Below are 57,671 nucleotides of genomic sequence, written 5' to 3' on the forward strand. Positions count from 1 at the left end.
CCCAGCCCCTTGAGGTGTCTCAGCTTCTCGACATGGGCGGCGGCCGGGCCGAGCAGGCAGAAGCGGTCCACGACGGCGTCGGGGACGAATGCGGTGTCGGGGTTCCCGGCGCGTCCGTGGTGGCTGTAGTCGTAGCCCTGCCGGTCCTTGATGTACGCGGTCAGCTCGTCGGGGACCATGCCCGAGTGCTCGCCGTACCGGGCGACGAGGTCGGCGACGTGGTTGCCGACCATCCCGCCGAACCAGCGGCACTGGTCCCGGGCGTGGGCCAGCGCCTCGGGCGAGTCGTCGTCGGTGACGTAGGCGGGGGCGGCGACGCAGATGGTGACCGAGTCCGGGTCGCGGCCGGCCCCGGCCGCCGCGTCCCGTACGGCCTTGATCATCCACTCGGTGAGGTAGGGGTCCGCGAGCTGGAGGATGAAGCCGTCGGCCTTCTGCCCGGCGAGCGCGAGGGCCTTGGGGCCGTAGGCGGCCATCCAGACGGGGAGCTTGCCGTCCTTGATCCAGGGGATGCGGACCGGCTGCCCGCCGATGTCCGCCTCGCGGCCCTCGGCGAGGTCCCGGATGACGTCGATGGCCTCGCCGAGCCGGGCCAGGGTGTTGGGCGGGCGCCCGGCGACGCGCATCGCGGAATCGCCGCGCCCGATCCCGCACACGGTCCGGTTGCCGTACATGTCGTTGAGCGTGGCGAAGGTGGAGGCGGTGACCTCCCAGGTGCGGGTGCCCGGGTTGGTGACCATGGGGCCGACGGTGAGCCGCTCGGTGTGTTCCAGGATGCCGCTGTAGATGACGAACGGCTCCTGCCAGAGCACCGCCGAGTCGAAGGTCCAGCCGTAGCGGAACCCGTTGCGTTCGGCGCGGCGCATCAGGCTGATCACGGCCGATGCGGGCGGGTCCGTCTGGAGGACGAGTCCGAAGTCCATGCCCGTTGCTCCTAGTTCAGGTACTGACAGGTGGCGCGTGGGGTGTAGATGCCGTGGCCGGCGCGGCCGGTGTACGTGCGGTGGTCGATGACGACCTCGCCGCGCGAGAGCACCGTCTCGACCTGGCCGGTGAGCTGCTTCCCCTCGTACGCCGAGTAGTCGACGTTCATGTGGTGGGTCTCGGCTGACACGGTCTGCCGGGCCGCCGGGTCGTAGACGACGATGTCCGCGTCGGCGCCGGGCGCGATCGTGCCCTTCTTGGGGTAGAGGCCGAACATCCTCGCCGGGGACGCGCAGGCGATCTCGATCCAGCGGCGCCGCGAGATGTGGCCGTCCACCACGGCCTGGTGCAGCAGGTCCATGCGGTTCTCGACGCCCGGCATGCCGTTGGGGATCTTCGAGAAGTCGCCCCGGCCCCTCTCCTTCTGCCCGGAGAAGCAGAAGGGGCAGTGATCGGTGGAGGCGACCTGGAGCTCGTTGTTGCGCAGCCCGCGCCACAGCACCTCCTGGTGCTCCCGGGGCCGCAGCGGGGTGGAGCAGACGTACTTGGCGCCTTCGAAGTCCGGTTCCGCGAGGTTGTCCGTGGAGAGGAAGAGGTACTGCGGGCAGGTCTCGCCGAAGACCGGCTGCCCCTGGTGGCGGGCGGCGGCGATCTCGGCGACGGCCTCGTCCGCGGAGACGTGCACGACGTACAGCGGCGCTCCCGCGACCCGGGCGAGCTGGATCGCGCGGTGGGTGGCCTCGGCCTCCAGCGCCACCTTGCGTACGTCGCCGTGGTAGCGGGGATCGGTGCGGCCGGCGGCGAGGGCCTGCTCCACGAGGACGTCGATGGCGATGCCGTTCTCCGCGTGCATCATGATCAGGCCGCCGTTGGACTCGGCCCGCTGCATGGCGCGCAGGATCTGCCCGTCGTCGCTGTAGAAGACACCGGGGTACGCCATGAAGAGCTTGAAGGACGTGATGCCTTCGCCGACCAGGAGGTCCATCTCCTTGAGCGAGGCCTCGTTCACGTCGGCGAGGATCATGTGGAAGGCGTAGTCGATCGCGCAGTTGCCGTCCGCCTTGGCGTACCAGGCGTCGAGCCCCTCGCGCAGGGAGCGGCCGACGGACTGGATGGCGAAGTCCACGATGGTGGTGGTACCGCCCCAGGCCGCGGCGCGGGTGCCGGTCTCGAAGGTGTCGGCCGCGTAGGTGCCGCCGAACGGCATCTCCATGTGGGTGTGCGCGTCGACGCCGCCCGGGATGACGTACTTGCCGGTCGCGTCGATGGTGCGGGCGGCGGTCCAGCCGGCCGCCTCGTCGCTGTCGTGGGCGGCGAGCGCGGCGATCCGGCCGCCGTCGACGAGGACGTCCGCGTGCATCTCGTCCGACGCGGTGACGACCAGGCCGCCGCGGATGACGGTACGGCTCATGGGTACCCCTCCTCGTTGTGCTGGTGGAACGCGGGTGCGGGGTCCTTGCCCCCGCACCCGCGCGGGTGTCGGCGCTCAGCCCACCGCGCGCAGGGCGTCGGCGAGGATGTCCGCCCCCTCTTCCGCCTCGGCGATCGCGAGCGACAGCGGCGGGGCGATGCGCAGGACGCTGGTGTTGTGGCCGCCGCCCTTGCCGATGAGCAGGCCACCCTCGCGCGCCGCCTCCAGGACGGCCGCGGCCGCTTCCGGGTCGGCCTCGTCGGTGCCCGGCCTGACCAGCTCGACGCCGATCATCAGGCCCCGGCCCCGCACCTCGCGGACCCGCTCCGAGGCGGCGCCGATCGCGCGCAGCCGTTCGATGAGCAGGCCGCCGACGCGGCGGGCGTTGCCCTGGAGGTCGTGTTCCAGGAGGTACGAGAGGTTGGCGAGGCCGGCCGCCATGGTGACCGGTGAACCGCCGAACGTCGAGATGGAGTTGGCGTCCAGGCAGTTCATGACCTCGGCGCGGGCCACCACGCCGCCGATGGACATCCCGTTGCCGATGCCCTTGGCGAAGGTGAGGATGTCCGGCGGCCCGTTCTGGGCGTGGGCCTGCCAGCCCCAGAAGTGTTCGCCGGAGCGCCCCCACCCCGTCTGCACCTCGTCGGAGATCCACAGCACACCGTGCCGGTTCAGCACCTCGCGGAACGCGCCGTAGAGCCCGTCCGGCGGGGAGGTAAAACCGCCGACGCCCTGGATGGGTTCGGCGATCAGGGCGGCCGGGGTGCGCGTGTGGCCGAGCAGGTCCTCCAGGTCCGCGACGCAGGCGGCGGTGAACTCCTCGTCGCTCAGGTGCGCGTAGGGGCCGCGGGTGCGGACGCCACCGTGCACGTACAGGGTCTGGAGCGGCGAGAAGCTGGTGGGCGACCAGGCGTTGTTGCCGGTGATGGAGACCGCGGAGAAGGACCGGCCGTGGTAGCTGTTGCGCATCGCCAGGATCTGGTTCGACCTGCGGTACGTGGTGGCCAGGAGCAGGGCGGTGTCGTTGGCCTCGGTGCCCGAGGTGGTGAAGAAGACCCGGGCGTCGGGGATGCCGGAGAGCGAGGCGATGCGCTCGGCCAGCTCGATCATCGGGCGGTTGAGGTAGAGCGTCGAGGAGTGGATGATCCGACCGGCCTGCTCACTGACGGCCTTGCTGACCTCGGGCAGCGCGTGGGCGGTCATGGTGGTGAGGATGCCGCCGAAGAAGTCGAGGTAGCGGTTGCCGTCCGCGTCCCAGACGTGGCGGCCCTCGCCGTGCGTGATCTCCAGCGGGTGGCGGTAGTAGAGCGCCAGCCAGTCGGGGCTGACGGCGAGGTGGCGGTGGTGGAGGCTGCTCACGGCTCGACCAGCCCCTCGTACGCGTCGGGCCGTCGGTCCCGGTAGAACGCCCACTGCTGCCGGACCTCCTCGATGAGCCCGAAGTCCAGGTCGCGGACGAGGAGTTCCTCTTCCTTGTCACTGGCGACGTCCCCGACGAACTGGCCGCGCGGGTCCACGAAGTAGCTGGTGCCGTAGAAGTCGTTGTCGCCGTACTCCTCCTGGCCGACGCGGTTGATCGCGGCGATGAAGTACTCGTTGGCGACGGCGGACGCGGGCTGTTCCAGCTGCCACAGATGGGCGGAGAGGCCGCGCGAGGTGGCGGACGGGTTGTACACCAACTGGGCTCCATTGAGCCCGAGTTGCCGCCAGCCCTCGGGGAAGTGCCGGTCGTAGCAGATGTAGACGCCGACCTTGCCGACGGCGGTGTCGAAGACCGGCCAGCCGGCGTTGCCGGGTTTGAAGTAGTACTTCTCCCAGAAGCCCTTGACCTGCGGGATGTGGTGCTTGCGGTACTTGCCGAGGTAGGAGCCGTCGGCGTCGATCACGGCGGCGGTGTTGTAGTAGAAGCCGGACTGCTCCAGTTCGAAGACCGGGACCACGATCACCATGCCGGTCTCGCGGGCCAGGTCCCGCATCCGCCGTACGGTCGGCCCGTCCGGCACCGCCTCGGCCCAGCGGTAGTGCTCGGGCTCCTGCACCTGGCAGAAGTAGGGGGCGTTGAACACTTCCTGGAAGCCGATGATCTTCGCCCCCTGCCGGGCGGCCTCGCGGGCGTGCTCCTCATGCTTGGCGATCATGGATTCGGTGTCGCCGGTCCAGGTCGCCTGGACGAGTGCGGCGCGTACGACGTGGGACATGAGCTGCTCCTTCGACGCGGCGTCAGAGAGCCTCTTCGTGCTTCTACGCCCGTAGACACGTGCGTAGGGGAGAACGTAAGCCCCGTCACACGGCGGGGCAAGACCATCGCCGTGAACCAGCTGAGTCGATCATGTTTCACACCCGTGCGGGCCAGTGCGCCTCAGCCGAGACCCGCGACACGCAGCGCGTGCTCGACGCCCCGCCCCTGCGCCTCGGACACCGCCCGGGCGGCGGCCAGCAGTTGCGGTACGAGCCGGGGCGGGTCGATCGAAGCGATCCCGGCCGCCTCCTGCGGCGAGCGTGTCCGGACGAAGGCGCCGAGCAGCGTCTGGGCCAGCGGCCCCCGGCCCGCCCGGTCGAGGGCGGCCACGGCTTCGGCGACCTCGGCGGGCGGACGCGCGACGCCCTGCCGCAGCAGCCGCCCGCAGTCCTCGGCCCGCCCCGCCGCCGCCAGCGCGTCCACCCGGCAGCGAGCCCGTCCGGGGGCAGCGAGGCGACCTCCCAGAGCAGGGTCGCCCAGTCCGCGCCGAGCCCGGCCCGGTGCAGCTCGACGGCCAGGAGCGGCAGCCGGTGCGCGGGGAGGGCCGCCGCCTCACACAGCACCGCGTGCGCCTCGCCGCTGCGGCCCTCGGCCCGCAAACGGAGCAGCGCGCCCACGGCCGCCTGCGCGGACCGGAGTGCGACCGGGTCCGGTGAGGCCGCGGGCCGGTCTGCGGCCGGTGCGGCCGGTGCCCCGCCGAAGCGGGCGCCGCGCGGCGACGCGGCCGGTGCGGCGGGCAGCACGGGCCCCTTGTCCGCGCCGCCGCCCTCGGCCTCAAGGCCGGCGAACCGGGCCCCGGTCGGCTTCCGCTTCCGGGCGGGCAGGGTTTCGTGGGGCGCGGGCTCCGGCTCCGGGGCGGCCGGCCTCGCCGGGGCCGCCGCGCGCGTTGCGAGCCGGTCCGGGGCGCGGGAGAGGGCGGACAGGCGGCGGCGGAGTTCGGCGCAGCGGGCCGAGGCGCGGGCGTGGTCGTCGCGGGCCCAGGCGAGCGCCCCGGCGCCCTCGTCCCCGTCGCCGCTCTCCCGGACCGCCCACAGCCGCTCGGCGGCGTACGCCTGCTCGCGGAGCATCAGGCCGAGCCGTTCCACGAGCCGGGCGCGGCCGCCGGGACGGCTGTCGAGGCCGAGGGCGCAGTCCGCGTGCAACCGGGCGGCACGCGCCGCCGCCTCCTCCGCGTACGCGGTCCCCCGCACCTGCGCCAGGTCCGAGAAGAGCGCCTCCATCACGTCCCAGGGCGGCAGCTCCGCCCCGTCCAGGCAGGCGTCCATGCCCGCCGGGTCGCGTCGCCGGAAGACCCCGTACCAGCCCCGCCCATGATCGAGCAGTGCCACCAGCTCGCGCAGGTGGCACGCGAAGTCCTTTACCGACCCCGTCTCTTGATGCACCGTCACCGTCGCCTTCGGCCGCCGCCGGCTGGAACCCTCCAGTCCGGGGCATTCGACCGCAGACGTGTTACGGGACGGCTACGCGCGCTTTGCGGGTCCGAGGCAGCCGGGGCGGGGCTCGGACCGGGGCGGGGCTCAGAGGGTGATGGCGATCCCCGTGTGCGGGCGCTTGCCGAGCCGGACGATCATCGCCGGGTAGTCGAGCAGCCAGTACTTCCAGGTGTACTTACGCCCTATCGCGCGGCGCACGGCGGCCGTCTCGCGCTCGCCGAGCAGCCTGGCGGTGCCCTCGGCGCTCGGGGCACCCTCCTCGGTCCGCCCACGCACATCGCAGACGGTGACGCGGACCCGGCTGTCGTTGCGCAGCCGCTTGACCTTCCAGGAGTCGGTCTTGGTCCAGACGAGCAGTTCGCCGCCGTCGGCCACCGCCCAGACGGGGGTGGCGACGGGCGTCCCGTCCTTGCGGTACGTGGTGAGGCTGACGTACTCGCTGCGCGCGAAGTCCTGGAGGCTCATGGGGCCCAGCCTAAGGGCGGGGCTTTCGCAGCACGCCCTAGCCGGCCAGCGGTACGATCGCCGGCTCCGGGGCGCAGCGCAGCAGGAGTTCGTCCATGGAGAGGCCGAGCGCACCGGCCAGGGCGGCGACGGTGAAGAAGGCGGGGGTGGGGGCGCGGCCGGTCTCGATCTTCCGCAGGGTCTCGGCGGAGATCCCGGCACGGGCGGCGATCTCGGTCATGCTGCGGGCGCCTCGCGCCTCACGCAGCAGCAGGCCGAGCCGTTCGCCGCGCAGGCGCTCTTCGGGGGTCAGGGGGGTACGGACCATGCCGTCATTCTAATACCGCTCGGACCGGTATAGTAATTGCGGTATTGTAATTGGCATGGTGCAACTCAAGACGGACACATCCATCGAAGCCATGCGCGCGGCCGGCCGCGTCGTCGCACAGATGCTGACGGCCACCCGGGAGGCGGCCGCGGTCGGCGTCTCGCTGCGCGAACTCGACGAGGTCGCACGCGGGGTGCTGCGCGAGGCGGGCGCCGGCTCGCCGTTCCTCAACTACCGGCCGCACTTCGCCCCGGTCCCCTTCCCCGCGGTCATCTGCGCGTCGGTCAACGACGCGATCGTGCACGGCATCCCGACCGACTACCGGCTGCGCGACGGCGACCTGGTCAGCATCGACGCGGGCGCGAAGCTGGACGGCTGGGCCGGTGACTCGGCGATCAGCTTCACCGTGGGCCGCGCCCGCCCCGCCGACACCCGGCTCGTCGACACGGCGTACAAGGCGCTGGAAGCCGGTATCGCGGCCGCCACGGTGGGAAACCGGATCGGTGACATCGCGCACGCCATCGGCACGGTCTGCCGCTCCGCCGGCTACGGCATCCCCGAGGGGTTCGGCGGGCACGGCGTGGGCCGCGACATGCACGAGGACCCGGGCGTGCCCAACGAGGGCCGGCCGGGGCGCGGGATGCCGCTGCGGCACGGCATGGTCCTGGCCATCGAGCCGATGCTGATCGGCGGCGGTGTGGACACGTACCGCGCGGACCGCGACGGCTGGACCCTGCGCACGACGGACGGCAGCCGGGCCGCGCACGCCGAGCACACGGTGGCGATCACGGACGACGGCCCGCGCATCCTGACCGCGCTCTAGTACTGCGACAGTCGTCCGTGACGATTCATTAGTTTCTGGTGGTGTGTGGCCGCGGCGTTTGCGGTGGCTGGTGCCGGCTCGGCGTTGTCGTCGGCTTCGCCAGTTCGGCCAGTGCAGAATGTGGTCGATCGTGGCCGGTCGGCGGCGGGTGAGGCGGTGGATCAGGCGTCGCGGTCCGGGAAGGCTGACGGGGACGAGCCGCGGAGGATCCGTTTCAGCCCGTGATCCGCCGCATGGCCGAGGAACTCGGGAACAGCGCCTTCCGGCGCCCGCTGATGGGGCACATCGAGAACGGCCGGGCGAGCGTCTCGGGCTGACCCGGGTCCGGGCGATGGGGCGCCCCTCGCCACCGGCGGCCCACCGTTCCACCGTGGGGCCGCCGTCGACCGGGGCGTGCGCAGCTCCGCCTCTGTACGCGGGCTATCCCGCTGACGTCCCAGCGGTGCCGGATGTGTCCATGCTGCGCGCGAGTTCGCGCAGGCGTGGGCCGTATTCGGGGTGATGCAGTGCGGCCGCGAACTGGGCTTCGAGGTATGCGGCAGGGTTCCCCGTGTCGAACCACCGGCCCTGGATGACCTGTCCGTACGCCGCGCGGGTTGCCGCGTAGGCATTGATGGCGTCGGTGAGGTAGACCTCTGCGGTCGAATCCCCTGCGGCGTGCCAGAGGCGGGTCTGCTCGCGCACTTCGTCGATGATGCCGGGGGTGACGACGTATCCGCCGATGGCGGCGTACTCGGACGGCGCGTCGGCCGGCCTGGGCTTCTCCACGAGCCCGGTGATCCGCAGCGTCCCGTCCCCCATGTCCTCCTTGACGACGGGCACGCCGTAGCGGTACGAGTCGGCGCGGTCCATGGGCATGAGTGCCAATACGGGGCAGTTCATTGCCTCGTAGGCCCGGATCAGCTGCTGGGCACGGGGGACTTCGGCAACGAACACGTCATCCGGCCACAGCACGAGCATGGGCTCGTCGCCGTAGTTGTGGGCGGCGTTGAGGACCGGTGTGCCGTTGCCGTACGGGCCGTGCTGGTCGAGGTAGGTGATGTGACCGCGGCGGGACAGTGCGGCGACCTCCTCCACGGCATCGGCGAAGTGGCCTTTTCCATCGGCGCGGAGTTGCTCCGCCAGCGCCGGCGCGGGCCGGAAATGGTCCTGGATGAGCCCCTTCCCCTGGGATACAACGATCGTGATGTCAGTGATTCCCGAGGCGACGAGTTCACACACGGTGTGCTCGATGACCGGCTTTTCTCCGATCGGCAGCATCTCTTTGGGGATGGCCTTGGTCAAGGGCAGCAGCCGGGAGCCGATACCTGCGGCAGGGATGACGGCCCTATGAATCATTTTGGGCATGGTGGCCTTCTCCGTGGGGCGAGCACCACTCCGGCAGGCACAGCAAGGAATGCTGCCGGCCTGCGACCGCGCCGATGGCGGCGCCGGCGGCGCGGTGCTCGCTCCGAGTCATTGGCGCCCGGCAGGGCTTGCGGAAGGGCTCAGCCAGTCCGCCGCGGGGGGCGCCCCTTCAGTTTAATTGCACCATTGCGTCACGTCCTGGGGTCATCGGAACGCCACGGCAGTCCTCGTGCTGCGTCGCACAAAGCCACGCCCAGGCTCTGGCTCGTCACCCGGCCTGTCTCGGCCTTTCCCGGCACGAGATGTGGCGTAGCCTGGAGGCAGCGGCTTTGTGTACCACGGCGTAGTGCGATCATGAGCAATCCAATCGAGAACTACGCCATCGTCAGTGATCTGGAGACCGCCGCCATGATCGGAGGCGACGGCTCGGTCGACTGGCTCTGCGTTCCGCAGTTCGATTCACCGGCATGTTTCGCCGCCTTGCTCGGTAACGGCAGCAACGGTTTCTGGCGGATCGCGCCCGAAGGCGCGCAAGAGTGTTCCCGCAGGGGATACCGCGACGACACACTGATCCTCGACTCCTGGTGGGAGACCGAAACCGGAGCCGTGCGTGTCACGGATTTCATGCCGCCGCGTAGCAACTCGCCCTTTCTGGTGCGCATCGTGGAGGGCATTGCGGGCTGTGTCACCATGCGCAGCGAACTGAGGCCACGCTTTCACCAGGGGCGCGTAGTGCCATGGGTGAGACGGGAAGGCGCGTGCACCGTTGCCGTCGCCGGTCCGGATGCCCTGTGGCAGAGCGCCGACGCCCCGGTGGATGTCCTCGAATGTGACGGCTCCACCGTCACGGAGTTCGCCGTACCGGCAGGCCGACGCCTGACTCTGATGCTCGCCTGGGCTCCGTCGCACCTGGACAACCCTCCCCTCGAACTGTGCGTGCCGGCGGAGACGGCCTTGAAGGAGACAGGGGACTTCTGGCGTGAATGGACGTCCCAGTGCCGCTACGAGGGGCCCTGGCGCGAGGCGGTGGTGCGATCCCTGATCACGTTGAAGGCGCTCACCTACGCACCCACGGGCGGCATCATCGCGGCGCCGACCACCTCGCTCCCCCAGTGCGTAGGAGGGGAGCGGAACTGGGACAACCGGTTCTGCTGGCTGCGCGACTCGGCCTTTGCCCTGTCCTGCCTGCTGCGAAGCGGCTACCGGGAGGAGGCGACAGCGTGGCTGGACTGGCTGCTCCGCACCATCGCAGGTGAACCGGCTGACCTGCAGGCGGTGTACGGGGTCGAAGGGCAACGGAGGCTGCCGGAGACCGAAGCTCCCTGGCTGCCCGGATACGAAGGGACGCGCCCCGTTCGATTCGGGAACGCCGCCGCGGGCCAGCTGCAGCTCGACGTGTACGGGGAGGTCATTGACGCCCTCTATCGGTGCCTCCGCGCGGGCATACCCGTGCAAGGCCACATGTGGAGCCTCGTGAATGCGATGATGCGCTACCTCCAGAAGCACTGGCGCGATCCGGACCGAGGTCTGTGGGAGGTAAGGGGCCCTCAACGGCACTTCGTACATTCCAAGATCATGTCCTGGGTCGCCGCAGACCGTGCTCTGCGCATGGGCGCTCTCCTCGGCAGAAACGGGTCATCGGCGGAGTGGCGGGCGATGCGCGACGCGGTGCGCGAGGAAGTGTGCCGCGAGGGCTGGGACGCGGAGCAGCGTTCATTCGTCCAGTCCTACGGGTCTCCCTCGCTCGACGCGTCAGCTCTCTTGATCTCGCGTCTCGGCTTCCTTCCGCCGGACGACGAACGGGTACGTGGCACCGTCGCAGCGATGCGCGGCCTCGATCACCAGGGCTTTCTCAGGCGTTACGCACCGGACGGCAGCGGAGTGCACAGCATCGACGGCATGCGTGGACCGGAGGGCACGTCGGTGGCGTGCTCGCTCTGGTATGCCGAGGCTCTCGCCGGAGTCGGCCAGTTGGACGGGGCGCGCGACACGTTCGAGAGGGTCCTCGGTGTCCGTAACGATGTCGGTCTCCTGGCGGAGCAGTGGGACCCCCAGGCAGGTCGTCAGCTGGGAAACGCTCCGAAGGCCTTCAGCCACATCGCTCTCGTGGAGACGGCGTTCGCCCTCCAGCGGGCCGGCGTCACGCCGGACTCAGCGGCCTGACCGCCTCCAGGAGCACCATTCCGGAATCCCCGTAATCCGGCAGACTGGAGTCCGAGTCGATCCGGGTGACGGCGAGCTGCTGGGTCAGCGGGGCGAAGACCTCGGTGACGAGGCGACGGTCCACCGGACAGCCGGGCCATCGCGAAGCCGGACCGAAACGGTACGTGGGCATGTTCTCCATGAACGCGGCGACCACGCGCCCGCCGGGGCGCACGCAGCGTACGAATCGCCCGCAGAACTCCTTGAACTCGTCGAAGTCCTCGGTGACTCCTTCAGCGACGAAGTTCATCGACGCGAGGTCGTAGGTGCCGGGGGTGAGACCGCGCGCGTCGGCGTGTACGACGTGCACCACGGAGAGGGCTTGCGACAGGGCCGGTGGCAGCTGCGGATTCAATTTCCGGCAGAGCGTGTAGAAGGGCTCCCAACTGGGGTCTGCACCCAGGTGCAGCTGCCGGTTCAGATAGGCGACGCCCGCCGCGCTCGCCTCGATCGCGTCCACATGCCGGCTTGCGGCAGCGGCCAGCATGAGCGGATAGAGGTTGGGTCCGGCCCCGAACTCGGCCGAGCGTACGGCGCTGCCGGGCGCCAGTCGCCGATAGAAGGCGCTGTGGTGCGCGATGACGGCCGCGTCGGACGGGTGGAGTTCCCGGTAGTTCTCCGCGAGATAGTCCTGCACAGGCCAGCTGTCCCAGTCCACATCGTCGTTGCACGTCGGTGTCCTGCGCATGGCGCCCTCAGTCTTCCCGCCGCCTCAGTGCGAACTGCTTGCTGAGCCGCGTCAGCGCCTCGCACAGGGTTGCGATGTCGTCCTCGGAGTTCAGTGCCGTGATCTGGATGCGGAAGCCGACGCGGTCGCGCGGCACCAGAGGATAGGCAGCCAGGGTCACGTAGATGCCGCTGCCCCACAGGGAAAGGGCGACAGCGTCCAGGTCCGCGGGGTCGTCGAGCATGATCTCGACGATCGGCAGCCCGTCCGCGTTGGGTGTGTCCAGGCCCAGGCCGTGGACGTGGTCGAGCACCGTGGCGGTCTTGCGGTGGATATCGGCGCGGATGGCATCACCACGGCGGTCGTTGACCTCCAGACCCGCGAGCGTGGTGGCCAGGGAAGCGGTCGGCGAAGGACCGGAGTACAGATAGGGGGCGGCGGCGACCTTGAGCAGTGACTTGAGCGAGGTGGGAAGGGCGAGAAAGGCCAGCAGCGATGAGTACGCCTTGGAGAAACCGCCGACGAGCACGATGTCGTCGTACGACTCGCCCGCGTGCCGGACCACGCTGTTTCCCCGTGCTCCGTAGGGGCAGAGCTCGTCCGGCCGCCGTTCCCCGATGACCCCGAAGCCGTGGGTGTCGTCGATGTAGAGGGTGGCGCCGCTGCGGCGGCATACAGCGGCCAGTTCACGTACGTCGGGGATGTTGCCGCTCATGCTGTTCACGCCGTCCAGACAGACGAGCCGCGGGGCGCGTGACGGCACGGTCCGCAGCATGGCGTCGAGTTGCCCGGGGTCACCGCCCTGGAACCGGTGGAGTGTTGCGCCCTGTCCCCTCGCCGCCGCACACCCGTCGTACACGGTCCGGTGCGCGGTGGCCTCGACGAAGACGTCCCCACCGTCCGCCAGAATCGGGATCACCGAGGCGTGGATCAGCGTGGCCGTCGGGAGCAGGAGTGTGTCCGGTGCTTCCAGCAGCTCCGTGAGCCGTTCCTCGATCTCGGGGTAGATCCGGGGGCTGCCCAGCAGCCGTGACCAGCTGGGGTGTGTTCCCCAGCGCCGTACGGCCGGCTCGATCGCGGCGATGACGTCGGGGTCGTAGTCGAAGCCCAGATAGTTGCAGGATGCAAAATCGATCAGCCAGTGGTTTCCGCAGCGGATGTGTCTGCCCCGTACCTCGTCGAGCACCGCGTCGGTCATCGGACTCGTCCGCCTGAGATGTTCGAGATCGCCCCAGCGCGGATCGGGCCGGGCGCCTGCCGCTCCCACGGTCTCCACAGTTGTGTGCGGCATCGGTTTCACCTCTCGGTAGCGGGCCTGCGGTTCCTGACGGGTTCCACGGGCCTTTGCCGGTGCCCGTTGCCCGGCAGGTGCCAGTCCCCGGCGGGATGGCGCAGGAGGAAGTCACCCTGCTGGAGGGTCATCGGGCGGGCGTAGAGAAAGCCCTGGCCGAACCGGCAGCCCGTCCGGGCGAGCAGATCGCGTTGTCGGCGGTCCTCGATCCCCTCGGCGATGACCTGAAGGCCGAGCGTGTCGGCGATGGTGACGATCCCTTCGACGAGCGCCATCTGCTGCGCGTCCGAGGTGATGTCGTCGACAAACGACTTGTCGATCTTCAGTACATCGACCGGGAAGTCCCGGAGGTAGCGCAGCGACGAGTACCCCGTGCCGAAATCGTCGACCGCGATGCGAACGCCGAGGTCCTTGAGACTTCGCATCACGGCCTCGATCTGGCGGTCCCGCCGCACGGGGACTGTTTCGGTGAGTTCCAGCTGAAGTGATCCCGGAGCGAGGCCGGGAGTGGCCAGAGCGCGGCGCACTTTGTCCAGGAAGTCCGCGTCCCGCAACTGCCGGGCCGAGACGTTGACGCTGATGTAGGGCGGATGGCCGGGTGCGGCGCTCTGCAGGACGGCCATGTCCGAGGTGGCGTGCCCCAGGACCCAGGCCCCCAACGAAGTGATGTGCCCGGTCTCCTCGGCGAGTGCGATGAACTGCTGCGGCGGGACCGGTCCGGACCGGGCGTTCGGCCATCGGGCCAGCGCCTCGAATCCGACGACCTCGCCCCTGGCGATGTCCACCACGGGCTGGTAGCGCAGCGCGAACTCCTCCCGGATGAGCGCCGTATCCAGGTTCGTCCGCAGTTCGTGCTGCTCCAGCATGCGGTCCCGGAGACGGTTCTGGAAGTGGCGCCACTGGCACTTGCCGGCGACCTTGGCCGAGTAGAGGGCCAGGTCGGCATGGCTGAGCAGTTCGCTGGTGTCAGCGCTGTCGACGGTTGTGGCGACCCCGATACTGGCGGAGACGCTGACGGACCCCGCCGGCAGCCGGAAGGGGCGGCTCAGTGTCTGGATCACCTGCGCTGCGAGGAGTTCGGCGTCCACGGGCGCCTTCGCGTTCTCCATCAGCACGGCGAACTCGTCTCCGCCCAGCCGTGCCGCGGTGTCGGTACGCTGCACGGTTTCCGACAGGCGGGCGCCCACTGCGGCCAGAAGCTGATCCCCGGCCACGTGCCCCATGCTGTCGTTGACGATCTTGAAGTCATCGAGGTCGATGAACAGAATGCCGGTGACGGACGCCTGGCGGCCACCGCGCAGCAGCGCCCGATCGAGCCGCTCCAGCAGCAGCGTCCGGTTGGGTAGCCCTGTCAGCGAATCGTGGTAGGCCCGTTCGGTGAGTTCCTGTTCCAGGTGCAGCTGTTCGGTCACGTCCCTGAGGGTGACGACGAGTCCACGGACTGTGCGGTCGTCGCGCAGGTCGCGGAAGCGCACTTGGGCTTCGATGTGGTCGCTGCCGTTGTGTATGCCCCAGTGGCCCTGGGATTCGCTTCGGGCTCCGTCACGCATGGCGGCCAGCGCCCAGGCGGCTCTGCGCCTGTCCTGCTCGATCACGAGTGCGGGCAGCGATGTGCCGATGAGCTGGACGGCGCCGAACATGTGACGCGCCGACGGGCTCGCATAGCTGATGGTGTCGTCGCTGCCGACGATGAGTATGACGTCGGCGGCGTTGTGCACCAGTGTGCGGAAGTAGGCCTCGTTCTCGCGGCGCCCGATCTCCCTGCGGAGCGACATGCGCTGCATGGCCAGCCCCGCATGCGAGGCGAGGATTTCCAGCGAGCTGCGCATTTCGCTCAGCCGCTTCTCCGTTCCTGCGGCCAGCAGGACGCCCGGCAGTTCGGCCCCCGCCGGCCGGTCGGGTTCGACCACGGGACACAGAAGGGCGGTCCGGAGGTGGCCGAGGCGGGCGGCGAGGACCGGCCCGAGGCGGTGGACCGGCGTCAGGCTGGTCTCGCCGATGGAGAGAACGGCCGCCGATCCGGGGGGCGCCCTGCCTGTCCGACGGGCATCCGGCCCGGCGGAACTCTCGACTTCCGGCGCCCAGAGAAGCATGCTCGCGTGCGGCACCTCAGGCCCGAACAGCTCCGCCACCGCTCGGTCGCAGGCGCGGGTGATGTCCTGCGGTGTGATGGCTGCGACGAGGGCGGTGACGGCCGAGCGCAGGGCGTTCTCACGTGCCATCGCCTTGCGGTGCACGACGACCATGTCCGACAGCCGCAGAATGACGAGCATGATGAGCACACCGGAGAAGGCGGCGATGACGGCTACGCCCCGCGCGGCATCGTGCGATCCCTCGTACAGCAGGACCGCCGGTGCGATCAGGGCTGCGCCGGACAGGAGCAACAGCCGCCGTGGCGGCGGGAGCAACGACTGCGGCCGGTTCGCGCCCGCCGTCAGCTCGGTCATGGACGGATGCAGGGCCGCCAGGCCCCAGGCCGTGTAGAAGATGATCCAGCCGCTGTCCAGGGCGGACCCGGCCTGCCACGTTCCGTTGAGCTGCAGAATGCCGTATGCGATGTCGAAGCAGAGCAGGATCAGGGTGCCGAGGACGAGGAGCTGTACTGCCCGGTTGCGGCTCCGGTGAGGCCCCAGCGTGAGCAGCCGGACCAGCAACGCCAGGACCAGGACGTCGCCCAGCGGATAGGCGATGCTGGTGGCGCGTTGCACCCACGTCAGGTCCGCGACGTGGGCGAGCGGTTGTACCAGGAAGACCCAGACCGGCACCGCGAGTCCCGTGGTGAGGATCAGGGCGTCCAGCAGACCCGACAGGTTTCGTTCCGTCACGCGGTGACGCACCAGACCCAGCAGCCCAACGGTGAAGAGAGGGTAGGTCGCGAGATAGCAGGCGTCGGCAGGGGACGGGAAGGGGTTGGCCGCCGAGTAATAGGCTTCGAGACTGTTGTAGTAGGTGTCGCCCGCGGTGAACGCGAGCAACGCCGCCGCCAGGGTCCACCAGGGCCAGGGGTGTGCGGGCCGATTGACCCGGATGCCCACGGACACGGCGGCCACGCTCGACAGGCCGATCAGCGCCCACGTAGTAGTGAGAGCGTCCGGCACGGTCAGGTAGACGATGGTAAGGCCGGCGACGAGGACGGCGTAGGCGGTCATGAGTCCTCGTGTCCGGGTCACTTTCATGCGCCTCCCCCACCGATGGTAGGTATCGCTGGAGGGCCTTGCATCTTGTCGCGCAAGGGCGTGCCCGCCGGCTCAGCCCTCAGCCGACGGGACCGCCGCGCCGACGGGGGGTGGTGTTCCGGAGGCCTTGCCGAAGTAGTCGACGGCGCCGGGGTCCGTTCCGAAGAGGGCGTGCAGATCGAGTCCCGCGCCCACCGGGGCGGCGCAGTCGGGGATGATCAGGGGCGCATCCTCGGCGGAGCGGATCCGCGGCAGTGTGCCGCCGGCGAAGCAGGGGTCAGTGGTCGTGCCGGAGGACGTTCCGCCCGCGCGCTCCTGGCCTGTCGCCGTGCGCCAGGCGGACAGGGTCGCGTAGGAGCGGCCTGCCCAGTCCACCGTCCAGGAGCCGGAGGCCGTGGAGTAGTTGTTGCCCTGCAGAAGCACCTTGCGAGGGGTGAGCCCCTTCGCGGCGACGATGAGCGGGGCGCTGTCGGCCACGAGGATGTTGTTGCGCACGGTGACGTGGGACAGGCCGGCCCGCAGCAGGATCGCCGGCCCCCGGCCGTTGGGCGAGCGCGGCATGACCACGGTGTTCTGATAGATGTCCAGGCTCCGGACGTCCTTGCCGTAGACGGTCAGAGCGCCCTTGGCGGGCAGCTTGCGTCCGTTGCCGGCCGCGATGTTGTAGCGGATGGTGTTGTCCCGGTGGGCGCCGTTCTTCCGGTCCGTGTACGCGTAGAACCCCGGGCCGTCGTTCTGGAAGGCCAGGTTGTACTGCACAGTCGAGTCCGAGACGTTGGAGTCGAGACCGAAGCCCGCGCCGTCGACGCGGGAGCCGGTGTGGTTGCGGTACGAGGTGTTGTGCTCCAGAAGGACGCCCGTGGCGTCGTACGCCCAGATGCCCACGGGGCCGGCCGGCGCCTCGGCGGCGGCGCGGGTCCCGTTGTCATGGGCGTGCGAATCGCGGACCGTCGCGTCGCGGACGCTGCCGAGGACGATGCCGTTGCCGGAATGTGTCGTGGTCGAGGCGGGGTCACCGGTGTTGTGGTAGGCCGCCACGCCCACGATGCGGATGCGGCTGTGGGCGTACCTGGGATGAGCGGCGTCGAAGGCAGGACCGTACGTGAGCAGTCCGACGTCTTTGTTGTCGTGCAGCGCGGAACGGCTGACAGTCACGTTCTCGAACCCCGACCCTCCACTCGTACCTCCGATCGCGATGCCCGCACGGAACCCGGAGACCTCGACGCCGGAGACGGCCACGTGGTCCAGCTTCTTGCCCCCCGGCAGGTCGCTGTAGAGATTGATGCCGCCGTCGCGGAGGTAGGAGCCGTCCTTCCCGGTCACCGTGAGGTTCCGGATCTCGACGCCTGCCGTGTCGTGCACGGAGATGCCGGGGCCGTCCGTCGCTGCCACCGTCGCCCGTCCCGTGCCGTACGACCCGATGACCACGGGCCGGTCGGCGTCGCCCGCTTCCGTCTTCCCCACGGTGAGCGTCCCGGCGAACCGGGCGCCCCCCTGCAGCATCAGCGAGGTGCCGGGTTCGAGGTCCGTGCCTTCGGCGCGCCGCAGGGTCCGCCAGGCTTCGCCGGGGGACGTACCGGAGTTCCGGTCGTCCCCGTCGGGGCTGACGTAGTAGGTGGCGGGCGGTGGGGCGTAGTGGGGGGTGTCGGTGCAACCGCTCCCGGCGGCCAGGATGATCGCGGCGGCCAGAGTGCTCATCGCGGCTGTCCGGTGCATGGATATCAGGCCTTCAGGGACTCGAGAGGGCTGGGGCGGGGCCCGTCGACCGGCTTGAGCGGCCCGTTCGGCAGTGCTGGACCCGAGCTGTCGGTGAACCAGGCGGCCGTGCGCCGCAGGCCCTCCTCGACCGGGACCACAGGTGCCCAGTCCAGCTCCTGGCGGGCCCGCTCGATGACGGGACGGCGGCGGCAGGGATCATCGACCGGCAGCGGGAGGTACTCGATCCGTGACCGCGACCCGGTGACATCCAGGACGAGGTCCGCGAGCTCCCGTACGGTGTGCTCGACCGGATTGCCCAGATTGATCGGTCCGTCCAGGCCGCGCCGGTCGATCATGGCCAGGAGCGCGCGCACGAGATCGGACACGTAGCAGAAACTGCGGGTCTGGCTTCCGTCACCGTGGATGGTCAGCGGTCCGCCCGACAACGCCTGGCGCAGGAAGGTCGACACCACGCGGCCGTCGTTCGGACGCATCCGGGGACCGTAGGTGTTGAAGATCCGCACGACACCCACGTCGACGCCCAGGCTGCGCCGGTAAGCCGTGGACAGCGCCTCCGCGTACCGCTTGGCCTCGTCGTAGACACTGCGGGGGCCGACCGGATTGACATGGCCCCAGTACTCCTCGGGCTGCGGGTGGATCTCGGGGTCGCCGTACACCTCGCTGGTCGAGGCGAGGACGAACCGGGCGTCGTGCCGCAGGGCCAGGCGCAGGGCGTTCTCCGTGCCGCGGCTGCCGACCGAGAGTGTCTCCAGTGGCAGCCGGTGGTAGTCGGGCGGAGACGCCGGGCTCGCGAGGTGGGCGACGGCGTGCACGGAACCCGGGATCTCCATGGCCGCGGTGACGTCACCGCGCAGGAGCCGGAACCGGGGATGCTCGCGCAGGTGGGCGACGTTCTCCGGTTCGCCCGTGGAGAAGTTGTCCAGACACCACACGGTGTCACCTCTGCGCAGCAGCGCCTCGCACAGATGGGACCCCAGAAATCCGCCACCCCCTGTGACGACGACCTTCATGATGTGCCTCCCGTGGGGCTGCCCAGTGCGTGCAGCGACCAGCCGGCCGCGCGCCAGGACTGGGCGTCGAGACTGTTGCGTGCGTCCAGGAGGACCGGGGAGCGGACCACGGAGGCGAGGGCCAGCGGGTCGATCCGCCGGTAGTCCGGCCAGGATGTGAGGTGCAGGACCGCGTCCGCGTCCTCGCACACTTTGGGGATATCCAGCGAGTATGTCAGGTCGGGGAGGGTGGCGCGCGCGTTGTCCAGCGCCTCCGGGTCGTGCACGCGCACGCTTGCGCCCTGCTCGTGCAGGATGGAGGCGACGGCCAGGGCGGGCGAGTCACGAACGTCGTCGCTGCCCGGCTTGAAGGAGGCGCCCAGCACGGCGACCCGGCGGCCGGCGAAGGAACCGCCGACGAGCTGCCGGGCGCGGATGACGGTGCGTTGCCGCTGGCGGAGGTTGATGCGGTCGACCTCATGCAGGAACGACACCGCCTCACCGGCGCCGATCTCCTCGGCGCGGGCCGCGAAGGCCCGGATGTCCTTGGGGAAGCAGCTCCCGCCGAAGCCGAGTCCCGGATCCAGGAAGCGGTGGCCGATCCGCGAGTCGGCACCGATGGCGTGGGCCAGGACGGTCACGTCGGCGCCGGCCGCCTCGCACACCTCGGCCATGGCGTTGATGAAGGAGATCTTGGTCGCGAGGAAGGAGTTCGCGGCCACCTTGACCAGCTCCGCCGTGGCCGTGTCCGTGCTGAAGAACTCCGCACCCGCGCGAACCAGCGGCGCGTAGAGCGCCCGCAGGGCCGCTTCGGCGTGCGGAGAGCCGACCCCCACTACGATCCGTTCGGGCCGCATGGTGTCCTGCACCGCTGAGCCTTCACGCAGGAACTCGGGGTTCCACGCGACTTCGCAGTCCCGGGTGGACGCCGCGATCCGTCTGCCGAGGGCCGCGGCCGTGCCGACCGGCACGGTGGACTTGCCCACCACCAGACTTCCCGGTCGCAGATGCTGTGCCAGTTCGTCCACCACGGCGTTCACGTACCGCAGGTCTGCGGCCTCACTGTCGGGGCGCTGCGGAGTGCCGACGCAGACGAAATGCGTCCGCGCGAACTCCGCGCCCTCGGCCAGCGAGCTGGAGAAGCGCAGCCTTCCCGAGGCGACGGTACGGGCGAGGAGCGCGTCCAGGCCGGGTTCGTGCATGGGTGCGCGGCCTGCCGCAAGCGACGCGATCCGTGCCTCGTCGATGTCGATTCCGAGGACCTGGTGGCCTATGTCGGCCATGCACGCGGCGTGCACCGTGCCCACGTAACCCGTTCCGATCACGGTCATTCGCATGTCATCACTCCTTTGGGGCTTCCCTGCCGGAAGAACCGGCATAGCCGGATGGATTGAGCTTTTGGAACCGCCACGTGTCCCGGCACATGGCTGCCAGATCCAGTGCGGGCCTCCATCCCCAGGCGCTGGCTACCGCGGCCGCGTCGGCGACCAGTTCGGTCACGTCTCCGGGACGGCGCGGCTTGATGTCGTACGGGATGGGCCTGCCGGACGCTTCACGGAAGGCCGCGACGACGTCGAGGACCGACCAGCCCCGGCCGGCACCGAGGTTGAACACGTGCATTCCGGGACCGTCGGCGAAGTGGTCCAGCGCGACACGGTGTGCCTCCACCGTGTCCATGACGTGCAGGTAGTCGCGGACGGGTGTTCCGTCGGGTGTCGCGTAGTCGTCCCCGAACACGGGCAGGCGCGCGCGGCGGCCGACGGCCACCTGTGCCAGGTATGGCATCAGGTTGTCCGGGGTTCCCGACGGGTCCTCCCCGAGCAGTCCGCTGGGATGGGCGCCGACCGGGTTGAAGTAGCGCAGGCAGAATGCTGTGAATTCCGGCATCCGTCGGCACACGTCGGCGATGATCTGCTCGCAGGCCCACTTGGAGGCGGCGTACGGATTGGTGGGCCGGGCCGGGGTCGCCTCACTGAGCCGTCCGCCTCCCGCGTCTCCGTACAGGGAGCAGGACGAGGAGAAAACCAGTCGGTTCACCCCGTGTTCGTGCATCGCCCGCAGCAGCGAAGTCGTCCCGCCGACATTGACGTCGTAGTACTCGACGGGCATCCGTGTCGACTCACCGACGGCCTTCAGAGCGGCGAAGTGTACGACGGCGTCCACGGAGTGGCGGTCGAAGACTGCCGAAAGGGCGCGCCGATCACGGATGTCCAGCTCGTACACGGCGCCGACGAAACGGCCGGCTATCCGCTGCACACGGGCGAAGACCTGTGGGCTGCTGTTGGAGTAGTTGTCGACCACGATCAACTCGTAGCCGTGGTCCAGAAGTTCGACGCAGGCGTGTGAGCCGATGAAGCCTGCTCCGCCGGTGACGAGAATCGTGGCGGGCGAACGGGTGCGGCCGTCCCGGTTGTGCGCGTGTGCGCGTGCGTTCATGGTCACTGCACTCACCAGCCAAGGACGGCGGCCGCGTAGGCCGGATAGAAGACGATTGCCGCGATGACGGGCAGCGACGAGAGGAGACCGATGCCCAAGGACAGGCGTGCGGTGCGCAGCGCGGCGAAGAAGCGCGTCCCGGAGGCCCTGGCCGCTTCCCGTACATGAAGCAGGGGAACGGCGAGCGCTACTGTCGCGTAGACGATCGCTCCGAGGAGACAGAGGAAGACGTATCCCGCTGACGGACCGGTCAGTTCCCCGTACAGGGCGGCCGAGGACAGCAGCACGGCGATGGTCGCGAACGGTGAGGTCAGCCGCGCCGGCAGTGTCCCCGGCTCGCTCTTGTCCTTGGGAGTGACCTTGAAAGTCAGCTGTGTGTGCCAGAACTTCTGACGTGCCGCGCCGAACAGACCCCAGACGACGAAGGGCCATCGGGCAACCGTGAACAGCCAGGTCTCCCAGCTCATCAAGGGAGCGGTCCGCGGACGCATCAGCTGTCGGTGCCGCAGCAGACCGAGCGTCAGCAACAGCCATACGGGCATCAGCCAGAAGTGCAGCAGGAAGTCGAAGTAGTTGACGTTCATCCACGGCAGCCCCGTGATGACGGCAACCGGCGGAAGGATCAGGCCGGACACGATCATCAGACCGAGGAGCGGGTAGTACACCAGCGCGTAGCCGAACCGCAGCCGGAGAAGCGCGGGAAGCCGACGCAGATGGCGGGGCAGCAGGCCCAGCAGCATCGTGGTGAGACTCCGTGACCACTGGTACTCCTGCGTGACCATGTCGGCGAAGCTCAGGGGCCCGTCGCCGTGCGCCTCGGCGTCGACGGCGAAGGCGCCGTGCCAGCCTGCCGAGTTGAGCAGGAAAGTGGTGGAGAAGTCCTCGGCCAGCTCGGGCCCGAGACCGCCGATGTCGCGCAGAGCACAGGTACGCACCGCATAGTGGGATCCGATGCACATCGGGGCGAGCCCGTCACTGTGGCCCAGTTGCACGGCGCCGTGCCAGATCGCTTCGCGATGCAGCCGGCCCCGTGCCGACCAGGATGCGGCGTCAGTGGCATCGCACATGCTGGGGGCGGCGACGTAGCCGATGGCGGGGTCGCCGAACGGGCGGACCATCTCGGCGAGATACGTCGGGGCGGGCACGTGGTCGCAGTCCAGCTGTGCGACCACCGCGTAGCACCGGTAACCCCAGTGATCGTAGAAGTAGGCGAGGTTGCCTTCCTTGCACCTGGTCCGGCGGGGCCATCCGGCTCGGTGGTACGGGGAAACTCCGCGTCGGCACGATATCGCGACGTGGTTCTCGCGGCACCACCGTTCGATCTCCTCGGTCGGGTCCTCGTCGCACAGCCAGACGTCGTAGGCATGGGGAAAGTCCTGCGCCAGCATGGCTCGCAGGGTCTTTCGGACGGTGGGCCATGGTTCGGAAGGGGCGCGGGTCACCACGAAGGCGACCGGCGCCGACGGAACGCGCATCCGTGGATCGACCCGGCGCAGCCGCAGGGCGGTGATGAAGAAGTAGCAGGGGATGCCGGTGAGGTAGAGCAGCAGCAGGCTGTTGATGATGAGTCCCGCCCAGCCCGCACGGTGCTCGGGCTGCAGCCACCAGGACCAGAACCACAGGAAGGACACCACCCAGCAGCCGGCGATCGACCACAGTACGGCCCGGTCCCGGGTGGGGAGGACCGGGGTGAAGGTCGTCCGCCGGACGGTCCGGGCCCGGTAGGGGTGCGCGAAAGTGGGGCCCTCGTCGGAGATCCGTACGACGTTGCCTTCGGAGATCCGCGCCAGGTGACGCTCCACCTGGACAAGATCTTGCGGCTTCGGGTCACTGTGCGTCATAACAGGACGCTCCTGGTGTCTACGCCGTACATTGACGCTGTACGTTTACGTCGTATATGCCCGAGTTTGAGGGTATTGTTCACCTATGTCAACCGGAGGCGGTCATCGTGGATCAAGCCGAACGTGGGCCGGGGCGAAGGGCGGGCGACAAAGGGCGCTACGGCCGCCTCAGCAGAGAACGGGTACTGGCTTCCGCCCTCGACGTGGTCGACCGCGACGGGCTCTCCGGCCTCAGCATGCGCAAGCTCGGCGCGGAACTGGGCGTGGAGGCAATGGCCCTCTATCGCTACGCCCCCAGCAAGGACGCGCTGCTGGACGGGCTGGTCGACGTGTTCTGCGGCGAACTGGACCGGAATCTTGAGCGAACCCCTCCGCCGGGGCAGGGCCTCGAGGATCCCCCCACGCCTGACTGGCTGGCCCGGCTGCACCACATTGCACTGACCGCCTACGGCGTGGCTCTCCTGCACCCCAACGTGGTGCCGCTGCTGGCCACACGCCTGCTGTCCACCCCCATGGCCCAGCGGCCGCTGTCGGTGCTGCGGAGCGACGAACGCGTCCTGGCGCTGCTCCACGACGCAGGTTTCGATGACGGTGAGGTCCTGCGCATCCACCGGGCTTTCACTGCTTGGCTGCTCGGATTCCTGCTCGTGGAGCTGCGGGCGATGGACGACCAGCCGGACGAACCCGACCCCACGATCCGGCTGGGCCTGCACCGGCTGCCCGCACGCGAGCTGCCGCGCTTGCGAGTGACGGCCGTCGGGATGGCCGAGCGGGGTGGCCCGGCGGAGCTCGCGGCCGGCCTGGAGGCCCTGCTGGGGGTGGCGCCGGGGCCCTCCCGCCTCGAAGCCGGCTCCGAGGAGCCGGGGTGACCAGAGCCCGCCCGGGTGACTCGTCGCACTCGGAAGTCGACCACGCCGAAAGGCGGGAAGTCCCCTGATCAGAGGTGTCGGAGCCGTCCCCGGTCCGGCGTCACGCCGGTCCCGACGGCCGCCGCCCCTTGTAGTTGATCTTCATGGTGTCCACGTCGTCGCCATGGACCGCAGTTCGCCATGGCCGTAACCGGCCTTCCTCAGCGCCGCCACCGCGCGCTCCCCGGCGAGCGCGGCCGCCGACTACCCGCCGTCCGTTGCGTCCGACACGACCACGTGCCGGAAGCTGAGTGCTTCACCACGCGGTCGTACGTCAGCGGCCCCTCCCTGCTGAACTGCATCGCGGCCAGACATGCCGCTCCACCTCGGCGAGCAGCCACTCGCAGGCCTCGCCCCGAGCAGCGTCCGCGCGGCTCAGCTCAGCGTCCCGCCGTAACCGCTCGGGACAGGGACGCCGACCGGGCAGGAACTTCACGAGGGGAGCCGGGTGCACGTCCCAGCCCCTCTACGCGGACACCTTCCCGGGTTTCGGCGTGCCCGCGGCGGAGCACCGGCCGTGGCGCTGGTCCGGCCCCACCCGGGCTGCCGCACTGCTCACACGGGACGCGTGGCTTCCGGCGTCAACAACGTCTCGTAGTGAGCGGACCGCTCGTCGAACCGCGCCAGGACGGCCCTCGCCTCGGCCGGAACATGCGCGACCTCGTAGTCCGGGCCGATGAACTCCCGGACGGTCTCGATCGAGTCGAACAACATAACGGTGGAGAACTCGACCTCGCCTCCGTCAAGCGGACGCCGAAGCAGGTAGGCGCCGTTGTAGCCGACGAGCTTGCGCTCGGCGATGGCAGGCAGCACACGCGTGCTGACGATCGACTCGTAGGCGTCGGCGTTCTCGGGTGTCGTCCACCCTCGCCAAATTCGAACAATCATGCGAATAGGCTAGCGTCTGCCCGACGTCCGATCCACAGGTTTAGGCAGATTGCCCGGCGCGCGCCCGGGAAGGTGTCGAGCGGACCGATACGGGGCCACCCCCGCAGCAATCAGCCCTCCCCGGGCCCGCCAGCGCCCTCTTCCGGTGCAGACGGGTCGCCCGTCTCGCCATGCAGGACACCGGCCTGACCCCTTGGGGGCCATCGCCGGACTCACGTGGCGCGGTCCGCCCACTCCAGGACGACTCCGGAGCGCACGCGGATCACGCCCTGCGGTAGTACGCCAGGAACATATCCACTCCGCGCTCGACCAGGCGTTCGGCGAGCTCGGAGGTGAGGCGTTCGCCGTACGCACTGTGCACGACATGGGGGTAGAGGACCAACGCATAGAACTGGAGGATCGCCACCTCCATGTCGGAGATGTCCAGCTCCGCGCTGGACTCGAGTGCGGCGGCGAGCGGTCCGGCAAAGCGGTCCGGCCCCTGGGTGCGCCAGGCGCGGCCCAGTTGGGGGAAGCGGCCGGACTCGGCGGCGATCAGGGCGCGCAGCGCCAGCACCTCGTCCTGGGCGATGCCTTGGACCCAGCCGCGCGCCGCGGCGGCGAGTACCTCGCGGATGTCGTCGTCGGCGGCGAGCTGATGGCCCATGAGTCGAGCCGAGTCGCCCAGGGCCTGTTCGAGGGCGTCGCCGACCACCTCGGTGAACAGGTCCTCCTTGCTGCCGAAGTGGTTGTAGATCGTCACCTTCGACACGCCCGCCTCGGTGGCGATCTGATCCACGCCGACGCCGAAGCCGTGGCGCAGGAACTGTTCTCGGGCAGCCGTGATGATCGCCGCGTGCTTGCGGGCCGCCCGTTCCCCGGTCGGCTTCGCTCTCGGAGTCGGCTGCGGTTGCTGCTTGATCGTGGAGTCCTTCATCGACTGCATCCTAGCAACTTCCTGAACTGAACAGTTGAGTTCATATTGAACTGCACTGTACAGTTCATTCCGTTCCCGCCGCCGGCTTCGCAGCACGAGTGCAGCGAGCGGCGCGCAACGACCTACCCGCCGACAAAGCAACGGAGTGGGAAACCCACCATGAGCCAGAGCACCATCGACGTCCTCGCCATCTCCGGCAGCCTCCGGGCCGACTCCCACAACACGGCTCTGCTGCGCGCCGCTCGCACCGTCGCACCCGACGGCGTCTCCATCGACCTCTACGACGGGCTCCGCGACATCCCCCCGTACGACCTGGACCTTGACACCCCGGACCTGCGCCCGGCCCCCGTCACCCGGCTCCGCGCCCGCATAACCGCCGCGGACGCCCTGCTGATCGCCACCCCCGAGTTCAATTACTCGATGCCGGGCGTGCTGAAGAACGCCCTCGACTGGGTCAGCACCGACTGGACCGGCACCGAGGGCCTGCCGCTGCATCGCAAGCCGGTCGCCCTCACCGGGGCTGCTCCCACCAACTTCGGCTCGGTACGAGCACAGTTGGCACTGCGGCAGGTCTTCCTCTGGACGGACTCGGACCTGGTGGTGAAGCCGGAGGTCATCGTCTTCCGGTCGCATGAACGCTTCGACGAGAAGGGCAACCTCGTGGACCCCACCACCACCCGTCTCCTGACCGACCTCCTCGTAGCCCTCCGCCGCAAGGTGGAGACGGCCCGTTCCGCCGCACCGGCCACGGCCTGACCGAAGGGGAATCCCTGATGAACACCTCACTCGGGACCACGGTGCACGGCACCGTTGACGAACAATTCTCCGGTGTGCGCGAGGAGTTCGCCGCGCTGGCGCGCGAGGAACCCGGCCTGAGCGCACAGCTGTCCGTGCGGTTGCACGGACGCCGGGTCGTCGACCTGTGGACCGGCCCGGATGTCACCGGAGACTCCCTGCTCGCCCTCTACTCCTCCGGCAAGGGCGCAGCACACCTCGTCACCGCGCTCCTCGTCCAGGACGGCGTGCTGCACCTCGACCGGCCCGTTGCCGACGACTGGCCCGAGTTCGCCACCGGCGGCAAAGCCGGCCTCACCCTTCGCGACCTGCTGTCCCACAAAGCCGGACTCCTCGGCACCCCCGAAGGGCTCAGCACCGCGGAACTTGCCGACGAACAGCGGTTGGCCGAGCTGCTCGCGCCTCTGCCCCCGGTCTGGGCGCCGGGCACCGGATACGGCTACCACGCCTTCACCGCAACCGCCCTGACCGGCGAGCTGATCCGCCGCACCACCGGTCGCACCCTCCAGGACCACTACGCCGAGCGGCTGCGGATCCCGTACGGCCTGGACTTCCACCTGGGCCTTCCCGAGAGCGAGGAGCCCCGCTACCTGCCCGCCCACCCCGCACGGACCGCCCCCGACCTGCAGCCCACGGGACTGACCGCCTTCGCCTTCAACGCGCACGCCGACCCGCCCACCGACCTGGTGACCTACGCCAACACGCGTGCGGTTCGCGCGCTGGGCTCCGCCTCATCGGGAAGCGTCGGCACGGCGCGCGGCCTGGCCAAGCTGTACGCCGCCGCGGTCTCCACGGTCGATGGCCGCGCCCCGCTTCTCAGCCCGGAGGTACTCGCGGAGTTCACCACCCCGCACACCCCTGGAGCCGACTTGGTAACGGGGGAAGAGGATCACTTTCTGCTCGGCTTCGAGGCCCAGGGCGTCCGGTACAGCGGGCTATTGAGCGCGCGGGCCTTCGGCCACAGCGGCGCGGTCGGCGCGCAGTCCTTCGCCGACCCCGAAACCGGCATCGCCTACAGCTACACCCGCCGCCGCTTCCCGCCCGGCGGCGGTGGCGGAGCCTCGGAGAACCACCGCCTGATCGCCGCGGTCACCGAGACAGTGGCGGCCGTGCAGCGGTGACGCCGAAGCGCGCCGGCGCCCGGGTCGTCGCGGTCGAACTCTCCACGCTGCACCTCGGCGTCACTGTCTCCTGGTCGCAGGCAAGCACCCAAGGGCACGAGCTTCCGCAGTCGCCATCGTCTCACTGCCCACGTTCTGTCCCGTGGCTGTCGCTTCGGGTCGGCTGGGTGCCGGGGTCAGGAGCCTTCCGAGGTGGAGTGGTGGCGCCCTGCCACTTCGAGGGCGGGGATGAGGTCTGCGATCCGGTCGAGCTGCTCGCGCTGGGAGTGCAGGTCCAGGGCACCGAGACGGGCGACGATGTGCCGGGCACCTGCGGCAACGTACCGCCCCAGGTACTCAAGCACCTCGGCCGCGGAGCCGGTGACCACCGCCTGGATCCTTTCCAGCTCCTCCAGGGGCATTCCGTATGTGGCCCGGGCGTAGCCGTCCATGGCCCGACGGCCGCTCTCGACGTCGTTGTCGATCCGTACCGAGACGAAGAGCGCGGGGGTGATGCCCTCGGTCCCGCGTCCTGCGTCGGTTGCCGCCTTATGGACATCGCGGAGGCCGGAAGCATAGTCGCCGGGGTCGGGCGGATAGGGCAGCCATCCGTCGTACAGCCGGCCGGCGCGGATCAGCGCTGCGGGGGTCGCACCTCCGAGCCAGATGGGCGGACCGCCGGCTCTGGGCGGCTTGGTCGTGGGCGGGATGTCGTCGAACCGGAAGATCTCGCCGTGGAAGGCGTCGGCACCGTCCCACAGGGCCCGCCACAGCGCGACGGTTTCGTCCAGGCGGGTGAAGCGCCTTTCCCACGGCAGCTCGGACAGTGTGTAGAGGGGCCGCCCGAACCGGCCGGGGAAGCCGGCGCCGACGGTCACTGCAAGCCTGCCGGCGGACAGCAGGTCGATCGATGCGAGTGCCTGCGCGGCCTGGACCGGCCGACGCAGGAACGGCATCAATGCGGCTGTGCCCAGCGTCACGGTCTCGGTCACCGGAGCGAGTGCGGCCAGCATCGTGAGCGCCTCGACGCGCGGGCTGATCAGAGAATCGTTGACGAAGAGCGAGGAGAAGCCCGCGCGTTCGGCGCAGCGGCCGAACGCGATCAGCTCGCGCGCGTCGTCGGCAGGGCCCCACTGGGCGGTTCCGGTCGGAAGCAGTACACCGATGTCCATGCCGGCCATGCTCACGAGCGGAGCGAGTGGCGACAATTCCCTGCGGGGAATGGCCTGGGGCCCTCGCCGCCGGTACAACAGGCTCGTGGACTTCCCTCGTGCGCTTCGTGAACGTCGTACCCGCCTTCATGTCAGCCAGCTGGATCTGGCGCTGCGAGCGGGCACCACCCAGCGCCACCTCAGCTTCATCGAATCCGGCAGGTCCGTCCCGGGCCGCAACATGGTGGTGCGCCTGGCCGAGTCGCTGGAGCTGCCGCTGCGGGAGCGCAACGAGTTGCTGCTGGCCGCCGGGTACGCGCCCGCCTACCCGGAGAGTTCTCTGGACGATCCGGTGCTGGCCCCCGTGCGCACGGCGATCGACCACATCCTCCGCGGGCATCTGCCGTATCCGGCGCTGGTTGTGGACCGAAACGGTGACCTGGTCGCCGCGAACACCGCATTCGACCTGATCACCGACGGGGCTGCTGACGAGCTGGTGGGTCCGGGCACGAACGTCTACCGCCTGGCCCTGCATCCCGACGGCCTTGCTCCCCGTATTCTCAACCTCGCCGAATGGGCGCGCCACATCCTGATACGCCTTGGTCATCTGGAGGATTTGCGCGCCGAACTCACCGGGTACGTTCCCGAGCTGGAGCTGTCCGCCGGGCCACTCGGATTCGCAGTGCCGCTCCGCCTGCTGTCCTCATACGGTGAGCTCCGCCTGATGACTACTGTGACGACCTTCGCCACCGCCGTCGACGTGACGCTTGCCGAGCTGAAGCTGGAGGCGTTCCTGCCGGCCGACCCGGCGACGGCCGAGGCTCTCTCAGCAGCCGCCGGGGCAATGGCCTGTGCTGACGCCGCTCAGGAGCCCGGGAACATGTAATCGGTCTTGATGCGGCCGTTGTCGTCGACTACGAGGATGTCCGAACCACCACCCATCGCGTCGCCGGTTGCGGTGGACACCACCTCCCACCCGATCCTCACCACGTCATTGAGGCGTATCGCACCGGGGCGCGCCCGGAAGACGAATCCCTGTTCCTCCACGAACCGCTCGTAGCTTCGCGCCACTCGGGTCTCGATGGCGTCGTACCCCCGTGCCTCCAGCGTCGGGTGGTCGAAGCCGAGTTCCGCGGCGGTCTCCCGTATCGCCGCAGGCGGGTGAAGGATGTGGGTGCCGTCCTCGGCCCACAGTCGCTCGATGACTGCGCGGCGCTCCACCGCGTCGCGCACGTTCCATTGAGCGATGTAGCCGTCGGCCAGTTGCTGCGGGTCGGTCTCGATCATCTTCGTCTCCTTGCCCGGGCAGGTCCCGTCGGACCAGATCCTGCGCGGCACGGTGGAGACCGACAATTCCCTGCGAGGAATACAGCCCGCAGGCCGGCGCCGAGGCCCTCGAGGGCGGGCAGCACCCGGACCCGTACGAGTCCGCCGGATGCGATACGTGCCGAGGCGCTCGCGTATCCACGGTGCACGGACCGCGTAGGCGGACTCGTCCAGCCGGTTGAGCTCCCGTAGGGGGAGGCACGCGAGTGTGGGCATGGACGGAGACGGCAGCGCGCCCTTCATGATCGGTGGCCCGGGCCGGCGGACCGGGCTGACGGTCGAAACCATCCGGTTCCACTCCGTCACGGGGACCGTGCCGACGGCAGATACCGGTCAGCGAGGACGCGGCCACCGACGTAGGATTCGCTGGATCGTTGGGGGGCGGGGGCGTTGTGACGAGATCTGCAAGGGCGAGCACCGTGGCCGTGCTGGCCGCCTTCGCGTCCGTCTACGTGCTCGCGGGATCGTTCGCGGCCGTGATCGTGTTCGGGCTGCAACTCTTCCATGTGCTGCGAGCCCCGCGCCGGTACCGGGGCCGGTGGCTGCTGCTCGCGCAGGCGTGCGCCGGATACGGTGCGGTGCTGGGCTCCGGAGCGTCCGTGGGGATTCTGGGTTTCCTCGGTGGTTCGCTGCTGCTGTGCCGTCGTCCCTGGCCGCTGGTGGCTCTGCCGGTCGCGGCGAGCGCGGTGTTCCTCGGCTCCACGGACGCGGCCATCAGCATGGTGCTGATCAGCCTGGTGGTGTACGGGCTGACCAGGCTCACCGATCGCGCCGAGGAGGCGGATGCCGCACGGGTCGGCGGCGTGGTGGCGGCCGTCGCCGAGGAACGGCTGCAGATCTCCGTCGAACTCGGTGACGGTCTGGGGCGCGGTCTCGCGGAGATCGGCACGGCCGCACGGGCCGTGCTGGCCCGCCCGGACCGCGCCGCCGTCGTGCTCGCCGAGGTCACCGATTCGGCGCGGGCCTGCCTCACCTCTGCCCGGCAGTCGGCGGCCTCGTACAGGGCCATGTCGCTCGCCCCGGAACTGACCACCGCTCGCGCCTTGTTGCAGGCCGCCGGTGTCGAGGTGGAGGTGCTCACCGGGCATGCGGAACCGTTGGGTTCCTCCGGCGCTCTCCTGGCTCACGTACTCCGCGAGGCGGTGACCGGTGTCGTGCGCCGGGGTGCCACCGTCTGCCGTATCGAGACGTCCGCTGCACATGGGCGGGTGAGGCTGCGCGTCGTCAGCGACTCCGTGCGGACCGCCGACGACGAGATCCTCGGGGACGTACCGCTCCGGGTGGCGGAGGCAGGCGGCAGTGTGACGACCGGGCTGACCCCTGAGGGCCGGTACTTCACCGAGGCGGTCCTTCCCGGAGCGGTTGCCGTCGTGCCGGAGCCCGAGGACGACGGCTGGGCGTACCGGGTGTCCATCGTCCTTCTCGCGGTCGTCCTGACCGGGTTCTGCGCCAAGGCGCTGCTGCTGCTCGACGCTCCTCGGTTGCTGCTGCCCGCGGCAGCCGGGTTCGCGTTGATCGTCTACCTCCAGATGTCGTCGGTGCACGGGCGGCACCCGTACAAGCTGACGGTGATGACCCTGCTCGCTTTTGTCCCCATGCCGGTGTTCGGGCAGGCGTGGCTGGGTGTTCCCGGATTCGTCGCCGGACCTCTGCTGCTCGCTCTGCCCTGGCACCTGGCGTGGCCGTCGGTGGCCGCCGTGGCCGGAGTCGTGGCCTGGATGGCGGTGCGGCTCGGGCTTCCCGCCGGCGCCGTCGTCAACTACACCGTGTCCTGCGTGGTGACGGGCCTGGTGGTACACGGACTGCTGCGGCAGGCTCAGATCATCAGGGACCTGCGCCGGGACCAGGGCCGTCAGGCGCGTGCCGCCGTGGTCGAGGAACGGCTGCGCGCGGCCCGTGACCTGCACGATCTGCTGGGGCACAGCCTGGCGGCCATTCTCCTCAAGTGTGAACTGGCCCGCCGGCTGCCATGGGAGCGCGCGCGTGCGGAACTGGCCGACGTGCTTGCCATGACGGCGCGTGGGGAAGCGGATCTGCGGTCGGCCTCGGGCGGGGAGGTGCGGATGGCACTGGCGTCGGAGGCCGAGTCGGCGAGGGCGGTGCTGATCGCGGCCGGGATCGAGGTGAAGGTGCGGTTGGGGCACAGCGTGTCGACGCCGACGGCGGAGACCGTGCTGAGTGCCGGGTTGCGTGAGGCGGTGACGAACGTCCTGCGGCACAGCTCCGCCACGCTCTGCGAGATCAGTACGGAGTGCACGGCCGAAGCCACCCTGCTGCGGGTCCGCAACGACGGGGCGTCCGGCGTCGGCGGCCGTCCCGGATCATCCGGCCTCGGTAACCTGACGACGCGTCTGGCAGCTCTGGGTGGCACATTGACCGCTGAGGCGGCGGACGGCTGGTTCACGTTGGAGGCGTGGCTGCCGGCCGCCGCAGACCGCGGCGGCACGCATGAGGGGCACAGACCCTGAGATCCGCCGGCCAGACCCTAGATCCAGCCCGCTTCCGAGGCGATGCGGGCTGCGTCTGTGCGGTTTCGTGCGTTGAGCTTGGCGACGATCGCGGTGAGGTAGTTGCGTACGGTACCGGCCGAAAGGTGCAGCTGGGCGGCGACCTCGGTGGCCTCCGCACCCGCCGCCACCAGCCGGAGTACGGCGGCGTCGCGCGCGGTGAGCGGGTTGTCGGCCAGGTCCCAGGCGGTGACCGCCAGCGAGGGGTCGAGCACCCGTTCGCCGCCCGCGACCTTGCGGACGGCGGCGAGAAGTTCGTCGGGGGGTGCGGTCTTCAGGACGAAACCGTGGACCTGGGCGGCGAGCGCCCTGCGCAGGTGGCCGGGTTTGCCGTACGCGGTGAGCATGAGGAGCCGGCAGCCGGGGACCTTCGCGGTGATGCGCGCCGCCGCGTCGAGGCCGTCCATGTCGCCGGGCATATCGATGTCGAGGACCGCCACGTCGGGCTGGTGGACCATGGCCTTGGCCAGAGCGGTCGCGCCCGTGTCGGCGTCCGCGACGATGTCGATGTCGTCCTCCATGCCGAGCAGCATGGCCAGCGCGGTGCGGATCACGTGCTGGTCCTCGGCCAGCAGTACGCGTATCACCTTGGGGCCTCTCCTCGGTTCGGCGCGATGGGTGGCGATGTCCGGATCATGACGAGGTCATGGTAGACCCGGGACGACGTCCATGGGACTCGTCCCCGCAGGTCAGCAGAGTTGAACTCATGACGGATGCAGTGCAGTTGGAAGCCGTGAGCAAGGTCTACGGCAAGGGTCAGGGCGCGGTGGCCGCTCTGCGTGAGGTGTCAGTACGGATCCCGACGGGTTCGTTCACGGCCGTGATGGGGCCCTCGGGGTCGGGAAAGAGTACGTTTCTGCACTGTGCGGCCGGGCTCGACACCCCGTCGTCGGGGTCCGTGCGGCTCGGTGACACGGAGCTCGCGGGTATGGACGAGACGAGGCTGACGAAGCTGCGGCGCCGCCGGGTCGGGTTCGTCTTCCAGTCGTTCAACCTCGTCCCCTCGCTGAACGTCCTGGAGAACATCACCCTGCCGATGCGACTGGCCAATGCCCGCGTGGAACGGGCATGGCTGGACGAGATCGTGGTGCGGGTCGGCCTCACGGGCCGCGTGGGTCACCGCCCCGCTCAGCTTTCCGGCGGTCAGCAGCAGCGTGTGGCGATCGCGCGGGCGCTCGTCACCCGGCCCGAAGTGGTCTTCGGTGACGAGCCGACCGGCGCGCTGGACACGGTGACGGCCCGCGAGGTGCTGACCCTGCTGCGCGACGTGACCGATGCGATGGGGCAGACGGTGGTGATGGTGACCCACGACCCGATGGCGGCCTCGTACGCGGACACCGTGCTGTTCCTGGCCGACGGCCGGATCGTGGACGCGATGACGGACCCGACGGCGGACCGGGTCGCCGAGCGCATGACCCGGCTGGGGGCGTGGACGTGATGATGGGTTTCGCTCTGAAGACGCTGCGGCACCGCAAGGCCGCCTTCGCCGGCGCGTTCGTCACCCTGCTGTGCGCCGCGGCGCTGGTCACCGGCTGCGGGATGCTGCTGGAGACCGGCCTGCGGGGCGACGTGGCGCCCGAACGGTACGCGGGCACCCCGGTCGTCGTCGCCGGTGACCAGTACGTGCACCAGACCATCGTCAAGAAGAAGGGCAAGAAGAAGCACAAGGCCAAGCAGATCGCCGAGCGGCGGTGGGTTCCCGCCTCGCTGGCGGACGAGTTGCGCAAGCTGCCCGGTGTGCGGAAGGTCGTGGCCGAGGTGACCTTCCCGGTCCACGAGGACGGCGGGCGCGAAGCGCTGGGTCACGGCTGGGATTCGGCCGCCCTGACACCGTTCACGCTGGCCACCGGCCGGGCCCCGAAGGCCGCGGACGAAGTGGTGGTGGACGCCGCGTCCGGTCAGCGCGTGGGGACCCGGCTCAAGGCGCAGACACCGGCAGGCCCGGCCACCTACCGGGTGGTGGGGGTGACCCGGCAGCACCTGAGCAGTCAGCACACCCTGTTCTTCTCCCCCGCGCAGGCCGAACGGCTGGCCGGACGGCCGGGACAGGTCACGGCGCTCGGCGTCTTCCCGCAGGTGGACGTGACGAAGATCGAGCGATCCGGTGAAGTGGTCGCGTACTCCGGTGACGAGCGGGGCAAGGCGGAGTTCTTCGACGCGGAGCAGGCGCGGATCAAGCTGATCAGTCTGGGTGGTGCGCTGGGCGGTACGGCGCTGCTGGTGGCGGTGCTCGTGGTGGTGGGCACGTTCGCCCTGTCCGTGCAGCAGCGGCAGCGGGAGATCGCGCTGCTGCGGGCTGTCGCGGCGACGCCGAAGCAGTTGCGCAAACTGCTGGGCGGCGAGGCGCTGCTGGTCGCCGCCGTCGCCTCGGTGTGCGGTGCGGGGGCCGGGCTGGGGGTGGGATTCTGGCTCCGGTCGAAGTTCGTGGAGCTGGGGGCCATGCCGGAGCAGCTGAAGCTGGTCGTCAGCCCGTTCCCGGCGGCGGCCGCGGTGCTGGCCACGCTGGTCGCGGCCTGGGCGGCGGCGCGTCTGTCGGCCCGGCGGGCGGCGCGGATCCGGCCGGTCGAGGCGCTCGGCGAGGCGGCCATGCCCGCGGCGCGGCTGCCGTGGCCCCGACTGCTGGCGGGGGTCCTGGTGGCGGCGGGCGCGGTGACGCTGACGTTGGTCCTGTCCACGCTGACGACGGAGGCGGCCTCAGGGCCGCTGACCATGGTCACCGCCCTGCTGTGGACTGTGGCGGTCTCGGTGCTGGGCCCGCTGGTGGTGCGGGCTGCGGTGACGCTGCTCGGGCCGGCGCTGCGGACTTCGCGGACCAGCGGCTACCTGGCCGCCGCGAATCTGCGTGCGCGTGCGCGCCGGCTGGCTTCCGTGGTGGCGCCGCTGACCCTGATGATCGGGGTGACCTGCACGATCCTGTTCGTACCGACGACGATGGGGCACGCGGCCCGGGCGGAGGCCGAGGCGGGCAACCGGGCCGACTACGTGCTGGGTCCGCATCTCTCTTCCGTTTCGGCGGCTCGCCTGCGGGAGCACACCGGGGTCACGGCGGTCACGGAGGTGCTGCACACCTCGGTACGCGTGGGACTGACGAAGTACGGGGCGCAGGGGGTCTCGCCGCAGGGCCTGGCCCGGACGTCGGACCTCGGCGTGCGATCGGGGTCCCTGGACCGGCTCGGCCCGGACACCGTTGCCGTCAGCGAGAGCGCGGCCGACCGGCTGCACGTCGCCGTCGGGGAAAGGATGGCCCTGACCCTCGGCGACGGCACGCCGGTCCGGCTGCGGGTGATCGCCGTGTACGCGCGTGGCCTCGGGTTCGGTGAGCTGACCCTGGATCACGGGCTGATGGCCCGGCACGTGGACGATCCGACGGGCACGCTGCTCGTCGCCGCGCCGGGGCTGAGCCGTACGGACGTGGCGGCGGCAGTGCCGGGGGCCGCGGTCCTGGACCGTGCCCAGGCGGTCGCGGCGGCTGCCCCGGACGCGGAGGTCAACTACGTCGCCATGGGGCTGATCATCGCGTTCACCGCGATCGCCGTGGTCAACACCCTCGCCATGTCGATCAGCGACCGCACCCGGGAGCTCGCGCTGCTGCGGCTGGTCGGCACCACTCGGCGGCAGATCCTGCGGATGCTGCGTCTGGAGACCCTGACGGCACTGGTCATCGCCGCGGTGCTCGGTACGGCCCTGTCGGTGATCACCCTGACGGCGTTCAGTACCGGGATGACCGGGGCCGCCCCAAACATTCCGCCGGCCACTTATGCGGCGGTCCTCGCCGCGGCGGCCGGTCTGGCTCTGGTGGCCACGGGGCTGCCGGCCCGGGTCGCGCTGCGGCAGCACGCGGCGGAGGCGGTGGCCGGAGGCGAGTGAGGTGAGGGGCGACCCTCGCTCTGCCCCACGCCGTCAACGGGGTGGGGCAGAGCGAGGGGTTGACCGGGACGGATGTGGCGGAGGGGAGTCCAGGCGGGCGGGGCGAGTTTCCTCGGACGTGCCGGATGAGCGCCCATCGGCGACACCGTGGTGGACCGGAGCATGCCATCGCTCCCTCTGTGACGTATGGGCCAACGGACAAGGCCGTCCCCGTCGTCCGCGGGACGGTTCCGAAGCACGGGACAGCCCTTGGTCTCCGCGCACGAACTTCTCCGCCAGGGCCCGCCCCGTACGCACGGCCGCCTCGTGGTCCTCGACCGGTGACACCCGGGCGTCCTTGAACAGGATGTACGTGACCCCCGAGGGCGCGCCGCCGCTGCTCGGGTCCGGGTCGACGCCGAGTGACTTCGCGGTGGCGTACGAGGCTTCGCCGATGACGCGCTCCGGGCCGACGTCGCCGACGACCGCGTACTCCACCCTCTCGCCGCGCACGACGGCGACCACCCCGCCGCCCCGGATGCCGGACTTCGCGTAGTCCCAGGTGCCGGAGGGCGCCGGCACGACCACGTACGGCAGCTTCTCCGCGTCGAGCGGCCGGCCGTCCGAGGCGTGGAAGGCGGTGTCGCCGTGGAAGGAGGGGTCGGTGGCGGGATTGCAGGCGGCGGTCGTCCGGCCGTCGCAGTCGACGTCCAGGTCCGCCTTCCAGAACACCGCCCCGCCCGCACCGCAGACCGGAACGGTCGCCGAAGTCATCGCGTCCGTACGGTACTTGCCGTTCGACACCTGCTCACAGGCCGACACCTTGGCCAGCAGGTCGGCCGCCCCGACCTCGGCGCTCTCCCGGCCCCGGGCCGCGGCGGGCGCCGGTTGGGACCGGTGGGCCCGGGCGGGCGCCCGGTGGACCTGCGCCACCAGGGCGAGCGGCACGGGCGGCCGGGGCGCCGGCGCCGGGGCGGCAGTGGCGGGGGCGGGGGCGGGGGCCTGCTCCCCCGCCACCGCGAGGGTGACGGGGGCAGGAGTGCCGGCGGCGAGCAGCGCGGCACCGGAGGCGGTGACGAGGGCAAGCGTTCGCATATGCACGGGGGCGCCCTTCTGGCGAGGAGATGATCGTGCCGTGGCCCCCCGGGGAGGTGTGCGGTCAGGGCCGCCCGCTCGGCCTCACCACCATCGCCGAGCCGCCGCCACGCCGTTCCTTCTCGGCCGCGGCGAGCCACCGCCCGTCGGGCAGCCGCTGCACACCGGTCGCCGCGCCGATCTCCGGGTTGAGCTTGAAGACGTGGCCGAGGGATTCCAGCTCCGGCCGCAGCGGGCTGTTCCAGAGCGCCGGTTCGAGCTCGGTCGCCGGGGCGTTGCGCTGGCTGGCCCGGGGTGCGGCGATGGCGTCGACCAGCGGCAGCCCGCGGTCCAGCTTGCCGGTCAGGGTCTGGAGCACGGTGGTGATGATGGTCGCCCCGCCGGGCGAGCCCAGCGCGAGGACCGGCTTCCCGTGCCGGAGCACGATGGTCGGCGAGATCGAGGAGCGCGGGCGCTTGCCGGGGCCGGGGAGGTTCGGGTCGTGGACGGCGGGGTCGGCCGGTGCGAAGGAGAAGTCGGTCAGCTCGTTGTTGAGCAGGAAGCCGCGTCCCGGCACGGTGATCCCGCTGCCGCCGGTCTGCTCGATGGTCAGGGTGTACGCGACGACGTTGCCCCACTTGTCGGCGGTCGTCAGGTGCGTGGTGTTCTCACCCTCGTACGTGGTCGGCGCGGCCTTTCCCGTCGAGCGGCAGTCGCCGGGGTGGCGCGGGTCGCCCGGTGCGAGCGGGCTGGTCAGCACCGCGTCGTCCTTGATCAGGCACTCCCGCGCGTCCGCGAACCGCCGGCTGAGCAGTTCCTTCGTCGGTACGTCCTCGAACGCGGGGTCGCCGACCCAGCGGCCCCGGTCGGCGAACGCGATGCGGCTCGCCTCGATGTAGCGGTGCAGGTACTGGGCCTCGTCCGCCCGCGAGAGGTCGGTCGACTCCAGGATGTTGAGGGCCTCGCCCACCGTCGTGCCACCGGACGAGGAGGGGGCCATGCCGTACACGTCGAGCCCCCGGTAGTTCACCTTCGTCGGCGCCTGGCGCAGCGCGCGGTAGGAGCGCAGGTCCTGGGCGGTCAGGTCGCCGGGGCGCACCACCCGGTCGGACGCCGGGTCGACGGGCGGGTTGCGTACGGTCCGTACGACGTCCTGGGCGAGCTCGCCCCGGTAGAGTTCGTCCACGCCCTTGCGGCCGACCTCGTCGTAGGTGCGCGCCAGGTCCGGGTTCCTGAGGACCGAGCCGACCACGGGGAGCTTCCCGTCGGGCAGGAAGAGTTCGCGGGTCGCCGGGAAGTCCCGGAACCGCTCCTCGTTCCCGGCCGTCTGCGAGCGGAACGTTTCGTCCACGACGAAGCCGTCCCGGGCGATCCGCTCGGCGGGCTCGAGGACCTGCCGGAGCGACTTGCTGCCCCAGGCGTTCAGGGCGGTGTCCCAGGTGGCGGGGGTGCCGGGTGTGCCGACACCGAGCCCGCTGGTCACGGCGTCGGCGAAGGCGAGCGGCTTGCCGTTCTCCAGGAAGAGGGAGGAGTCGGCGCTGCGCGGTGCGGTCTCGCGGCCGTCGATGGTGCGGACGGTGTGGCTGCGGGCGTCGTAGTAGACGAAGTAGCCACCGCCGCCGAGCCCCGCCGAATACGGCTCGGTGACGCCGAGCGCGGCGGCCGTGGCCACAGCGGCGTCGACCGCGTTGCCGCCCTTGCGCAGCACCTCGATTCCGGCGGCCGAGGCGTCCGCGTCGACGCTGGAGACCGCTCCCCCGTATCCCACCGCGACGGGCGACTTGGGCGGTGGCGCCGAGGGATGGGCGGACGAGGAGGGGGCCGCGGCCCCGACCGACACGACGGCGGCCAGGATCGCCGCCAACGACACATTTCGCCTGATGGAACGTCGCATGCGCAACCTCCGGTGAAGGATCGTCCGCGCAGGGTAACGCCGCCCCGGCCGCCCCGTCAGGACCGCCTCGGACGTGAGGCCGAATGCCCGCTGACATGCCCGCCCATGACTGACGACGTACGCAACATCGTGCTGGGCGTGATAGCCGCCGGCATCAGCGCCACTCTCGGGGAACTCCGAGTGCCTGCTCGTCGTCAACCGCGACGCGGGCGGTGACGGCTCGGTCCACCGCCACGACGTCTTCGCCCTGCTGGGGCTCTCCGCGCTGATCAAGGACTGCGAGGCGCACGCCCAGATCCTGTCCCACGACATCGCGCAGCAGAGCATCGGCGAGCGGACCGAATTCTGCGTCGGGGGGCCGGTGTCGAACCGTCGCGTTCCACGTCGCCCTCAAAAGCGCTCAATGGCCACTGGCTTCAGGCTCGCCCGGATCTCGACCGGGTCCGGTTGCCATGCCGGTAGAGACTCCATCCCCTTCAGTGAAGTCAAAGCCTCGGCCCAATATCCGCTGCTTCCTCTGCCTCCTCCCTGCTCAGACGGCCGGCTCAATCACCCGCAAGGTCAGGGTGGCGTGCGGCCCCATCGCCCACGCACCGGCCTGGTTCGCGGCGCGGATCGCGGGCTCACCGGTGGCTTCCTCATCAAGCCTTGATGGTATGAGAAGAGTGCCCGGAGCTGCGGCGATGCGTGCGTGACAGTTCTTTGCACCGGGGTTGGAGAGGCGCAGGATCAGGCCGTTGCCGTTCTCGGCCGGCTTCAGTGTGCTGAGCAGAGCCCCCTGCGCGCGGATTGGGCTGTGGTATTCGGCGGGGCTGGTGTCCGGCCGGAGCTGCCAGGCTCTCGGCGGGGTTCGGTACGCGGCGGCCAGCCGTGCGAGGTCCCGGTCGTCCGCGATGGGGGCTCCGACCGCTATGGCCAGGTGGAAGGTCTGCCGTCCTGGGCACTGTGCCTCGGGGGTGGGCAGGGCGGGGCCGGCGCCGGTCGTGCGGCTGCGGAGGTCGAAGCGGGACAGCCAGCCCACGGACCGCATCAGTGTCACCACGATCTCCTGGTCCGCGTCTGTGGCCGTCTCACCCGCGCCCAGGGCCCGCATTTCCGGAAGTCCGGGGGCGAAGAGGGCCGTGCGCCCGGTGCCGTGGCCTGTCGCACCGAGGCTCTGTACGGGGGCCGACCCGCAGACGGCCTCATATCCGGCCTCTTGCGGAAGGGGGCCCAGGTCCGGGGCGACGGGGCGCTCGATCAGGCTCCAGTGTCCGTCCCCGGTCCAGGTGCCGTTGCCACCCTGAGCGGGGGCGTGCAGCCTGAGGCGGTGGTCGGTCACCGTGTTGTCCATCTCGATACGCCAGCGCAGCAGCGGGTCACCGTTCCACAGCGACACCTCGATGCTCACGGGCACCTCGCGGGTGCGGATCGCTCGGCGCTCACGTCCGGCAGTCAGGCCGACTGGCAGGTCGAGCACCGCGTCGATCTCCATCACCTGCCGGACCGGCGACTTCCTCACCCGCACATCGCTGATCGTCGGGCGCATGACACGGTCGTCGGCCGGCGGGTCGTAGTTGTAGGTGTCGCCCCGGTCGCCGCCGTCGGTCAGGAGCCCGTAACCGTGGCGCCGTGTGCCGTCGGGCCCGATCCAGGTGAGCGAGGCGTCGGGGGCCGCGACGAGTGTCCCGCCGTCCAGTGTGTGAAGGGCGTCCGTGTCCGCGTCGGACAGACCTGCATCCGGCAAAGGCATGTTCGCCAGGAGCACGCGGAGAACGGTGGCGCCGAAGCCGTCCGAGGAAGGGGCACGGAAGCGCAGGCGGTGGCGCAGCGAGGGGCGGGAGTCCGGCAGGAGGTCGATGTCGGCCTCGAAGGCCATTTCCTCCCCCAGCGGTTCGGTTTCGAAGGGGATGCTCGCCCCGTCGGCGCCGACAAGCTCGGCGGGGTACCTGCCGGGCGCGGTCAGCACGTCGGCCTCGACGATGCCCTCGGCGGTGTCCGCGTGGGGGTTGACGACGACGAGGTGTGCTTCGTCGTGCGGGCGGTCGCCGTAGAGGCGTACGTCGTAGCCGGCTCGCAGCAGGGCTCGCTGTACGACGAGTTCGCCGAGTTGCTCGACGCGTTCGTAGCGCACGGCGTTCTCGCGGTGTACTTCGTCGACGCTGCATCCGCACACGGAGTCGTGCGGGGCGTTGCGCAGCAGGAGTTCCCAGGCGTGGCGGAGGTCTGCGGCGAGGGTGGCGTCGTGCGGGGCGTGGAGGGCGGCCAGTGGTTCGGCCCAGCGTTCCAGGAGGTTCTGGGCTGAGGTGTTGGCCTGCTTGAGGTAGGTCCTGGCCGACAGGGTGCCGGGCAGGATGAAGGTGAGGTGGCCTGCTGGGTGGCGCAGTTCGCCTTGCACGAGTGGCAGTTCATCGGAGTCGGCTGCCGTGCGGGCTGCGGTGAAGAACTCCTCCAGCGTGCTCTGATGCAGGTGGGCGCCCTCTGCCCGGGCGACCGTGTCGAGTGCTGCTATACGTCTGGCCGGGTCGGAGGGCGCCAGGTGGTCGCCTCCGTTCATGAGGAGCCAGGGGCCCTGTGAGAGGCGATTCCGTTCGCCGTCGAGGAAGGCGGCGAGGCGGCCGGGCGCCGTGCTGTCGTTCTCGTCGCCGGTGCCCCAGAGGACCTCGGCGGCGTGGTAGCCCTGGTTGACGGCGAAGACCTCGGAGCCGTCGGGCGAGCGCCAGCGGAAGCGGGCGACGCCGTCCGGCGCGCCCCGCCATACGAGCGCGGTGTCCATGCCGAAGCCGTTGAGGAGGCGAGGCAGGTCCGCGGGGTGGCCGAAGGCGTCAGGTGAGTAACCGACCGTGGCGAGGGCACCCTTGCCGGGGGCCCAGCGGCGAGCGGTCAGCAGGTTGCGTACGAGGTTCTCGCCGGACACGAGCTGATTGTCCGCGAGTACGTGCCAGGGGCCGAGGGTGAGGCGGCCGGCTTCGGCGTGTGCACGGAGCCGGTCGGCGAGGTCGGGGCGCAGTGCGGCGACGTCGGACAGCACGATGGTCTGTCCGTCGAGGTGGAAGGCGCTCATGCGGCCTTCGTCGAGTTCTGTGCAGACGTGTTCGGCCAGTTCCACCAGGCGGGCGCGGAAGGCTTCGAAGGGGCGGTACCACTCGCGGTCCCAGTGCACGTGGGTGACCACGTGGCAGTCGACCGTCTCGGGGGTGCCGGGCGCTGTCGGGGCGCTGGGCTTCGTGGTCATGCGGGCGTCTCCTCGGCGAGGGGGTTGCCGACGCTGCGCAGGGCGGCGGCGAAGCGTTCGGTGATGGCTGTGGGGCGGGTGATAGCACCGCCGACGACCACGGCGTGGGCGCCGAGGGAGAGGGCCCGGGCGGCCTCCTGGGGGGTGGAGATGCGTCCCTCGGCGATGACGGGGACGTCGAGCCGGGCGGCCAGGGCGGTGAGGAGCGCGAAGTCGGGCCCCGGCGGTGGGGGGTCTTCGGTGGTGTAGCCGGAGAGGGTGGTGGCGACGGCGTCCGCGCCCGCCGCGCGTGCGGCGATGCCCTCGTCGAAGGTGGAGACGTCCGCGATGACGGGCACCCCGTCGGCGTGGAGTGCGGTGATCGTCTCGGTCAGGGTGAGGCCGTCGGGGCGGGGCCGGTCGGTGGCGTCGAGCGCGACGATGTCCGCGCCCGCGGCGGCGACGGTGCGTGCGTCGGCGAGCGTGGGGGTGATGTAGACACCGGTGTCGCCCCTCTTCCACAGTCCGATCACGGGCACGGGTACGGCGGCTCGTACCGCCGCGATGTCCTCGGGCCCGTTGACGCGTACCCCGCTCGCGCCCCCCTGGAGGGCGGCCACGGCCATCCGGGCCATGATGCCGGCGCCGAACAGCGGTTCTCCCGGCAGCGCCTGGCAGGAGACGACGAGGGAGCCGGCGATGCGGCCGAGCGCTTCCTCGCGGGGCGTGGGGTGGTCTTGCGCGCTGTGCACGGGGGGCCTTTCGTTGTTCATTCGTTCTCTGCCCGGGTGGGCAGCGCCTGGGCGACGGTGGACCAGAGAGCCTCTGCGGTCTGCGCCCACGTCGTCCCGGTGAGGTCCGGCGTCGGTACGGGGGCGGGGCCCTGGTCCCCGAGGAGGCGGGCTGCGGCTTCCCGCAGCGAGGCGAGCGCGGAGTCGGTGACCGGTGCCTCCGGGTCGGCGGTCAGCTGTGCGGCCCGTGGCCCGGTGAGGGCTCCGGCTGCGGCGAGGAGCTGGACGGCCACGAAGTGGGGGTGTCCGGGGCCGACGTCCAGCGTCCAGGCCAGGGGTACGCCGCTGCCGGCCAACGCGCCCTGCAACAGGGTGAGTTCGCGCCGGTCGGCGACCACCTGGGCGGGCGGGAGGGAGCGCAGGCACGCCTGGGCGGCGAGAGCGCCGGCGGCCTCGCCGACGGCCCACTCCCCCTGGTGCACCCGGTAGGCGGAGGCCGCGACCTGGGTCGCCCCCAGGTTCTTCGCGGCGGCGAGGAGGTTGACCGGGGCCGGTGCCACGAGGGCGGACAGGGGGATCTGGAAGGGCGCGGTCGGCGCGTACGCGCTCTGCGGATGGCCCACCCTGCTGTGCAGGTCCATGTGGTACATCGCCAGGCCCCCGGAGTCGGCGAATCCGGCGGCCCGGGCCCGGCCGGGTACGGGTTCCAGGTCCTGCTGCCGGACAGGGCGGGCCGTGCGCAGCCGTCGCGACTCGCGCAGATAGGGCTCTTCCGCATAGCCGTCCGCGGTGCCGCTGACCTCGGGAACGAGCCGGAGTTCCGGGTAGCCGAGGCCGCCGTCATCGCGGGGGCACTCGGTGCGCAGCCAGTACAGGAATGCCTCGGACAGCTGCTTGGCCTCGGTGTACGCGCGGTCGGGCTCTTCCAGGACGGAGGTGTCGGCGTAGTCGTTGCCCGCCCAGTTGATGAGGGCGGCGTCCCGGCCGCCGAGGACCGCGCCCTCGCGCAGCCGCCGGTAGGTCCAGAACGGCAGGTGTCCGTCGGGGCCGTCCTCGAACATGCGGTACCGGTGCGCCCTGCCGTCCCAGCCCGCGATCTCCAGGGTGAAGGGCTGCGCCTCACGCCATCGGGCGTAACCGGCGGGCGCGTCCCCCACCGGACCGGTCTCCTCCGGTGGTGCCGTCTCGACGACGAAGCCGACCGTGCAGGACTGCACCGCGCCGGGCCGCGCCGGGCCCGGCAGGGCGAGGGATTCGCCGTAGGCGTCCCGGCCCTCGGAGCCGCAGACCCAGGGCGCGCCGGCCATGGGCAGCAGGTCTCCGGCCTCGGTGGCGTCGCAGAAGATCTCACCGGTCAGCGTGGTGACAGGCTTCTTCCCGGGTGCCCGGAAGTCGATCCCGGTCACCCGGTCGCCGTCCTTGTGCACGGCCAGGGGCGTGAGCTGTCGGAGGACGGTGAGCCGGCCCGCCGCGATGTGCGGGGCCAGCAAGGTTTCCAGGGCCTTCTCGGCGGCGGCCGGTTCGCAGCACAGGCGGCTGACCCAGCCACCGCCCGGGTTGTCCACGCCGTCGTACTGGGCACGGATCGCGGCACGGAAGGCGGCGTACGAGGACGAGGCGCCGCCGGTCTCGATGTGCGGGTGCTCGTCGAGTGCGGGGACGAGCTGAGTGGTTGCCTGGCCGCCCAGCCGGGTGCGGGCGGCGGCCAGCACCACGGTACGGCCGGCTCGTGCGGCGGCCAGGGCGGCGGCGACGGCGCCGAGTCCGGAGCCGACGACCACCACGTCCGCCGTCCGGTCGTGTGCGGAACGGGTCACCGGGACTCCTCTGGATGGGTGGGGGTGAGGGCGAAGTCGGCCTCGAAGGTGCGGTGCCAGGGCAGGCGGACGCTCGCGGGCGCCAACGCGTGGCCGAGTTCGGGCAGTTCGGCCGCGCACCGGGCGAGGCCCTGGGCGATCTCGGTGAGCACGGTGTGGTCCGGCGGCACGTGGTCGTGGGCGCCGAGCACGCTGCCCAGCGTGGTCCGTGCCGCCGCGCGTACCCGGGTCATGTAGCCCCAGTCCTCGATGAACCGGTGCGCCAGCAGCAGGCGGTGGGCTCGTTCGTCGAAGGTTCCGGCCCGCCGGGCCAGGACGACGGTGACACCGTGGGCGGCGGCGGTCCCCAGGGTGTTGCCGGCGGTGTTCCATCCCGCGTAGGCGGTGAGACGGCCGACGACGCCCGCCCGGTGCAGGGCTTCCACGAGGAGCGGGTCGGACCCGTTGGGCTGGGCGCAGTCCGCCACGGCCACCTCACGGCCGTCGTCGAGGAGTTCGCGGGCCCGGGCCGCCAGGGCGCGGGCGCTCGCGGCGGCGGCCTCGGGGCGGGGGCCGGGCGGGGCGACGGCCCAGTCGCCGGACCCGTCCGGGGTGTGGACGAGGAGGTGCAGATCGGCTTCCGGGTCGTCGGTGAGGACGGCTCCGCAGGCGGCGATCTGCCCTGCGGCGGTGTCGGCGACCGGCATGTTCTCGTACGGGGCGATGCTCCGCAGCCCGGCCGGGTCGACGGCCTCCACGGCGACGGTCGCGGGCGGCCCGCCGAAGAGGTCGCGGAGGGTGCGGGCGATCAGCGCGGTCACGGCCTCGTCGGCGCCGGGGCGCACGGCGACCCGGCCGCCCAGTCCGAGGCGGTCGCGCCAGCGTCTCAGCTGGGCGAGCTCTGCGGTGGCCAGGCCCCACGGGGCGGTGTCGTCCGCGCCCACGACCAGGGTGTCCAGCCGTCCCCGGGCGACGAGGTCCAGGGCGCCGAGGTTCAGGGTGTGGTTGCGGAGGCGGCGGCCGAGGAAGTCGGCGCGGACAGCCTCCGGGATGCCGGTGGGTGCGGCGGGGCCCGCGGCCTTCTCCTCGGCCCGGTGCAGGGCTGCGGAGTAGCGGTGCAGGGCGGGGCCGTACGGGTTCCAGTAGTCCGGTTCCTCCATGGCGTCGGCGGAGTCCGGGGTGCGGGTCACCAGGGTGACGCCGTGCACCGGGCGGCCGGATCCGGCCCAGGCGGCCAGCCCGTCCCAGTTCCGCAGGACGTCGTGGGCGGTGGCGGTTCCGGTGCGGGAGGCGATCAGCCCGCCGTGCCCGAGCATCTCCAGGCTCACGACGGCCGCGTCGCAGTCGCCTGCCCGTTCCGCGAGCCAGGCGCTGAGCCCGCGGGGGTCTCCGGGGGTACGCAGTTCGGGCAGCAGGTCCGACGGGGGCAGGGCGAGCCGGACGCCGGCGACGGCGGCGATCTGGGCGGGCAGTTCGGCGCAGGCCGGCCGCTCGTCCAGCGGCAGGAGGGCCACGACGGCCCGGGGCCGGCGGGGTTCGTCACTCACGACAGGGTTTTCCTCAACGGGTGGTGGGGTCGGGGCGGCGACTTCGGGCTCAGGCCCGGGGCCGGAGCGTTTCCCGGGCGTGCTCGGCGGCGCCGAGGGCGACGGCGTCGGCGCCCAGGGCCGCCCTGACGACGGGTACGCCGTGCAGGAGGGGCAGGGTGTGCTCCGCGACCGCCCGGTGCAGGGCTTCTCCGTACCAGCGGCCGGATTCGAGGACGCCGCCGGCGAGCACCACGACGTCCGGGTCGAGGGCGCTGACGATCCCCGCGAGGGCGGTGCCGAGCGCGGTGCCGCCGCGCGTCAGGACAGCCCGGGCCTCCTCGTCGCCCGCTTCGGCAGCGGCGGCGACGGCGCGGAGGTCGTCCGGGGCCCGCTGCCCGTCCGGGGCCGCGGCCCGCAGGAGCCGGGTCATCGCGGGCCCCGAGGCGACGGCTTCGACGTGTCCCGTACGTCCGCAGGGGCAGGGCAGCCGCTCCGCGCCGGGGACCGGGACGTGGCCCAGGTGACCGGTGGCGCCGTGTGCACCGGTGAGGACCCGGCCTCCGACGGCGAGGGCGCCGCCTATCCCGGTACCCGCCATGACGCCCACGGCCGTGTGCGCGCCGGCCGCGGCCCCGGCGGACAGCTCGCCCGCCAGGAAGGCCTGCACGTCGCCCAGCACGGCGACGGGCAGGCCGAGTACGTCCTCCAGCCGAGCCGCAAGCGGCGTGCCGGCCCAGCCCGGCAGGGCGTCGGTGGCGGCCGCGATGGTGCGTCCGTCGGGGGCGACCACCCCGGCCGTGCCGACGCCGGCCGCGGCCACGCGCAGGCCCTGGGCCCGGCCCGCCGCGCGTACGATGTCGGCCAATTGCGCCGCGGCGGCGACCACGGCGTCGGGACCCTCGGCGGCGGGGGTCGCGGTCTGTGCCCGGGACAGCACGCGGCGGCCTCCGTCGAAGAGCACCGCGACCGTCTTGGTGCCGCCGATGTCGATGCCCAGGAGGGCGGCGCCGTCGGCGGGCCGGGGGCTGGGTTCCCCTTCGGCAGGGTGTGTCATGGGTGTGGCTCTCTGGTGATGGTCAGCCGGTAGTCGTAGCGGTCGGCGCGGTAGAGGCTGACCGCGCGCTCCACGGCGCGGCCCCGGATGTCGCGGGTGACGCGCTCGACGTGGAGAGCGGGGAACTGGGCGGGTACGGAGAGGAGTTCGGCCTCGCGGGGGCCGAGGACCGTGGCCCGGATCATCTGGTCGGCCTGTTCGGGCGCGGCCCCGGCCCGCTCCAGCCGCCCGTACAGCGACTGCGGATCGCCCTCCTCGACCAGGCCGGGGACGAGTGCCTCGGGCAGCCACACGTTCTCCAGGCACATCGGCTCTCCGTCGGCCAGCCGGAGCCGCTCAAGGTGCACCACGGGGCTGCCGGGGGCGAGGAACAGGTCGCGGGCGCAGGCCAGGTCGGCCTCGGCGCGCTCCAGCACGAGGAGCCGGCTGGCGGGCTTCATCCGCCGGCTCCGGATGTCCTCCGAGAACGAGGTGAGGTACAGCGTCTTGCTGATGGTGGAGGGGTCGGCGACGAAGGTGCCCGCCCCCTGCACGCGGTAGACCCGGTTCTCCTGGGTCAGGCGTTCCATGGCGCGGCGCACGGTCATGCGGCTGACGTTGTAGCGCTGCATCAGCTCGCGTTCGCTGGGCAGCGGCGCGTGGGGAGCCAGGCCGTCGTCGATGAGTGCGAGCAGTTCGTTGCGCAGCGTCTCGTGTTTCGGTGCGCGTTCCTCGGCTCCGGCCGGGCCGGCCTGCCGTCCCGCCGTTCCCCTGCTCGCCGCCGCACGCTGCGGCTTGTGCGCTTGCTGTGTCATCCCTTGACCGCCCCCTCGCCCACTCCACGGAAGAAGTACCGCTGCAGGCTGAAGAAGAGAACGAGCAGCGGGACCACGGCCATCATCGTGCCTGCGGCCACGACGCGCTGATCGTTGGTGAAGGTGCCGGACAGGTACTGGATGCCCACGGTGAGGGTGTAGTGGGCCGGGTCGGACAGGACGATCAGCGGCCACAGGAAGTCGTCCCAGGCGAAGACGAAGCTGAAGATGGCGACCACGGCGATGGTGCCGCGCACGGCGGGCAGGGCGATGTGCGCGAAGCGCTGCCACTCGCCCGCTCCGTCGAGCAGTGCGGCCTCCTCGACCTCGCGCGGCAGGTGCCGGAAGGCGTTGCGGAACAGGAGCACGGACAGGCCGGTGACGGCGGTCGGGAGCATGACGCCCAGCAGGGTGTTGTTCAGCCGCAGGGAGCGCATCATGAGGAATTCGGAGACCATGATGGACTCGAACGGGATGATCATCGTGGCCAGGAAGATGCCCAAAGCCAGCCCGCGGCCCCTGAACCGCATCCGCGAGAGCGCGTAGCCGGCGAGTGATCCGAAGAGGCAGTTGGTGACCGCGCTGCCGGCCGACACCAGCAGCGAGTTGAGGCCGTAGTGGAACACCGGCACGGTGCGGGCGGCATCGGTGTAGTGGCTGAGCGTGGGGTGGTGCGGCAGCAGTTGCGGCGGATAGCCGAACACACGCTCGCCGACGCCCTTGAGGGAGGTGGACAGCTGCCACAGGAAGGGGCCCACGGTGAGGACGAGGACGGCGGCGAGCAGTACGTACCGCACGACCAGGCCCAGGACGGCTCGCCGTGCCACGGGCCGCCGGGAGGAGGGCTGCTCGCGGGGCGCGGAGGCGGACACCGGGCGGGCGGCCGGGGCGGGTGCGGGGGTGAGGTCGGTCTTCACGCCTGCTCCTCCTTGGAGTTGAGCTTCGTCACGAAGACCGAGAGGCCGAGGGTGGCGACGAAGAGGGCGAGGCTCATCGCCGAGGCGTACCCGGCCTCGCCACCGAGCCCGAGGCCGGTCTCGCGGATCGTGTACACGAGCGTGCGGGCTTCGCCGCCCGGGCCCGCGCTGCCGTTGCTAAGGGTGAAGATCTCGGCGAAGACCTTCGCCGAGGCGATCGAGGCGAGGGTGGCCACGAGGATCATGGTGGGCCGCAGCAGCGGGACGGTGACGCTGAAGAAGCGGCGTACCGCACCGGCGCCGTCGACTTCGGCGGCCTCCAGCAGGGACCGGGGCACGTTGGCGAGGGCCGCGAGATACACGACCATGTAGTAGCCGAGTCCCTTCCACACGGTCATGGCCATCGCGCTGATCAGCAGCCAGTGGGAGTCGGTCAGGAACGGCACCGGCTCGGTGACGATGTGCAGGCCGCGCAGCGCCGAGTTGACCAGGCCGTCGCTGGAGAGCAGCCAGGACCAGATCAGGCCGGCGACGACCATGGACGCCACGACCGGCGAGTAGAACACGGCTCGGAAGAAGCCGATGCCGGCGATGCGGCGCTGGACGAGGACGGCGACCAGCAGCGGCAGGATCACCATCAGGGGAACGACGATCACGACGTAGAGCGCGGTGTTGCGCAGGCTGAGCCAGAACTGATGGTCGTGAAGAAGCCGCTGGTAGTTGGCCGTGCCGGTGAAGTGTCCGCCGCCCAGGGTGCTGGCGTCGGTGAACGACAGGATCGTGGTGTTGCCGAACGGGATGATGAAGAAGGTGAGCGCGACGGCGAGCGCGGGGGCGAGGAACAGCCAGGGTACGTACCAGCGTCGGCCGGTCACGGGAACCTCCGTGCGGAAGGAAGCGGCGGGCAGGCCGAGGGGCGTCCTGCCCGCCGCCGTGTGTGGGGTGGTCAGCCGGCGGTGATGGCGTTGGCGGCGTCGACGGCCTGGTCGAGCGCCTTCTGCGGGGAGAGCTTGCCCTGGAGGGCGAGCTGGACCTTGCCGACGACGGCCTGGGTGACGCGGGCGTCGTACTGGACGGGGACCAGATTCTGCCCCTTGGCGATCTGCTCGGCGGAAATGCGGCGTGCCTGCGCCTCGACCGAGCCGTCCCCGGCGTCCGTGAAGTAGGGATCCTTGAGTGCCTTCGTGACACTCGGGAGCACGGTGACGATCTTGCTGAAGGCCAACTGGTTCTCGCTGTTGGCCATGTAGGTGGCGAAAGCGACGGCCGCGTTGCGGTTCTTGCTCGTCTTCGGGACGAGCAGCCCCATGACGGACATGTTGGTGGCGCCCGACTCACCGGTGACCTGCGGGCCGACCGCGGTCTGCTCGGCGATCTTCGGCGCGTTCTGCTTGATGATGGTGAGGAAGTTGGGCCCGGAGGGGAAGAGCCCGACCTGGCCCGCCTGGTATGCCTCGGTCTCCTTGCTGTGGTCCTGCGTCAGGGAGTCCTTGGGGTAGACGCCCTTCTTGTAGGCGTCGACCAGCTTGGCGAGGTAGGCGGCGGCCTCCGGTGTGTTGAAGGTCCACTTCTTCCCGTCCTTGTCCAGCAGTGGCACTCCCTGCTTGGCCAGGTCGGTGATGAACCGGTTCTCCAGCGCCGGGTGCGCACCGTAGAAGGAGCCCTTGCCCGCCTCGGAGAGGGCGGCGCCGTCGGCGAAGAGCTCGTCGAAGGAGGCCGGCGGCTTCGCGGGGTCGAGGCCGGCCTTCTTGAAGAGGCCCTTGTTGTACATGGTGACCTCGGAGGTGAGGTACCAGGGGATGCCGTACGAGCCGCTCTGTCCCGGCACGGTGAACGCCTGCCAGGCGCCGGGGATGTAGTCGGCCTTGACGTCGGACGCGGCGGTGTCCATGTCGATGAACTGGCCCTTGGCCTCCAGCGCCTGCGCGAACTGGGGGTTGAGGTTGACCACGTCGGGCAGCGTCCCGGCGGCCGCGTCGGCGGTCAGCTTCTCCTGGGCGCCCTGGAAGGGGATGTCGACCCACTTCACGTTCACGCCCGGGTTCTTCTTCTCGAAGGCGTCGATCACACCGTTCACGTACGTGGTGAAGGTGGGCTTCAGCTGAAGCGTCTCGAAGGTGACCGTGCCCTTGAGCGGCCCCTTGGCGGCGCCGGCGGGCTCGTTGCCGTCGTCGGACGAGCCGCCGAGACCGCAGGCGGAGGTAAGGGCGCCGATCACGGCGAGGGCGCAGGCGAGGCGGAGACCTCTGGACGAGGGCATGACGCTCCTTGGGGCATTCCGGGGGCACGGCCGGAGGGAGAAGAGGGTCGACACGAGGCCGAAGACCAAGTGGTCCGTACCACTTGCAGGGTTGAGTGTGCTCAGCCGCGACCGCGGCGTCAAGGGGCGTTTAGCAAGTTTCTTCCCTGACTTCCCCGACGTCCGCCAACCCGTCACGGGAAGCGGGTAACCCCCTTGCGGCCCACGGTTTTACGTGCATTGATATGCGCCAACATCTCAAGAGAGGACCAGCGATGCCCTCCCTCCCCACCCGGCGCACCTTCCTCGCGGCACTACCGCTGACCGCGGCGGCACTGAGCGTTCCCCTCACGGAAGCGGCGGCCCACCCGTCCGAACACGGCAGACATACGGACCACTTGAAGAAGCGCCACGCCGCCGGCACTCAGGCCGCGAGCATCGGTGAAAGCGCCTGGACGGCCGGTGCGCCGACCGCGCCCGGCCCCACGGTCGCCCGGGAGCTGCTGCATCAACTCCCGGGCTCCGCGGGCGGCCCCGAGCTCGTCGTCTCCAACAACCCCGAGACGGTGACCGGCCCCGGCTGGCTCATGCAGCACGCCCGGACGACGAGCACCCGCGGCGGCTCGGCACACGCCCTGTCGGGCACCTTTCCGCTGTACCTGTACCACCAGAACAGCACCGGGAAGACGGCCTGGCTGCACGTGCTGGTCTCCAACCCGGGCACGGCTCCGGTCACCGTCTCCGCGCGCGGCGCCGCATGGACCAACGCGGACAAACCCCTGGTGCAGGACCCGGCCGCCCGCGCCGGGACCGGCCCCTGCTACGCCACCTCGGCCGACTGGCTGTCCGGGAACGTGAAGCAGTACCTCTCCCCCGCCCAGGTGGCACCCGGGCGCATGGTCGAGGCGGCGCGCCTGCCCATGACCGGGCCCATCCTCGACGGGCTGCTGGAGATCACGGCGAGCGCCGGGGTCTACACGTACACGGTCGTCACCACGGACGGCAGCACCACCACCGCCGTCAACCTCTCCCAGACGGACAGCGCGGCGGCGCCCGGGAACATCGTGTCCCAGACGGAGACCACCTACGGGCGCGAAGCCGGTGTGTACGGTGCGTCGAGGTGGGACACCGGCCGCGCCGTGGTGGACGTGGCCGGTGCCGGACACCACCTCGGCCTCGCGGTCAACACGACCGTCCGCCAGGTCGCGGCCCTGGACCAGACGTCTCCGGCCACCGCCGCGCTGAGCGACTCCTCGGCGCGCAGCTGGGGCAACTACGGGCTCCGCTACGCCGTGGACCTGGAACTCCACAACCCCGCTCCGGGGACGCGCACCGTCCGCCTCACCTTCGGGTCCAACGTCACGGCCGCGACCGACGTCCCGGGCGACACCTGGAACGGAGCGATGGCCCTGTCGGTGGACGGCGGCGCCGAGGAGATCCGCACGGTGTACGTACGTCCGACCGTGCCCCGGGACGAGCTGGCGACGCTGATAGTGCCGGGCGGCGGGAGCCGGCGCGTCACCCTGCGCTTCATGGTGCCCGGCCTGATCACCGCAGGCTCGCAGCTGCTGCTGGAGAGCGTGTAAGGAGTACCGGGCCGGGGCTTTCGCCGCCCCGGCCCGCCCTCCGGGCTGACGAAGGGAATTGCCGGACGGACCGCAGGCCGCGCAGAAGCGCCCGCAGCGTCGCGGCCGACGCGCGGGGAGCGACGTACCGGCCGCTTCCCGAGCCGTGGCGGTGCCGGGTGACGGCAGGCCCGCCCGGCGCGGGTCCGCCTTCGGCGCCGTCGGCGAACCGGACGAGGATCTCGCAGCCGCGTGGCTCCACGCGTACCGCCCGATTGGCTCTGCCCGCCCACGGAAGCTCCGCTGCGGCACCGACCGCGTCACCGCGGTCGTCCAGCCGTACTCGTCCTCCCTCACGCGTCAGCACGAGAGAACGCCGATGAAGACGACTCGGCCGGCAGCCCGGCTCGACCGGCAGATCGTGCAAACCATCGGCGTACGGGGCCGGGCCCACACCAGCTCTCCTTGCATACGGTCTCGACGTCGGCACCGTGCCGCCACGTCATCCCGTCCCCGTCGGGCGGAACCGACGCGCTCAGCGCAGCACTGCAGGAAGTGAGTCACCAGGTATGGACCATCCAAGGACCGACGGCGAGTTGTGCGACCGGTACGCCCGCGTGTCCACGGCCGCGGTCAACGACGTGCTCCGCGCCGGCGGGCTCACCCGTCAGGTCATCCCCCACGCGATCGCACCGGTGCGCGACGACATGCGGCTGTCCGGTGTGGCCTTCACCATCAAAGGTGCCAAGAGTCTGCAGCTGGACGGCGAGATGGAAGAACGTGCCGCGATGCTGGAGGAGATACCGGAGCACTCGATCTGTGTCTGGGACACCTCCGGAGACGACGAGTCCGCCCAGTGGGGCGAAGTCATGACCATGGCAGCGCAGCGGAGGGGGTGCCGCGGCGCCGTGATCGACGGCGGCGTGCGCGACACGGAGAAGATCGCGGGCCTGGGCTTCCCCGTCTACGCCCGCTACCGGACGTCGAACGGCATGCTCGGCCGCTTCCGGATGACCAGCTGGCAGACCGAGATCAGGATCGGTGAGGTGACCATCGCACCGGGCGACTTCATGGTCGGCGACCTCGACGGAGTGATCGTCATTCCTCGCGCCATGGCCGAGGAAACGTTGATCGCCGCGGAGAAGATCGAGGAGGACGAGGTCGGAATCAAACAGATGGTCACCTCCGGCCTCGAACCCCGAGAGGTGGTGGAGCGTGGTGGCTACTTCTGACCGTGGGCAGCTCGCCGGCTCGACGCACCACCGCGCCGTGACGCACCACGCCACCCAAGTGGCACCCCACGACGTTGCCGTGGGGCTGTTCCGCCACTACGAAGCGACCGCCGAGGTCAGGGCCTACTACGGCGTCCTGGCGATCTACGCCCTGGCCCGCGCGGCAACCGAGGCGGGCGACGACGCCGTCGTTCACCACGCCGAGACCGTTGTCCGCCGCTTCCCCGAAGAGATCAGCCATCCTCCGTACAACTTCCCGAGCTACCGCATCGGCGGGATCGCGCATGCTTTCCTGAGTGCCCGCGGCTACTTGACGGGCCGCGCGGAACTCCTGCGGCACTACGCCGACGAGATGATGACGGCGACGCGCGACGAGAAGGGGATCCTGGCCATGCCGGGGCGCCCCGATCTCATCTGGATCGACGTCGCGATGGCCTCGGCGCCCTTCCTGATGTACGCGGGCCACGCCCTGGACGAACCTCGGTACATCGACGAGGCGATCAACCAGGCCGTCCTGATGTACGACGAGTTCCTCGACCCCGGCAACGGTCTGCTGCACCAGTGCAGAGGTTTCGTCGCCGAGGGAGTCCTGTCGCAGGATCACTGGGGACGAGGCAACGGATGGGGGCTGTTCGCCCTCGCCGAGCTTCTGCGCGGGCTGCCCGAGGGGTACGAGCGGCGCAAGGAGGTGGTGGAACGTTTCGCCGCGCTGTCGCGGAACCTGTTGCCGTATCAGACCGGCCGGGGGCTGTGGCGCCAGGAGATACCCATGGCCGACGCGTGGGAGGAGTCCTCCGGGTCGGGCCTGATCGTCTACTGCCTCGGCGTGGGCATTGAGCAAGGGGTGCTCGTCGGCGAGGAGTGGCACGACGCCGTCCGCACCGGCGTGCACGGCCTTGCCCGGTGGTGCGTCAACGTCGACTTCTCCACGGAGAACAGCTGTCCGGGGACCCTGTGCCCGGGTGAGGGCGAGGCCGCGGGGACACCCGAGGCATACGTCGGGCTGCCTTCGCCCTTCCGGGACGAACCACACGGCTTTGCCGCGCTGATCCTGGCGATGTCCGTCGCGCCCCTCGTCGGGATCGAGTCGGTGCGGCTTCGGCCGTGTCCGCAGTCCGAGCTGTACCTCCCTCCGCTTGCCCCTACCACGGATGAGGCGTCCGATGTCCCTGGTGAATGATCGCCGCGCGAAGAGCCGGCTCGATGTGCAGCATGTTCTCGACCTGTGCAGGAAGAACTCCCGCGCCCAGGACATGCTGGATGTTCTGATGCGGCGTGCCGAACGATGGGCCGCTTCCCCGACCGTCGTCGATCGGGACGACGCAGCCGCGCGGGTGGACTGGTGGTACGTGTGCTGGGAGCGCCTGAGCGATGTCGCGATCGTCCAGGCACTCATGCCCGATGAGGGACGGGCTGCCTGGCTGACCTCCGAGGTCATGAGGATCTGCGACCTTCCGGCCGACGAATGGACGGGTCCGTCGTTCCGGCCTCGGGCCTCACCCCCGGTCGGCACCCTCGAGACGGCTCACGTCGGTCTCGGCGTCACCACGGTTCTCGAGCTCTGTCCCGACCTCTTCGACGATGCTCAGCGCCACCTCGTCGAGCGGGCTCTCGTCCACAAGGGCCTCGAACCGTGCCGACGCTTCCTGGAGGGCAACGAGCGCGTTCCCCGGGAGGGGGAGACGGCGCCCGACGTGTGCAACTGGTACATGGTGCTGCTGAACGGATTCGCCGCCATGGCGCTGGCCACGGGCTCCACCGACGACATCGGGACACTCCCCCGCCGGTTCCGGTTCGGGGCCGCGCTGTGCCAGGCCGACAGCTACGCGGAGTGGGTTCAGTACTGGGGCTATGCCTTGCTGCACCTCACCCACATGTACGAGCTGATGATCGCCGCCGACGTCCCGCCCGTGTGCCCCGAGTGGATCACTCCGCTGGGTAACGCGCTGCCGTAGGTCGCGCAGTCGGATGTTCGAGCAGAACCACAGCGCGTGGGGTGACGGCCGCTACATGGCGATGGTGAACTTCGGGGACACGGCTCTGACGGGAAGGCCGCCTGCCGACGTTCTCCTGTTCCTCGCGAGGTTCCTGCCCGACTCCATCGGGGCAAGCCGTCGAGGTCTCGCCCGCTGGCTCTTCGAAGCCACCTACGCGGACCTCGAACTCGCGCCGGGCGGAGCGTCGACCTTCGGGTTCTTCAACGGCATGGGCTGGCGGAGCCTCAACCACCTGGCAGCTTCCGGAGCCCCCGTGTCGCCGTCGGAGGCCGGGCTCGCGACCGGGCAGGGCTTCGGTTCGGGGGCGGTCATCGTCCGGGACTCCTGGCAGGACACCAAGTCCGTGCTGGCCGCACGTACCGGCCACGACGAACTTCCCACCGTGTCGCATCGTCATGCCGACGACGGCAGCTTCGTACTGGGGCATCGGGGGGAGGTCCTGTTCACCGACCCGGGTCACTGCTGCTACCGCCTTTCAGCACAGTCGGATGCCAAGTCGGCTGCTGAACATACTGGTTGGTCGTTCCTCAACCCTCTGACCGGGGAGACGGTGACGCAGAGCCTCCCGCTGACCGGGGCAGCGCAGGGCGGCCGGGTGGGACCGCGTCTCGTCGACAGCCCGTCCGTGCCGGGGCCCGTCACCGTCTTCGGCGCGGACCTGGCCCCCGCTTACCGCGATGCGGCGGTCGCCCGTGTCCGGCGTACCTGGATCAGCTGGCTACCGCACCTCGTGCTCATCGTCGACGAGATCGATACACGGCACCCCTTGGCCGTACACTCCCATTTCGTGATCAACAACCGGGACGATCTCCTGCGGACCAACAGGGCCACGGACAGCAGACTCGTGTTCCGGCGGGGCGACGCGGCGGCCAAGTTCTTCCAGCTGGCGTCCGAGACCGATCAACGCTCTTCGATGTCCCCGGTTCGCACGCGCTGGTCCGCCCTCCAT

The 57,671-nt window shown here is 70.7% G+C and carries 44 protein-coding genes and 3 pseudogenes (2 of these 47 running past the window's edge); 15 read left to right on the forward strand and 32 right to left on the reverse strand.

The annotated features are described in order from the left end of the window. The 7 genes and pseudogenes from ACLQ2N_RS05170 to ACLQ2N_RS05200 all read right to left on the reverse strand — a co-directional run. On the reverse strand, window positions 1-923 hold the 5' portion of the coding sequence (locus ACLQ2N_RS05170) for a TIGR03842 family LLM class F420-dependent oxidoreductase (RefSeq protein WP_425809488.1). Its footprint begins 94 nt before the window's first position; only the first 923 of its 1,017 coding nucleotides appear in the window; the start codon lies at window positions 921-923; its stop codon lies beyond the left edge, outside the window. An 11-nt stretch (window positions 924-934) separates the two neighbouring features. Next, the gene (hydA, locus tag ACLQ2N_RS05175; protein ID WP_425809490.1) at window positions 935-2,335 is read right to left on the reverse strand and encodes a dihydropyrimidinase; all 1,401 of its coding nucleotides are present in this window, start codon (window positions 2,333-2,335) and stop codon (window positions 935-937) included. A gap of 75 nt (window positions 2,336-2,410) precedes the next feature. Then, the gene (locus tag ACLQ2N_RS05180; RefSeq protein ID WP_425809492.1) at window positions 2,411-3,694 is read right to left on the reverse strand and encodes an aspartate aminotransferase family protein; all 1,284 of its coding nucleotides are present in this window, start codon (window positions 3,692-3,694) and stop codon (window positions 2,411-2,413) included. Beyond that, window positions 3,691-4,533: a nitrilase-related carbon-nitrogen hydrolase gene (locus ACLQ2N_RS05185; RefSeq protein WP_265539416.1), complete on the reverse strand. Its 843-nt coding sequence runs from the start codon at window positions 4,531-4,533 to the stop codon at window positions 3,691-3,693. Before ACLQ2N_RS05185 ends, ACLQ2N_RS05180 begins: the two co-directional genes overlap by 4 nt. Before the next feature lie 161 nt (window positions 4,534-4,694). Continuing rightward, a pseudogene (locus ACLQ2N_RS05190) lies at window positions 4,695-5,839 on the reverse strand (hypothetical protein). Between the two features lie 252 nt (window positions 5,840-6,091). Continuing rightward, window positions 6,092-6,472 (reverse strand): PPOX class F420-dependent oxidoreductase, encoded by a 381-nt coding sequence (locus tag ACLQ2N_RS05195; RefSeq protein ID WP_425809494.1) that lies wholly within the window; start codon window positions 6,470-6,472, stop codon window positions 6,092-6,094. Between the two features lie 37 nt (window positions 6,473-6,509). After that, window positions 6,510-6,779, reverse strand: a complete 270-nt coding sequence (locus tag ACLQ2N_RS05200; protein ID WP_425809496.1) for a helix-turn-helix domain-containing protein — start codon at window positions 6,777-6,779, stop codon at window positions 6,510-6,512. Window positions 6,780-6,834: 55 nt separating this feature from the next. On the opposite strand from ACLQ2N_RS05200, the gene map reads away from it, so the two are divergent. Next, entirely contained in the window at window positions 6,835-7,602 is a 768-nt protein-coding gene (gene map, locus ACLQ2N_RS05205) for a type I methionyl aminopeptidase (RefSeq protein ID WP_425809498.1), read from the forward strand. Between the two features lie 420 nt (window positions 7,603-8,022). Here the strand turns inward: map and ACLQ2N_RS05210 are convergent, their stop codons facing one another. Further along, window positions 8,023-8,949: a UTP--glucose-1-phosphate uridylyltransferase gene (locus ACLQ2N_RS05210; protein WP_425809500.1), complete on the reverse strand. Its 927-nt coding sequence runs from the start codon at window positions 8,947-8,949 to the stop codon at window positions 8,023-8,025. Between the two features lie 354 nt (window positions 8,950-9,303). Here ACLQ2N_RS05210 and ACLQ2N_RS05215 point away from each other — a divergent pair, with 354 nt between their 5' ends. Continuing rightward, window positions 9,304-11,112: a glycoside hydrolase family 15 protein gene (locus ACLQ2N_RS05215; protein WP_425809502.1), complete on the forward strand. Its 1,809-nt coding sequence runs from the start codon at window positions 9,304-9,306 to the stop codon at window positions 11,110-11,112. Here ACLQ2N_RS05215 and ACLQ2N_RS05220 read toward each other — a convergent pair. The 8 genes from ACLQ2N_RS05220 to ACLQ2N_RS05255 all read right to left on the reverse strand — a co-directional run bounded on the left by ACLQ2N_RS05220 (window position 11,090) and on the right by ACLQ2N_RS05255 (window position 23,270). Beyond that, entirely contained in the window at window positions 11,090-11,839 is a 750-nt protein-coding gene (locus tag ACLQ2N_RS05220; RefSeq protein ID WP_425809504.1) for a class I SAM-dependent methyltransferase, read from the reverse strand. The two genes, ACLQ2N_RS05215 and ACLQ2N_RS05220, sit on opposite strands and share 23 nt — an antisense overlap. Before the next feature lie 7 nt (window positions 11,840-11,846). Then, window positions 11,847-13,109, reverse strand: coding sequence for an aminotransferase class I/II-fold pyridoxal phosphate-dependent enzyme (locus ACLQ2N_RS05225; RefSeq protein WP_425809506.1), 1,263 nt, complete (start codon window positions 13,107-13,109; stop codon window positions 11,847-11,849). A gap of 5 nt (window positions 13,110-13,114) precedes the next feature. Then, a complete protein-coding gene (locus ACLQ2N_RS05230) occupies window positions 13,115-16,258 on the reverse strand; it encodes a putative bifunctional diguanylate cyclase/phosphodiesterase (protein ID WP_425809508.1) in 3,144 nt (1,047 codons plus the stop codon). Between the two features lie 99 nt (window positions 16,259-16,357). Continuing rightward, the gene (locus tag ACLQ2N_RS05235; protein ID WP_425809510.1) at window positions 16,358-17,983 is read right to left on the reverse strand and encodes a right-handed parallel beta-helix repeat-containing protein; all 1,626 of its coding nucleotides are present in this window, start codon (window positions 17,981-17,983) and stop codon (window positions 16,358-16,360) included. Between the two features lie 23 nt (window positions 17,984-18,006). Continuing rightward, complete coding sequence (locus ACLQ2N_RS05240; RefSeq protein WP_425809512.1) at window positions 18,007-19,014, reverse strand: UDP-glucuronic acid decarboxylase family protein; 1,008 nt, start codon at window positions 19,012-19,014, stop codon at window positions 18,007-18,009. Next, complete coding sequence (locus ACLQ2N_RS05245; protein ID WP_425809514.1) at window positions 19,011-20,330, reverse strand: UDP-glucose dehydrogenase family protein; 1,320 nt, start codon at window positions 20,328-20,330, stop codon at window positions 19,011-19,013. The genes ACLQ2N_RS05240 and ACLQ2N_RS05245 overlap by 4 nt, the downstream gene beginning before the upstream one ends. Window positions 20,331-20,334: 4 nt before the next feature. Next, the gene (galE, locus tag ACLQ2N_RS05250; protein WP_425809516.1) at window positions 20,335-21,429 is read right to left on the reverse strand and encodes a UDP-glucose 4-epimerase GalE; all 1,095 of its coding nucleotides are present in this window, start codon (window positions 21,427-21,429) and stop codon (window positions 20,335-20,337) included. Window positions 21,430-21,440: 11 nt separating this feature from the next. Then, window positions 21,441-23,270 carry a glycosyltransferase gene (locus ACLQ2N_RS05255; protein WP_425809518.1) on the reverse strand — a complete coding sequence of 610 codons (1,830 nt, stop codon included), beginning with the start codon at window positions 23,268-23,270 and terminating at the stop codon, window positions 21,441-21,443. Between the two features lie 107 nt (window positions 23,271-23,377). Between ACLQ2N_RS05255 and ACLQ2N_RS05260 the strand changes: the two genes are divergently transcribed. Beyond that, window positions 23,378-24,139: a TetR/AcrR family transcriptional regulator gene (locus ACLQ2N_RS05260; protein ID WP_425809520.1), complete on the forward strand. Its 762-nt coding sequence runs from the start codon at window positions 23,378-23,380 to the stop codon at window positions 24,137-24,139. 594 nt (window positions 24,140-24,733) lie between these two features. Here the strand turns inward: ACLQ2N_RS05260 and ACLQ2N_RS05265 are convergent. Together ACLQ2N_RS05265 and ACLQ2N_RS05270 are read right to left on the reverse strand one after the other, a co-directional pair. Beyond that, window positions 24,734-25,066, reverse strand: a complete 333-nt coding sequence (locus ACLQ2N_RS05265; RefSeq protein ID WP_425809522.1) for an antibiotic biosynthesis monooxygenase — start codon at window positions 25,064-25,066, stop codon at window positions 24,734-24,736. A 262-nt stretch (window positions 25,067-25,328) separates the two neighbouring features. After that, entirely contained in the window at window positions 25,329-25,982 is a 654-nt protein-coding gene (locus tag ACLQ2N_RS05270) for a TetR/AcrR family transcriptional regulator (protein ID WP_425809524.1), read from the reverse strand. Between the two features lie 159 nt (window positions 25,983-26,141). On the opposite strand from ACLQ2N_RS05270, the gene ACLQ2N_RS05275 reads away from it, so the two are divergent. Further along, window positions 26,142-26,738 carry an NADPH-dependent FMN reductase gene (locus tag ACLQ2N_RS05275; RefSeq protein ID WP_425809526.1) on the forward strand — a complete coding sequence of 199 codons (597 nt, stop codon included), beginning with the start codon at window positions 26,142-26,144 and terminating at the stop codon, window positions 26,736-26,738. A 17-nt stretch (window positions 26,739-26,755) separates the two neighbouring features. After that, on the forward strand, window positions 26,756-27,898 hold the full coding sequence (locus ACLQ2N_RS05280; protein WP_425809528.1) for a serine hydrolase domain-containing protein: 1,143 nt from the start codon (window positions 26,756-26,758) through the stop codon (window positions 27,896-27,898). Window positions 27,899-28,074: 176 nt separating this feature from the next. Here ACLQ2N_RS05280 and ACLQ2N_RS05285 read toward each other — a convergent pair whose 3' ends face one another. Next, a complete protein-coding gene (locus ACLQ2N_RS05285) occupies window positions 28,075-29,049 on the reverse strand; it encodes an LLM class flavin-dependent oxidoreductase (RefSeq protein ID WP_425809530.1) in 975 nt (324 codons plus the stop codon). Between the two features lie 85 nt (window positions 29,050-29,134). Here ACLQ2N_RS05285 and ACLQ2N_RS05290 point away from each other — a divergent pair, with 85 nt between their 5' ends. Beyond that, window positions 29,135-29,914, forward strand: coding sequence for a helix-turn-helix domain-containing protein (locus tag ACLQ2N_RS05290; RefSeq protein WP_425809532.1), 780 nt, complete (start codon window positions 29,135-29,137; stop codon window positions 29,912-29,914). Here the strand turns inward: ACLQ2N_RS05290 and ACLQ2N_RS05295 are convergent. Next, complete coding sequence (locus ACLQ2N_RS05295) at window positions 29,893-30,315, reverse strand: hypothetical protein (protein ID WP_425809534.1); 423 nt, start codon at window positions 30,313-30,315, stop codon at window positions 29,893-29,895. The two genes, ACLQ2N_RS05290 and ACLQ2N_RS05295, sit on opposite strands and share 22 nt — an antisense overlap. Window positions 30,316-30,773: 458 nt before the next feature. On the opposite strand from ACLQ2N_RS05295, the gene ACLQ2N_RS05300 reads away from it, so the two are divergent. Next, complete coding sequence (locus tag ACLQ2N_RS05300) at window positions 30,774-32,822, forward strand: sensor histidine kinase (protein ID WP_425809536.1); 2,049 nt, start codon at window positions 30,774-30,776, stop codon at window positions 32,820-32,822. Between the two features lie 17 nt (window positions 32,823-32,839). Here ACLQ2N_RS05300 and ACLQ2N_RS05305 read toward each other — a convergent pair whose 3' ends face one another. Then, the gene (locus ACLQ2N_RS05305; RefSeq protein WP_425809538.1) at window positions 32,840-33,448 is read right to left on the reverse strand and encodes a response regulator transcription factor; all 609 of its coding nucleotides are present in this window, start codon (window positions 33,446-33,448) and stop codon (window positions 32,840-32,842) included. Between the two features lie 119 nt (window positions 33,449-33,567). On the opposite strand from ACLQ2N_RS05305, the gene ACLQ2N_RS05310 reads away from it, so the two are divergent. Next, window positions 33,568-34,299 (forward strand): ABC transporter ATP-binding protein, encoded by a 732-nt coding sequence (locus ACLQ2N_RS05310; RefSeq protein ID WP_425809540.1) that lies wholly within the window; start codon window positions 33,568-33,570, stop codon window positions 34,297-34,299. Then, entirely contained in the window at window positions 34,299-36,728 is a 2,430-nt protein-coding gene (locus ACLQ2N_RS05315; protein WP_425810207.1) for an ABC transporter permease, read from the forward strand. The genes ACLQ2N_RS05310 and ACLQ2N_RS05315 overlap by 1 nt, the downstream gene beginning before the upstream one ends. Window positions 36,729-36,980: 252 nt before the next feature. Here ACLQ2N_RS05315 and ACLQ2N_RS05320 read toward each other — a convergent pair. Both ACLQ2N_RS05320 and ggt read right to left on the reverse strand, forming a co-directional pair. Then, window positions 36,981-37,802, reverse strand: a pseudogene (locus ACLQ2N_RS05320) (glycoside hydrolase family 75 protein); the annotation flags it as partial. Between the two features lie 64 nt (window positions 37,803-37,866). Next, on the reverse strand, window positions 37,867-39,675 hold the full coding sequence (gene ggt, locus ACLQ2N_RS05325) for a gamma-glutamyltransferase (RefSeq protein ID WP_425809542.1): 1,809 nt from the start codon (window positions 39,673-39,675) through the stop codon (window positions 37,867-37,869). A 105-nt stretch (window positions 39,676-39,780) separates the two neighbouring features. On the opposite strand from ggt, the pseudogene ACLQ2N_RS05330 reads away from it, so the two are divergent. Beyond that, window positions 39,781-40,054 (forward strand): annotated as a pseudogene (locus tag ACLQ2N_RS05330) (hypothetical protein); the annotation flags it as partial. Window positions 40,055-40,207: 153 nt separating this feature from the next. Here the strand turns inward: ACLQ2N_RS05330 and ACLQ2N_RS05335 are convergent. The 9 genes from ACLQ2N_RS05335 to ACLQ2N_RS05375 all read right to left on the reverse strand — a co-directional run bounded on the left by ACLQ2N_RS05335 (window position 40,208) and on the right by ACLQ2N_RS05375 (window position 51,949). Further along, a complete protein-coding gene (locus tag ACLQ2N_RS05335) occupies window positions 40,208-42,889 on the reverse strand; it encodes a hypothetical protein (RefSeq protein ID WP_425809544.1) in 2,682 nt (893 codons plus the stop codon). Further along, window positions 42,886-43,620: an N-acetylmannosamine-6-phosphate 2-epimerase gene (locus ACLQ2N_RS05340; protein WP_425809546.1), complete on the reverse strand. Its 735-nt coding sequence runs from the start codon at window positions 43,618-43,620 to the stop codon at window positions 42,886-42,888. The genes ACLQ2N_RS05335 and ACLQ2N_RS05340 overlap by 4 nt, the downstream gene beginning before the upstream one ends. A gap of 17 nt (window positions 43,621-43,637) precedes the next feature. Then, window positions 43,638-45,416, reverse strand: coding sequence for an FAD-dependent oxidoreductase (locus ACLQ2N_RS05345; protein ID WP_425809548.1), 1,779 nt, complete (start codon window positions 45,414-45,416; stop codon window positions 43,638-43,640). Then, on the reverse strand, window positions 45,413-46,942 hold the full coding sequence (locus ACLQ2N_RS05350) for a DUF4127 family protein (RefSeq protein WP_425809550.1): 1,530 nt from the start codon (window positions 46,940-46,942) through the stop codon (window positions 45,413-45,415). The genes ACLQ2N_RS05345 and ACLQ2N_RS05350 overlap by 4 nt, the downstream gene beginning before the upstream one ends. 49 nt (window positions 46,943-46,991) lie before the next feature. Next, window positions 46,992-47,978, reverse strand: a complete 987-nt coding sequence (locus ACLQ2N_RS05355) for an ROK family protein (RefSeq protein WP_425809552.1) — start codon at window positions 47,976-47,978, stop codon at window positions 46,992-46,994. After that, complete coding sequence (locus tag ACLQ2N_RS05360; RefSeq protein ID WP_425809554.1) at window positions 47,975-48,772, reverse strand: GntR family transcriptional regulator; 798 nt, start codon at window positions 48,770-48,772, stop codon at window positions 47,975-47,977. Before ACLQ2N_RS05360 ends, ACLQ2N_RS05355 begins: the two co-directional genes overlap by 4 nt. After that, window positions 48,769-49,689 carry a carbohydrate ABC transporter permease gene (locus tag ACLQ2N_RS05365; protein ID WP_425809555.1) on the reverse strand — a complete coding sequence of 307 codons (921 nt, stop codon included), beginning with the start codon at window positions 49,687-49,689 and terminating at the stop codon, window positions 48,769-48,771. Before ACLQ2N_RS05365 ends, ACLQ2N_RS05360 begins: the two co-directional genes overlap by 4 nt. Then, window positions 49,686-50,564, reverse strand: coding sequence for a carbohydrate ABC transporter permease (locus ACLQ2N_RS05370; RefSeq protein ID WP_425809557.1), 879 nt, complete (start codon window positions 50,562-50,564; stop codon window positions 49,686-49,688). The genes ACLQ2N_RS05365 and ACLQ2N_RS05370 overlap by 4 nt, the downstream gene beginning before the upstream one ends. A 71-nt stretch (window positions 50,565-50,635) precedes the next feature. Next, a complete protein-coding gene (locus tag ACLQ2N_RS05375) occupies window positions 50,636-51,949 on the reverse strand; it encodes an ABC transporter substrate-binding protein (protein ID WP_425809559.1) in 1,314 nt (437 codons plus the stop codon). Between the two features lie 254 nt (window positions 51,950-52,203). Between ACLQ2N_RS05375 and ACLQ2N_RS05380 the strand changes: the two genes are divergently transcribed. The 5 genes from ACLQ2N_RS05380 to ACLQ2N_RS05400 form a co-directional block, all read left to right on the forward strand. Continuing rightward, complete coding sequence (locus ACLQ2N_RS05380) at window positions 52,204-53,514, forward strand: DUF3370 family protein (RefSeq protein WP_425809561.1); 1,311 nt, start codon at window positions 52,204-52,206, stop codon at window positions 53,512-53,514. A 548-nt stretch (window positions 53,515-54,062) separates the two neighbouring features. Then, window positions 54,063-54,725, forward strand: a complete 663-nt coding sequence (locus ACLQ2N_RS05385; RefSeq protein ID WP_425809563.1) for an RraA family protein — start codon at window positions 54,063-54,065, stop codon at window positions 54,723-54,725. Beyond that, complete coding sequence (locus tag ACLQ2N_RS05390) at window positions 54,712-55,905, forward strand: glycoside hydrolase family 88 protein (RefSeq protein WP_425809565.1); 1,194 nt, start codon at window positions 54,712-54,714, stop codon at window positions 55,903-55,905. Before ACLQ2N_RS05385 ends, ACLQ2N_RS05390 begins: the two co-directional genes overlap by 14 nt. Beyond that, window positions 55,898-56,680 (forward strand): hypothetical protein, encoded by a 783-nt coding sequence (locus ACLQ2N_RS05395; protein ID WP_425809567.1) that lies wholly within the window; start codon window positions 55,898-55,900, stop codon window positions 56,678-56,680. The genes ACLQ2N_RS05390 and ACLQ2N_RS05395 overlap by 8 nt, the downstream gene beginning before the upstream one ends. A 13-nt stretch (window positions 56,681-56,693) precedes the next feature. Continuing rightward, window positions 56,694-57,671: the 5' portion of a heparinase II/III domain-containing protein gene (locus ACLQ2N_RS05400; RefSeq protein ID WP_425809569.1), read on the forward strand. Its footprint extends 246 nt past the window's final position; only the first 978 of its 1,224 coding nucleotides appear in the window; the start codon lies at window positions 56,694-56,696; its stop codon lies off the right edge, out of view.

Origin of the sequence: Streptomyces sp. DT224 (genome assembly GCF_049844595.1) — a bacterium.
Taxonomy (GTDB): domain Bacteria; phylum Actinomycetota; class Actinomycetes; order Streptomycetales; family Streptomycetaceae; genus Streptomyces.

Bases quoted from the DNA above. Each gene is read 5' to 3' on its own strand.
- hydA (WP_425809490.1), bottom strand. From the start codon at position 2,335: ATGAGCCGTACCGTCATCCGCGGCGGCCTGGTCGTCACCGCGTCGGAC.
- ACLQ2N_RS05185 (WP_265539416.1), bottom strand. From the start codon at position 4,533: ATGTCCCACGTCGTACGCGCCGCACTCGTCCAGGCGACCTGGACCGGC.
- ACLQ2N_RS05195 (WP_425809494.1), bottom strand. From the start codon at position 6,472: ATGAGCCTCCAGGACTTCGCGCGCAGCGAGTACGTCAGCCTCACCACG.
- ACLQ2N_RS05200 (WP_425809496.1), bottom strand. From the start codon at position 6,779: ATGGTCCGTACCCCCCTGACCCCCGAAGAGCGCCTGCGCGGCGAACGG.
- map (WP_425809498.1), top strand. From the start codon at position 6,835: ATGGTGCAACTCAAGACGGACACATCCATCGAAGCCATGCGCGCGGCC.
- ACLQ2N_RS05210 (WP_425809500.1), bottom strand. From the start codon at position 8,949: ATGCCCAAAATGATTCATAGGGCCGTCATCCCTGCCGCAGGTATCGGC.
- ACLQ2N_RS05215 (WP_425809502.1), top strand. From the start codon at position 9,304: ATGAGCAATCCAATCGAGAACTACGCCATCGTCAGTGATCTGGAGACC.
- ACLQ2N_RS05220 (WP_425809504.1), bottom strand. From the start codon at position 11,839: ATGCGCAGGACACCGACGTGCAACGACGATGTGGACTGGGACAGCTGG.
- ACLQ2N_RS05225 (WP_425809506.1), bottom strand. From the start codon at position 13,109: ATGCCGCACACAACTGTGGAGACCGTGGGAGCGGCAGGCGCCCGGCCC.
- ACLQ2N_RS05230 (WP_425809508.1), bottom strand. From the start codon at position 16,258: ATGACCGCCTACGCCGTCCTCGTCGCCGGCCTTACCATCGTCTACCTG.
- ACLQ2N_RS05235 (WP_425809510.1), bottom strand. From the start codon at position 17,983: ATGAGCACTCTGGCCGCCGCGATCATCCTGGCCGCCGGGAGCGGTTGC.
- ACLQ2N_RS05240 (WP_425809512.1), bottom strand. From the start codon at position 19,014: ATGAAGGTCGTCGTCACAGGGGGTGGCGGATTTCTGGGGTCCCATCTG.
- ACLQ2N_RS05245 (WP_425809514.1), bottom strand. From the start codon at position 20,330: ATGCGAATGACCGTGATCGGAACGGGTTACGTGGGCACGGTGCACGCC.
- galE (WP_425809516.1), bottom strand. From the start codon at position 21,429: ATGAACGCACGCGCACACGCGCACAACCGGGACGGCCGCACCCGTTCG.
- ACLQ2N_RS05255 (WP_425809518.1), bottom strand. From the start codon at position 23,270: ATGACGCACAGTGACCCGAAGCCGCAAGATCTTGTCCAGGTGGAGCGT.
- ACLQ2N_RS05265 (WP_425809522.1), bottom strand. From the start codon at position 25,066: ATGATTGTTCGAATTTGGCGAGGGTGGACGACACCCGAGAACGCCGAC.
- ACLQ2N_RS05270 (WP_425809524.1), bottom strand. From the start codon at position 25,982: ATGAAGGACTCCACGATCAAGCAGCAACCGCAGCCGACTCCGAGAGCG.
- ACLQ2N_RS05275 (WP_425809526.1), top strand. From the start codon at position 26,142: ATGAGCCAGAGCACCATCGACGTCCTCGCCATCTCCGGCAGCCTCCGG.
- ACLQ2N_RS05280 (WP_425809528.1), top strand. From the start codon at position 26,756: ATGAACACCTCACTCGGGACCACGGTGCACGGCACCGTTGACGAACAA.
- ACLQ2N_RS05285 (WP_425809530.1), bottom strand. From the start codon at position 29,049: ATGGACATCGGTGTACTGCTTCCGACCGGAACCGCCCAGTGGGGCCCT.
- ACLQ2N_RS05295 (WP_425809534.1), bottom strand. From the start codon at position 30,315: ATGATCGAGACCGACCCGCAGCAACTGGCCGACGGCTACATCGCTCAA.
- ACLQ2N_RS05310 (WP_425809540.1), top strand. From the start codon at position 33,568: ATGACGGATGCAGTGCAGTTGGAAGCCGTGAGCAAGGTCTACGGCAAG.
- ACLQ2N_RS05315 (WP_425810207.1), top strand. From the start codon at position 34,299: ATGATGGGTTTCGCTCTGAAGACGCTGCGGCACCGCAAGGCCGCCTTC.
- ggt (WP_425809542.1), bottom strand. From the start codon at position 39,675: ATGCGACGTTCCATCAGGCGAAATGTGTCGTTGGCGGCGATCCTGGCC.
- ACLQ2N_RS05335 (WP_425809544.1), bottom strand. From the start codon at position 42,889: ATGACCACGAAGCCCAGCGCCCCGACAGCGCCCGGCACCCCCGAGACG.
- ACLQ2N_RS05355 (WP_425809552.1), bottom strand. From the start codon at position 47,978: ATGACACACCCTGCCGAAGGGGAACCCAGCCCCCGGCCCGCCGACGGC.
- ACLQ2N_RS05360 (WP_425809554.1), bottom strand. From the start codon at position 48,772: ATGACACAGCAAGCGCACAAGCCGCAGCGTGCGGCGGCGAGCAGGGGA.
- ACLQ2N_RS05375 (WP_425809559.1), bottom strand. From the start codon at position 51,949: ATGCCCTCGTCCAGAGGTCTCCGCCTCGCCTGCGCCCTCGCCGTGATC.
- ACLQ2N_RS05380 (WP_425809561.1), top strand. From the start codon at position 52,204: ATGCCCTCCCTCCCCACCCGGCGCACCTTCCTCGCGGCACTACCGCTG.
- ACLQ2N_RS05385 (WP_425809563.1), top strand. From the start codon at position 54,063: ATGGACCATCCAAGGACCGACGGCGAGTTGTGCGACCGGTACGCCCGC.